This window comes from Streptomyces sp. NPDC088747 (genome assembly GCF_044751025.1).
In the GTDB taxonomy this organism is placed as follows: Bacteria; Actinomycetota; Actinomycetes; order Streptomycetales; family Streptomycetaceae; genus Streptomyces.
On sequence record NZ_JBIVKZ010000016.1, the window covers coordinates 168,774 to 226,444 of the forward strand.

General features: G+C 70.0%; 47 protein-coding genes and 3 pseudogenes (2 of these 50 cut by a window edge). 38 read left to right on the forward strand and 12 right to left on the reverse strand.

Translation table 11 applies throughout. The features are described from left to right. From ACIP79_RS31895 to ACIP79_RS31910, 4 genes are all read left to right on the forward strand, one after another. Positions 1–761 carry the 3' portion of an ABC transporter substrate-binding protein gene (locus ACIP79_RS31895; protein ID WP_401228740.1) on the forward strand. The gene continues 553 nt to the left of window position 1, outside the view, so only the last 761 of its 1,314 coding nucleotides appear in the window; its start codon lies off the left edge, out of view; the stop codon is at positions 759–761. A gap of 117 nt (positions 762–878) precedes the next feature. Continuing rightward, positions 879–1,874, forward strand: coding sequence for a carbohydrate ABC transporter permease (locus tag ACIP79_RS31900; protein WP_401228742.1), 996 nt, complete (start codon positions 879–881; stop codon positions 1,872–1,874). 13 nt (positions 1,875–1,887) lie between these two features. After that, the gene (locus ACIP79_RS31905) at positions 1,888–2,829 is read left to right on the forward strand and encodes a carbohydrate ABC transporter permease (protein ID WP_387179314.1); all 942 of its coding nucleotides are present in this window, start codon (positions 1,888–1,890) and stop codon (positions 2,827–2,829) included. A gap of 91 nt (positions 2,830–2,920) precedes the next feature. Continuing rightward, positions 2,921–4,381, forward strand: a complete 1,461-nt coding sequence (locus tag ACIP79_RS31910) for a GH1 family beta-glucosidase (protein ID WP_401228744.1) — start codon at positions 2,921–2,923, stop codon at positions 4,379–4,381. Positions 4,382–4,561: 180 nt separating this feature from the next. Here the strand turns inward: ACIP79_RS31910 and ACIP79_RS31915 are convergent, their stop codons facing one another. Next, positions 4,562–5,053, reverse strand: a complete 492-nt coding sequence (locus ACIP79_RS31915; protein ID WP_401228746.1) for a nucleotidyltransferase domain-containing protein — start codon at positions 5,051–5,053, stop codon at positions 4,562–4,564. A gap of 217 nt (positions 5,054–5,270) precedes the next feature. On the opposite strand from ACIP79_RS31915, the gene ACIP79_RS31920 reads away from it, so the two are divergent. The 15 genes from ACIP79_RS31920 (at position 5,271) to ACIP79_RS31990 (ending at position 20,825) form a co-directional block, all read left to right on the forward strand. After that, positions 5,271–5,918, forward strand: a complete 648-nt coding sequence (locus ACIP79_RS31920; RefSeq protein ID WP_401228748.1) for a transaldolase family protein — start codon at positions 5,271–5,273, stop codon at positions 5,916–5,918. Beyond that, positions 5,915–7,090, forward strand: a complete 1,176-nt coding sequence (locus ACIP79_RS31925; protein ID WP_401228751.1) for a DegT/DnrJ/EryC1/StrS family aminotransferase — start codon at positions 5,915–5,917, stop codon at positions 7,088–7,090. The genes ACIP79_RS31920 and ACIP79_RS31925 overlap by 4 nt, the downstream gene beginning before the upstream one ends. Continuing rightward, positions 7,087–7,863, forward strand: a complete 777-nt coding sequence (locus ACIP79_RS31930; protein ID WP_401228752.1) for an NTP transferase domain-containing protein — start codon at positions 7,087–7,089, stop codon at positions 7,861–7,863. The genes ACIP79_RS31925 and ACIP79_RS31930 overlap by 4 nt, the downstream gene beginning before the upstream one ends. After that, positions 7,860–8,888: a hypothetical protein gene (locus tag ACIP79_RS31935; RefSeq protein WP_401228754.1), complete on the forward strand. Its 1,029-nt coding sequence runs from the start codon at positions 7,860–7,862 to the stop codon at positions 8,886–8,888. The genes ACIP79_RS31930 and ACIP79_RS31935 overlap by 4 nt, the downstream gene beginning before the upstream one ends. After that, on the forward strand, positions 8,873–9,877 hold the full coding sequence (locus ACIP79_RS31940; protein WP_401228756.1) for a Gfo/Idh/MocA family protein: 1,005 nt from the start codon (positions 8,873–8,875) through the stop codon (positions 9,875–9,877). Before ACIP79_RS31935 ends, ACIP79_RS31940 begins: the two co-directional genes overlap by 16 nt. Then, on the forward strand, positions 9,874–10,482 hold the full coding sequence (locus tag ACIP79_RS31945; RefSeq protein WP_401228758.1) for an SIS domain-containing protein: 609 nt from the start codon (positions 9,874–9,876) through the stop codon (positions 10,480–10,482). Before ACIP79_RS31940 ends, ACIP79_RS31945 begins: the two co-directional genes overlap by 4 nt. After that, the gene (locus ACIP79_RS31950; protein ID WP_401228759.1) at positions 10,479–11,438 is read left to right on the forward strand and encodes an NAD-dependent epimerase/dehydratase family protein; all 960 of its coding nucleotides are present in this window, start codon (positions 10,479–10,481) and stop codon (positions 11,436–11,438) included. The genes ACIP79_RS31945 and ACIP79_RS31950 overlap by 4 nt, the downstream gene beginning before the upstream one ends. Next, positions 11,431–12,903 carry a UDP binding domain-containing protein gene (locus tag ACIP79_RS31955; protein WP_401228761.1) on the forward strand — a complete coding sequence of 491 codons (1,473 nt, stop codon included), beginning with the start codon at positions 11,431–11,433 and terminating at the stop codon, positions 12,901–12,903. The genes ACIP79_RS31950 and ACIP79_RS31955 overlap by 8 nt, the downstream gene beginning before the upstream one ends. Beyond that, positions 12,891–13,499: a D-glycero-alpha-D-manno-heptose-1,7-bisphosphate 7-phosphatase gene (locus ACIP79_RS31960; RefSeq protein WP_401228763.1), complete on the forward strand. Its 609-nt coding sequence runs from the start codon at positions 12,891–12,893 to the stop codon at positions 13,497–13,499. Before ACIP79_RS31955 ends, ACIP79_RS31960 begins: the two co-directional genes overlap by 13 nt. Next, on the forward strand, positions 13,496–14,413 hold the full coding sequence (locus ACIP79_RS31965) for an aminoacyl--tRNA ligase-related protein (protein ID WP_383688296.1): 918 nt from the start codon (positions 13,496–13,498) through the stop codon (positions 14,411–14,413). Before ACIP79_RS31960 ends, ACIP79_RS31965 begins: the two co-directional genes overlap by 4 nt. Continuing rightward, positions 14,406–15,716 carry a hypothetical protein gene (locus ACIP79_RS31970; RefSeq protein ID WP_401228766.1) on the forward strand — a complete coding sequence of 437 codons (1,311 nt, stop codon included), beginning with the start codon at positions 14,406–14,408 and terminating at the stop codon, positions 15,714–15,716. The genes ACIP79_RS31965 and ACIP79_RS31970 overlap by 8 nt, the downstream gene beginning before the upstream one ends. A gap of 198 nt (positions 15,717–15,914) precedes the next feature. After that, positions 15,915–16,841, forward strand: coding sequence for an ATP-binding cassette domain-containing protein (locus tag ACIP79_RS31975; protein ID WP_401228767.1), 927 nt, complete (start codon positions 15,915–15,917; stop codon positions 16,839–16,841). A 2-nt stretch (positions 16,842–16,843) separates the two neighbouring features. Then, on the forward strand, positions 16,844–17,617 hold the full coding sequence (locus tag ACIP79_RS31980; protein WP_401228769.1) for an ABC transporter permease: 774 nt from the start codon (positions 16,844–16,846) through the stop codon (positions 17,615–17,617). 8 nt (positions 17,618–17,625) lie between these two features. After that, on the forward strand, positions 17,626–18,438 hold the full coding sequence (locus ACIP79_RS31985) for an ABC transporter permease (protein WP_401228771.1): 813 nt from the start codon (positions 17,626–17,628) through the stop codon (positions 18,436–18,438). After that, entirely contained in the window at positions 18,435–20,825 is a 2,391-nt protein-coding gene (locus ACIP79_RS31990) for a glycosyl hydrolase family 28-related protein (RefSeq protein WP_401228772.1), read from the forward strand. Before ACIP79_RS31985 ends, ACIP79_RS31990 begins: the two co-directional genes overlap by 4 nt. Before the next feature lie 23 nt (positions 20,826–20,848). On the opposite strand, the pseudogene ACIP79_RS31995 reads toward ACIP79_RS31990, so the two are convergent. After that, positions 20,849–21,115 (reverse strand): annotated as a pseudogene (locus tag ACIP79_RS31995) (ABATE domain-containing protein); the annotation flags it as partial. Here ACIP79_RS31995 and ACIP79_RS32000 point away from each other — a divergent pair. Continuing rightward, positions 21,049–21,195, forward strand: a pseudogene (locus ACIP79_RS32000) (IS5/IS1182 family transposase); the annotation flags it as partial. The pseudogenes ACIP79_RS31995 and ACIP79_RS32000 sit on opposite strands and share 67 nt — an antisense overlap. A gap of 86 nt (positions 21,196–21,281) precedes the next feature. Continuing rightward, positions 21,282–21,584 (forward strand): annotated as a pseudogene (locus tag ACIP79_RS32005) (epoxide hydrolase); the annotation flags it as partial. 313 nt (positions 21,585–21,897) lie between these two features. On the opposite strand, the gene ACIP79_RS32010 reads toward ACIP79_RS32005, so the two are convergent. After that, complete coding sequence (locus ACIP79_RS32010) at positions 21,898–22,455, reverse strand: hypothetical protein (RefSeq protein ID WP_401228773.1); 558 nt, start codon at positions 22,453–22,455, stop codon at positions 21,898–21,900. Between the two features lie 174 nt (positions 22,456–22,629). Here ACIP79_RS32010 and ACIP79_RS32015 point away from each other — a divergent pair, with 174 nt between their 5' ends. Beyond that, positions 22,630–23,322, forward strand: a complete 693-nt coding sequence (locus ACIP79_RS32015; RefSeq protein WP_401228775.1) for a TetR/AcrR family transcriptional regulator — start codon at positions 22,630–22,632, stop codon at positions 23,320–23,322. Between the two features lie 66 nt (positions 23,323–23,388). On the opposite strand, the gene ACIP79_RS32020 is transcribed toward ACIP79_RS32015, so the two are convergent. From ACIP79_RS32020 to ACIP79_RS32035, 4 genes are all read right to left on the reverse strand, one after another. Then, the gene (locus tag ACIP79_RS32020; protein ID WP_401228777.1) at positions 23,389–24,792 is read right to left on the reverse strand and encodes an FAD-binding oxidoreductase; all 1,404 of its coding nucleotides are present in this window, start codon (positions 24,790–24,792) and stop codon (positions 23,389–23,391) included. Between the two features lie 204 nt (positions 24,793–24,996). After that, positions 24,997–25,413: a Dabb family protein gene (locus ACIP79_RS32025; RefSeq protein ID WP_401228779.1), complete on the reverse strand. Its 417-nt coding sequence runs from the start codon at positions 25,411–25,413 to the stop codon at positions 24,997–24,999. Continuing rightward, positions 25,410–26,654, reverse strand: a complete 1,245-nt coding sequence (locus ACIP79_RS32030) for an MFS transporter (protein WP_401228781.1) — start codon at positions 26,652–26,654, stop codon at positions 25,410–25,412. Before ACIP79_RS32030 ends, ACIP79_RS32025 begins: the two co-directional genes overlap by 4 nt. A 119-nt stretch (positions 26,655–26,773) precedes the next feature. Then, positions 26,774–28,534 carry an FAD-dependent monooxygenase gene (locus ACIP79_RS32035; RefSeq protein ID WP_401228783.1) on the reverse strand — a complete coding sequence of 587 codons (1,761 nt, stop codon included), beginning with the start codon at positions 28,532–28,534 and terminating at the stop codon, positions 26,774–26,776. Between the two features lie 581 nt (positions 28,535–29,115). On the opposite strand from ACIP79_RS32035, the gene ACIP79_RS32040 reads away from it, so the two are divergent. Continuing rightward, entirely contained in the window at positions 29,116–29,775 is a 660-nt protein-coding gene (locus tag ACIP79_RS32040; protein ID WP_401228785.1) for a TetR/AcrR family transcriptional regulator, read from the forward strand. Between the two features lie 82 nt (positions 29,776–29,857). On the opposite strand, the gene ACIP79_RS32045 is transcribed toward ACIP79_RS32040, so the two are convergent. Beyond that, positions 29,858–30,802, reverse strand: a complete 945-nt coding sequence (locus ACIP79_RS32045) for an alpha/beta fold hydrolase (RefSeq protein ID WP_401228786.1) — start codon at positions 30,800–30,802, stop codon at positions 29,858–29,860. An 89-nt stretch (positions 30,803–30,891) separates the two neighbouring features. On the opposite strand from ACIP79_RS32045, the gene ACIP79_RS32050 reads away from it, so the two are divergent. Beyond that, positions 30,892–31,482 (forward strand): TetR/AcrR family transcriptional regulator, encoded by a 591-nt coding sequence (locus ACIP79_RS32050; protein WP_401228788.1) that lies wholly within the window; start codon positions 30,892–30,894, stop codon positions 31,480–31,482. Positions 31,483–31,580: 98 nt separating this feature from the next. Here the strand turns inward: ACIP79_RS32050 and ACIP79_RS32055 are convergent, their stop codons facing one another. After that, positions 31,581–32,498 carry a LysR family transcriptional regulator gene (locus ACIP79_RS32055; RefSeq protein ID WP_401228790.1) on the reverse strand — a complete coding sequence of 306 codons (918 nt, stop codon included), beginning with the start codon at positions 32,496–32,498 and terminating at the stop codon, positions 31,581–31,583. 88 nt (positions 32,499–32,586) lie between these two features. Between ACIP79_RS32055 and hisD the strand changes: the two genes are divergently transcribed. From hisD to ACIP79_RS32120, 13 genes are all read left to right on the forward strand, one after another. After that, on the forward strand, positions 32,587–33,906 hold the full coding sequence (gene hisD, locus ACIP79_RS32060) for a histidinol dehydrogenase (RefSeq protein WP_401228792.1): 1,320 nt from the start codon (positions 32,587–32,589) through the stop codon (positions 33,904–33,906). 104 nt (positions 33,907–34,010) lie between these two features. Further along, positions 34,011–35,372, forward strand: a complete 1,362-nt coding sequence (locus ACIP79_RS32065) for an ABC transporter substrate-binding protein (RefSeq protein ID WP_401228794.1) — start codon at positions 34,011–34,013, stop codon at positions 35,370–35,372. Then, positions 35,369–36,376, forward strand: coding sequence for a carbohydrate ABC transporter permease (locus ACIP79_RS32070; protein WP_401228796.1), 1,008 nt, complete (start codon positions 35,369–35,371; stop codon positions 36,374–36,376). Before ACIP79_RS32065 ends, ACIP79_RS32070 begins: the two co-directional genes overlap by 4 nt. Further along, positions 36,373–37,182: a carbohydrate ABC transporter permease gene (locus tag ACIP79_RS32075; RefSeq protein ID WP_401228798.1), complete on the forward strand. Its 810-nt coding sequence runs from the start codon at positions 36,373–36,375 to the stop codon at positions 37,180–37,182. Before ACIP79_RS32070 ends, ACIP79_RS32075 begins: the two co-directional genes overlap by 4 nt. After that, positions 37,179–38,033, forward strand: a complete 855-nt coding sequence (locus tag ACIP79_RS32080; protein WP_401228800.1) for a nitrilase-related carbon-nitrogen hydrolase — start codon at positions 37,179–37,181, stop codon at positions 38,031–38,033. Before ACIP79_RS32075 ends, ACIP79_RS32080 begins: the two co-directional genes overlap by 4 nt. Then, positions 38,030–39,703 (forward strand): glycoside hydrolase family 13 protein, encoded by a 1,674-nt coding sequence (locus ACIP79_RS32085; protein WP_401228802.1) that lies wholly within the window; start codon positions 38,030–38,032, stop codon positions 39,701–39,703. The genes ACIP79_RS32080 and ACIP79_RS32085 overlap by 4 nt, the downstream gene beginning before the upstream one ends. A 74-nt stretch (positions 39,704–39,777) precedes the next feature. Next, positions 39,778–40,200 carry a hypothetical protein gene (locus ACIP79_RS32090; RefSeq protein WP_401228804.1) on the forward strand — a complete coding sequence of 141 codons (423 nt, stop codon included), beginning with the start codon at positions 39,778–39,780 and terminating at the stop codon, positions 40,198–40,200. Positions 40,201–40,445: 245 nt separating this feature from the next. After that, positions 40,446–43,076, forward strand: a complete 2,631-nt coding sequence (locus ACIP79_RS32095; protein WP_401228806.1) for a LuxR C-terminal-related transcriptional regulator — start codon at positions 40,446–40,448, stop codon at positions 43,074–43,076. A 127-nt stretch (positions 43,077–43,203) separates the two neighbouring features. After that, a complete protein-coding gene (locus ACIP79_RS32100; protein ID WP_401228808.1) occupies positions 43,204–43,509 on the forward strand; it encodes a hypothetical protein in 306 nt (101 codons plus the stop codon). Between the two features lies 1 nt (position 43,510). Beyond that, a complete protein-coding gene (locus ACIP79_RS32105) occupies positions 43,511–44,245 on the forward strand; it encodes a DUF4386 domain-containing protein (RefSeq protein WP_401228810.1) in 735 nt (244 codons plus the stop codon). A 337-nt stretch (positions 44,246–44,582) separates the two neighbouring features. After that, complete coding sequence (locus tag ACIP79_RS32110; protein ID WP_401228811.1) at positions 44,583–45,014, forward strand: anti-sigma factor antagonist; 432 nt, start codon at positions 44,583–44,585, stop codon at positions 45,012–45,014. Between the two features lie 147 nt (positions 45,015–45,161). Then, on the forward strand, positions 45,162–45,890 hold the full coding sequence (locus ACIP79_RS32115; protein ID WP_401228812.1) for a GAF and ANTAR domain-containing protein: 729 nt from the start codon (positions 45,162–45,164) through the stop codon (positions 45,888–45,890). Positions 45,891–46,120: 230 nt separating this feature from the next. Next, positions 46,121–46,459 carry a PRC-barrel domain-containing protein gene (locus ACIP79_RS32120; RefSeq protein ID WP_401228839.1) on the forward strand — a complete coding sequence of 113 codons (339 nt, stop codon included), beginning with the start codon at positions 46,121–46,123 and terminating at the stop codon, positions 46,457–46,459. Between the two features lie 158 nt (positions 46,460–46,617). Here the strand turns inward: ACIP79_RS32120 and ACIP79_RS32125 are convergent, their stop codons facing one another. Then, a complete protein-coding gene (locus ACIP79_RS32125) occupies positions 46,618–47,628 on the reverse strand; it encodes an SDR family NAD(P)-dependent oxidoreductase (protein WP_401228814.1) in 1,011 nt (336 codons plus the stop codon). Positions 47,629–47,887: 259 nt separating this feature from the next. Here ACIP79_RS32125 and ACIP79_RS32130 point away from each other — a divergent pair, with 259 nt between their 5' ends. Beyond that, the gene (locus tag ACIP79_RS32130; RefSeq protein ID WP_401228816.1) at positions 47,888–48,715 is read left to right on the forward strand and encodes a DUF2382 domain-containing protein; all 828 of its coding nucleotides are present in this window, start codon (positions 47,888–47,890) and stop codon (positions 48,713–48,715) included. Positions 48,716–48,860: 145 nt separating this feature from the next. Here the strand turns inward: ACIP79_RS32130 and ACIP79_RS32135 are convergent, their stop codons facing one another. Then, positions 48,861–49,730 carry a TauD/TfdA dioxygenase family protein gene (locus tag ACIP79_RS32135; RefSeq protein ID WP_401228818.1) on the reverse strand — a complete coding sequence of 290 codons (870 nt, stop codon included), beginning with the start codon at positions 49,728–49,730 and terminating at the stop codon, positions 48,861–48,863. 37 nt (positions 49,731–49,767) lie between these two features. Beyond that, a protein-coding gene (locus tag ACIP79_RS32140; RefSeq protein WP_401228820.1) for an amino acid adenylation domain-containing protein crosses the window boundary here: on the reverse strand, positions 49,768–57,671 show its 3' portion. Its footprint extends 1,672 nt past the window's final position; only the last 7,904 of its 9,576 coding nucleotides appear in the window; its start codon lies beyond the right edge, outside the window; the stop codon is at positions 49,768–49,770.

Consider the following 57,671-nt stretch of genomic DNA (forward strand, 5'->3'; position numbering starts at 1 on the left):
AAGGCGACTGGTCGAAGTACGTAGACGTGGGCAAGGAGTTCAAGCAGAACTCCAAGGACGACAAGCTCGCCTTCATGGACAGCTCCAGCGGGCTGTTCAACGCCATGATCTACGGCGACTCCCAGCAGTTCTACGACAAGAAGGGCGAGCTGATCTACGCGACCAACCCGGTCGTGAAGGACGCGTGGAAGCTGGCCTCTGAGGCGGCCACGTCCGATCTGACCGCCAAGCTCCGCCAGTTCCAGCCCGGTTGGGACCCCGGCCTCGCCAACAGCACCTTCGCCACCACGGTCTGCCCGGCGTGGATGCTCGCGCACATCAGCGAGAAGGCGGGACCGGCGAACAAGGGGAAGTGGGACGTCGCCAAGGCGCCCAAGGGCGCCAACTGGGGCGGCTCGTTCCTCGGAGTGATGGAGAAGAGCCCCGTCAAGAAGGAGGCGCAGGACCTCGTCGCCTGGCTCACCGCCCCCGAGCAGCAGGCCTACCTGTTCAAGGAGATCGGCAACTTCCCGTCGTCGCAGGCCGCGTTGGAGATGCCCGAAGTGGTCGGCGCGAAGTCGGACTACTTCAGCGGTGCGCCCATCGGCGCGATCTTCGGAGCCGCGGCCAAGGAGATCCCCGACGAGCAGGTGCTCGGCCGCAAGGACGGCACCATCAAGGACATCTTCTCGCAGGGGCTGACCTTGATCGAGGCGCAGAACAAGAGCCCGAACGACGCCTGGGAGACCACGGACAAGCGCATCGAGAAGGCCGCCGGCTGACCTCGTAGAACCGGTCCGTCGCCCACCTCCGCAGCCGCCCGGCGGCCCGCACGGCCCGTGCGGGCCACCGGGCCCCCGGCCCGCCCTCAGCTCACCCTCCAGGAAGGACGCCTTCCGGTGGCCATCTCCACCTCGACACCCCCACCCGGTGCGCCCGGCACCGCCCCGTCGGACGGGCCCGGCACCGCCGCGGAGCGTCAGCGCCGCAGTACGCTGCTGCACCGTCTCGACGTGCGCGGCGCCCCGTACGCCTTCATCGCCCCCTTCTTCGTCGTCTTCGCCGCCTTCAGCTTCTACCCGCTCCTCTACACCTCGTGGATCTCGCTGCACCGCGTCGAACTGTCGACCCTGAACCTCATGGAGTGGGTCGGCTTCGACAACTACACGGCCCTGTGGGAAGACGACCGCTTCTGGAACGCGCTGCTCAACACCTTCACCATCGGTGTCCTGTCCACCGTGCCGCAGCTGTTGATGGCGCTCGGGCTGGCGCACCTGCTCAACTACCGGCTGCGCGGCTCGACGTTCTTCCGCGTCGCCGCCCTCACCCCGTACGCCACGTCGGTGGGCGCCGCCGCCCTCGTGTTCACGATGCTCTTCGAACGCGACTTCGGCATGATCAACTGGATGCTGAGCCTGGTCGGCATCGACAACATCGACTTCGAGAACAACAAATGGGCCGCGCAGACGGCCATCTCCACGATCGTCATCTGGCGCTGGACCGGCTACAACGCCCTGCTCTACCTCGCGGCGATGCAGGCGATCCCGCGCGACCGCTACGAAGCCGCGGCCATCGACGGCGCCTCGCGGTGGCAGCAGTTCCTGAAGGTCACCGTCCCCGGCATCCGCTCGACCATCGTGTTCACCATCGTCCTGTCCACGATCGGCGCCACCCAGCTCTTCGGCGAGCCCCTGATCTTCGGCCAGGGCCCGAACGGCATCACCGGGGGAGCGGACAACCAGTACCAGACGCTGGGACTGCTGCTGTACGAGGAGGGCTGGAAGAACTACCAGATGGGCCGGGCCGCCACGGTCGCCTGGGCGATGTTCCTGCTGCTCATCGTCCTGTTCGTCGTCCAACGACTCGTCACGCGCTTCCTCGCGCGGAAGGCCTGACCGGGAGATCTCCATGACCACAGACAGCATCCCGGTCCAGACGCCGGACGCACGCGCCGGGACCCCGCGAAAGGCACGGAAGGACACCCCCTCGGGCGGCCGGAGCCGGCAACTGTTCCGGCACCCGGGTGCCGGACGCCAGCACCACGCGGGCCCCGTCGCCTACATCCTCCTGGGAATAGCGGCCCTGTTCTCGCTCTTCCCCCTCTACTGGACGATGGTGGCGGCCTCGACCGACAACACCCGCGTCACCCAGACGCCTCCGCCGTTCCTGCCAGGACCCCATCTGCTGGAGAACCTCGGCAAGGCATGGCAGGACGCCGCGCTCGGCAAGGCCATGCTCAACAGCCTGATCGTGGCCGGTGTGATCGCCCTGTCGACGGTGCTGTTCGCCACCCTCGCCGGATTCGCCTTCGCGAAACTCCGCTTCAAGGGCCGCAACATCCTGCTCATGCTCGTGATCGGCACGATGCTGGTGCCGCCCCAGCTCGGCGTCGTACCCCTGTTCATGATGATGACGGAGCTGGGCTGGGGCCAGCGGCTGCCCGCCGTCATCTTCCCCACGCTCGTCAGCGCCGTCGGCGTGTTCTTCATGCGGCAGTACCTCAGCGAGGCCCTGCCCGACGAACTCGTCGAGGCCGGACGGGTGGACGGTGCGCACTCCCTGCGCATCTTCTGGAGCATCGTGCTGCCGATCGCCCGGCCGCCCATGGCCGTTCTGTTCATGATCACCTTCGTGCACGCCTGGAACGACTTCTTCTGGCCGTTCATCGTGCTCGACATGTCCAATCCGACGGTGCCTGTCGCGCTCACCCAGCTGAGCGCGGGATATGTGCGCGACCAGTCGCTGATCATGGCGGGCGCCCTGCTGGGGACGCTGCCCCTGCTCGCCATGTTCATCGTCTTCGGCCGTCAGATCGTCGGCGGAATCATGCAGGGCGCGGTCAAGGGGTGAGCGCTCCGCCGCCCCCTCACTGTCGCGGTCCGCCGATGTCCGCCACTCCACTTTCCCTCTCCCGCCCCGCAGTTCATCTGGAAGGACTCCCGTGACCACCGTTACCCGACGTGTCGCGCCCGCCCCGGGAAACGCCGACGCCATCCGATTCCCCCAGGGATTCACCTGGGGCACGGCGACCGCCGCGTACCAGATCGAGGGTGCCGCCTCCGTCGACGGACGCACCCCTTCCATCTGGGACACCTACTCGCACACGCCCGGCAGGGTGCGCAACGGCGACACCGGTGACGTGGCCACCGACCACTACCACCGCTGGCGCGAGGACGTCGCGATCATGGCCGACCTCGGTGTGAGCGCCTACCGGTTCTCCCTGTCGTGGTCGCGGGTGCAGCCGACCGGCCGGGGCCCCGCCGTGGAGAAGGGACTCGACTTCTACCGCGCCCTGACCGACGCGCTGTTGGAGAAGGGCATCGAACCGGTCGTCACGCTCTACCACTGGGACCTGCCGCAGGAACTGGAGGACGCGGGCGGCTGGCCGGAACGCGTCACCACCGACCGGTTCGCCGACTACGCAACGCTGGCGGCCCGTGCGCTCGGGGACCGGGTGACGACCTGGACCACCCTCAACGAGCCCTGGTGCAGTGCCTTTCTCGGCTACGGATCAGGTGTCCACGCTCCCGGCCGCACCGATCCGGTGGCGGCCCTGCGCGCGGCGCACCACCTAAACCTCGCGCACGGCAAGGCCGTTCAGGCGCTGCGCGCCGAACTGCCCTCGCGCGCGCGGACGTCCATCACGCTCAACATCCACCACGTCCGGGCGCTGACCGAGGCCGCCGAGGACCTGGACGCGGCCCGCCGGATCGACGCGCTGGCCAACCGTGTGTTCACCGGCCCGCTGCTGGAGGGCGCGTACCCGCGGGATCTCCTTGAGGACACGGCGGGTCTGACCGACTGGTCGTTCGTACGGGACGGCGACGTCGCCACGATCAACCAGCCGCTGGACTTCCTGGGCGTCAACTACTACACGCCCACCCTGGTCTCCGCGGCCACCGGCGAGGCGGGCCACGGTTCCGACGGTCACGGGATGAGCGATCACAGTCCCTGGCCGGGTGCCGACCAGGTCGCCTTCCACCGTCCGGCGGGCAGCACCACCGCGATGGGATGGGCGGTCGATCCCAGCGGGCTGTACGACCTGCTGCTGCGGCTCAAGGCGGACTTCCCCGCGACGCCGCTGATGATCACCGAGAACGGCGCCGCGTTCGACGACTACGTCAACCCGGACGGCGAGGTGGCCGACCCCGACCGCATCGCCTATCTGCACGGCCACCTGTCGGCCGTGCAGCGGGCGATCGCCGCGGGCGTCGACGTACGCGGCTACTTCCTGTGGTCCCTGCTGGACAACTTCGAGTGGGGCTACGGGTACAGCAAGCGCTTCGGTGCCGTCTACGTCGACTACCCGACCGGGAAGCGCATCCCCAAGGCCAGTGCACGCTGGTACGCCGACGTGGCCCGCACGGGCACGCTGACGGACCGGGACGGCGAGAGCCGATGACTTCCGTGTGATGCCGGAGCAGGGCCGGGCACCGGTGGCTTGAACGCCGGTCGCACTCACAGGGGCCCAGGGCGTGCCGGCGGCTGGAGAAGCCGTGGCGCGCTCTGGGCCCTTTTTCGCTGGGGTCCTGTGTGCTTTCCGGCCAGTTCTCGCGAGGTGCGGCCTTCGGGACCGCCGTCGTCAGTGGTCGCCGCCTTGGTGGACGTTCAGGCTTTCCAGAAGCGCGATGTCGTGATGGTCGACGTCCCTGAGCGTGTATCCGCTGCGGAAGTCGAGTTGCTTGGAGACCGACAGGCACGGGACGGTCCGGCCCTGGAGCGTACCGACGGTGAAGGCCCCCTCGGGATACAGGAAGCAGCCGCCGTCGAGGTCGGCCTGCCGCCCGACTCCCTCGGCGTCGAAGACGACCGGATGCAGATCCACCCAGCGCCGTCCGGGAGCCGCGAGTTCCACCCGCGTAGGACGCTGGTCCGTCTCCACCCGGTATCCGAACGCTTCCAGCGCGTCGACCGTCGCGGTCTCGCTCGTGGCGTCCAACGCGAGGTCCACGTCACGGTGTTGACGTGTCTGACGCCCCACCAGAACGTCGACTCCCCACCCGCCGGCGACCCAGTACGAAGCGTCGGCGGACTCCAGGATGTCCAGCAGGTCGAAGAGATCAGCGATGTTCATCGAGCCAACCCAACCAGTAAGCCGAACCGTTAGCAAGATGCCTACGAATCCATGCAAAAAGTGAACATATGCGCGACGTGCTGGTGTGGTCCATGGGTCGGAAATCGGCCCGATCGGCAGCTCCCGATGATGGCCGTCTTGAATTTCCTAAGTTCTGTCATTAGTTTGCTCTTCCAGTCAGCTCATCCGACCTAACAAGGTGGATAACTTGCTGTACTTGGACTCAGCCACCGCCGAGCACTGCACCGACTGGTTACCGACCGGGCTCATCCATGGCGTGACCACCAACTCGACTCTCCTGGCTAAGGCCGGCGCCACCTCGGTGTCCTCGACCGTCAAACGCATCCTTGCCGGTGGATCCGCCGAAGTGCATGCGCAGGTCCTGTCCGAAGCGGACGCGGAGGCCTACCAGCAGGCGATGGCGTTGGCCAGCCTCGATCCGCGAGTCCGGGTGAAGATCCCCTTCGTGACCTCGGCGGGACGGTGCCGGGCGGGACTCATTCGTCGTGTGCGTGACGCCGGGGTCAAGGTGAACGTCACCGTCTGCACCTCGCGCGCCGAGTTGTACGCGGCCCTGATGCTGCAACCCGAGTATCTGAGCCTGCTCTGGTGCCGCACGCGCGACGCGGGGGAGGACCCCGCCCAGGCGGTTCGTGCGGTGGCCACCCGTCGCGCGCTGGCCGGCACCGGTACGCGCCTGGTCGTCGGAAGCGTCCGCGAGCCCGCCGACGTCACCGCGGCGCTCGATACCCCCTGCGACATCGTGACGGTGCCCCCGGCCGTCCTGGAGCGGTGGATCGACCATCCGCGCAGCGTGGAGATGGCCCGACAGTTCGCCGCGGATGCCGAGGGGCTCGTCGCATGAGTCGCATGACCGGAGGCCCGGCGCAGGTGCCGTTCGCGGCCCCCCTGATCGGTGAAGAGGAGATATCCGCCGTCACCGAGGTACTGCGCGGCGGATGGATCGGCACAGGCTCCGTCGCGCGGGACACCGAGAGCCGTTTCAGCCGCTACCTCGGCGTCGAGCACTCGCTGCTGCTCAACTCCGGTACGGCGGCGCTGCATCTCGCGCTGCTGGCGCTCGGGGCCGGTCCGGGCGACGAGGTCATCGTGCCCACGACGACCTTCACGGCATCCGCCGCCACGGTCGTGCACGCGGGCGCCACTCCCGTGCTGGTCGACGTCGAGCCGCACCGGCTCACCATCGACGTGGAACAGGTACGACAGCACCTCACCGGGCGCACGCGCGCGGTGATGGCCGTTCACTTCGCCGGCCGCATGGCCGACATGCGGGCGCTTCGGCACCTCTGCGACGAACACGGCCTGGCTCTCATCGAGGACTCGGCCCACGCTCTGCCCGCCGAACGTGACGGGGTGACGCCGGGTCGGCTCGCCGACGCCACGGCGTTCTCGTTCTTCGTGACGAAGCCACTGACCAGCGCCGAAGGCGGCCTTCTGGTCTGCCATCGCGCCGACTTGGCGGCAAGAGCCCGCACGCTGAGCGCCCACGGCATCGACCGCGACGCGTTCGCGCGGCATCACTCGGGACGGTCGCCGCACTACGACGTCGTAGCGGCCGGCATGAAATACAACATGCCGGACGTGGCCGCGGCCCTGCTGCGCTGCCAGTTGGACCGCTGCGACGCGCTGCACGAACGCCGACGTGCGATCGGGGAGCGCTACGCGAAGGGACTCGCCTCCCTGCCCGGCCTGCTGCTGCCGCTCGCCGACACCGCACTGGACAGCTCGTCGTGGTACCTCTACGCCGTCCAGGTACCCGAGGGCATCGACCGCGACGACGTGGCGGACCGGCTCAGCCGCCGCGGCATCGGAACCAGCGTCCACTTCAGACCGCTGCACCAGTTCAGCTACTACCGTGCCGAACTGCCTTCCGCCGCGAAGGACTTCCCCGTTGCCGACGCCGCCTACCGGAGACTTCTGTCGCTCCCGATCTTCCCGGCGATGACGAACGAGGAAGTGGACTCCGTCATCGCGGCCCTGACGGACGAACTTCGGCGCAGTGCCGGTGCGCGATGACCCAACTGGTCGTTCTCTGCGGCGGGCTGGGAACCCGGATGGCCGCGGTCAGCGAGGGCGTGCAGAAGTGCATGGTGCCCGTCGCCGGCCGTCCCTTCCTGAGCCATGTACTGGACCGGGCCGTACGGCCGCCTGTCGACCGGGTTCTGCTCCTCGCGGGGCACGACGCCCGCTCCGTACGGGAGTTGGCCGACGCCTGGCAGCCGCCCCACCAGGGAGAGTCGCTCTCCACCCCAATTCCCGGAAGCGGAACACCTCTTCACGTGGAAACCCTCGTGGAAGCCGCGCCCGCAGGTCCCGTCGGTGCGCTGCGCGAGGCGTCGTCCCGGCTCGACGATGAGTTCCTCCTCGTTCTCGGCGACGTCCTGCCGCCCGACAGAGGGGACTTGTGGCAGGCCCTCAGCGGCACCCTGCGTCGACAGCGGGCACAGGCCGTCATGTCGGTCGCCCCCGAGAACCGCTCGCACGACCCCGGCAACATCAGCGTCGACGGTCCGTGGATCGACCGTTATGACAAGGGAACCGCCGCGCCGTACATCGACCGCGGGGTCCGGTTCCTTCGCCGCGACGCGCTGGAGTCCCAATCCGGCGACAGCGACGGTCCGTTCTTCGGGGCCCTCGCCGCACAGCGCCGGCTCGCCCACTGGATCTGCGACGAGCCGATCATCGAGATCGGCACCCCGGATCGCTGGCGGCACGCCTGCGCCACCCTGGCCGACCTTCCCAGCGGGCCCCGCTCCACGCCCTCCCGAGCCGAGAGGAAGCGCCGATGACGACGGTTCGCAGCTCCGCTCCGATGCGCATCAGCATCGCCGGCGGGGGCACCGACCTACCCGAGTACTACCGGCACGGCCCCACCACCGTCGTAGCGGCCGCCCTGCCGCTGCGTGTGCACGTCAGCGTCGCCGACCGGCCGGCCCACGCACTGGCCGGGCTGAACGCGGCGGGCACCCCGTGGCACTACCTCCTGCCGCCCGACGACAGTGCGCGGCACCCGTATCCCGCGGCCGCGGCAGTTGTCCTCGGGCTGAAAAGGCTGCCCAGCATCGCCGTAGGCTCCGTGGTGCCTCCCGGTTCGGGTCTCGGCGGTTCCGGCGCCTACTCCGTCGCCCTCGTCGACGCGCTCGCCCGCTGGAGCGGTCGGGCCCTGCCGCCGCACCGGACCGCTTCCCTCGCGTTCCGGCTCGAACGCGAAGTGCTCGGCCGCACGATCGGACAGCAGGACGCCTGGGCAGCCGCGCTGGGCGGCGCGCAGCGCCTCCGCTTCGAACCCGACGGGTCCGTCACCGCCACCCCCAGTCCCGCCCTGTGCTCCGCGCTGGCCCGGCTCATCGACAACGGCCTGCTGCTCTACCGCGTCCCCGGCACCCGAGACGCCTCCCGCGTCCTGTCCCGGGCCCCAGAAGTCACCCCGGTACACCACCGTCGGGCGACAGCCGCCGCCGCGCGCACCGAGGAAGCCTTCCTGAGCGGTGACATCGCCGTGGTCGGCGCGGCCCTGCGGGCGCACTGGGCCCGGAAGATCGCCGCCAATCCGGCCGCCGACCACCCCATGTGCCGACGGATCGGGCAGGCCCGCGACACCGACGGAATAGCCGGGTTCAAACTGATCGGCGCCGGAGGCGGGGGACACGTGCTCATCGCGGCCGACCCCGCTCGCGTAGACCGTGCCCGAGCCTTCCTGGACGGACTCGGCCTCACCCACGTCCCGTTGCGGATCTCCCAACAGGGCCTGGACAGCACCTGGTCGACGGCGGAGCCCGGCCGATGCGAGGGGGACACATGCGCGTCGGCGTGATCGGTGCCGGGTTGCAGTGCGGGCGGCGTATCTCGGCGCTGGCCGCGGACGACGAGCTGGTCGGCATCGCCGCACCCGAACTCGACGGGACATGGACCCGTGGCCACTCGGTCAGGACCCGCGTATTCGACCACTGGGACCAACTCCTCGCGCAGCCCGAGCTGGACGCGGTCATCGTCGCGACGCCACCCGACTCGCACCTTGAGGCGACCGTCGCGGCTCTCACCGCAGGCAAGCACGTCCTGTGCGAAAAGCCGCTCGCCCGCGGCAGCGAGGAGGCGGCCCGGATGGAGGCCGCGGCACGCGACCACGGAAGGGTCCTGCACTGCGGGTTCAACCACCGCTTCCACCCCGCCGTCCGTGCGCTGGCCCGGATCGTGGCCGATGCCGCCTACGGCAGACCCCTCTCGGCCCTGGGCGTGTACGGCTACGGCATCCGCGAGGGCTACTCCGACGAATGGCGCGCCGACCCGGGCATCGTGTCGGGCGGTCAGCTGATGGAACAGGGCATCCACCTGGTCGACCTGATCGACGGCCTGTTGTGGCCGGTCGACGACGTGATCGCTCACACCCAACACTCGTTCGGCCTGCCGACCGGGATCGAGGACGACGCCCACGTCATGCTGCGATCGGCCGCGGGCCAGGTCGGCATGGTCCGCAGCAGCCTGAGCCAGTGGCACAACCGCTTCCTGTTCGAAGTCACCTTCGAGCAGGCGACCGTACGGATCGACGGACTGACCGGTTCCTACGGCGAGCAGACCCTGACGGTCGAGCGCCGTGACGACGGGCCGTTCGGCGCGCACGTCACACGGTTCCGTGGCGCCGACCGGTCCTGGGCCGCGGAATGGGCCCACTTCCGGGAGCTGAGTGCCCAGAAACCCACGCCGCCCCCCGATTCGGCCGGCCGACGTGCCCTCGCCGTCGTCGAGGCCGCCTACCGCTCCACCCACGCCGGTCGCTGGACCCCCGTCACGAAGGAGACACCATGAGCCTGTCCAGCATCACAGCCCTCCGCGACGCGGCCGCCACCGTCACGGCCGGCCTGGACACGGACGCGCTCACCGCGGCCGTAGGGGTGCTCGCCGGCTGCCGGGCCACTCGCGGGGTCGTCCTGACCGCCGGGATCGGCGGATCCAGCTCCACCGCCTCCCACTTCGCCGCCGACCTGACCAAGTTCACCCGCACCCCCCACGAGCCGCACCTGCGCGCCGTCGCCCTGCTGGACAACATCGCCTGCCACACGGCGTGGACCAATGACGACGACCCCGGCCTGGCCCTGGCCCACCTGGCCGAACCATGGCTGCCCAGCCACCCGGGCGCCCGCGACGCCGTCGTGCTCTTCTCCGTGCACGGCGGCGCCCGCGACGGCTCCGTCTCACGCGGTCTGGTGGAACTGGCCGCCTTCGCCCGCAAACAAGGCGCCGCGGTGATCGCCGTGACCGGCTTCGACGGGGGAGCCACCGCCGATCTGGCCGATGTGCACATCAACGTCCCGCTGGACCGCGAGCCGCTCGCCACGCCCGGTATCGAGTCCGTCCACCTTCTCGTCGCGCACGCCCTCTGCCTCGCCCTCACCGATGGAGCAAAGCGATGACCCGACCTCGCACCCTGGTGACCGGCGGCGCCGGTTTCATCGGAAGCCATGTCGTCGACCACCTGGTCGCCGCGGACGGCCCACCCGTCGCGGTGGTCGACAACTTCTCCAACACGACGCGTAGTTGGGTCGAGGCGCACGAGCGTGACGGCACCGTCGTCGTCCACGAACTGGACGTCCTGGAAACCGACCGGCTGACCGAGGTGATGTCGGACGGCGTGGACCAGGTCATCCACCTGGCCGCCAGCGTCGACATGCGCGTCGGTCTTGAGGACAACTGGGTCGACATTCAGCAGTCGGTCCTCGGAACCCGCTCCGTCCTCGAGGCCATGCGGCGGGCCGACGTGAGGCAGATCGTCTTCTCCTCTTCCTCGACCGTCTACGGCGAGCTCGCGCAGCGCCCCACCGCCGAGCATCACGGCCCCATGCTGCCCATCTCCGTCTACGGCGCGGCCAAGCTCGGCGCCGAAGCGCTGATCTCCTCCTACTGCCACCTCTACGGATTCCGGGCGGGCATCTTCCGCTTCGGCAACGTGGTCGGCGGACGCATGAACCACGGAGTCATCTACGACTTCCTCAACAAGCTGCGCGAGGACCCCAGTCGGCTCCACATCCTGGGCGACGGGCATCAGCGCAAGAATTACTTCCTCGCCGAGGACTGCGCCCGCGGCATCGTGGAGCTGGCCGCCGCTGCGAAGACCGACATCCTAGTCGCCAACCTGGGCTCCACCGAGACCGTCACCGTCGCCAGGATCGCCGCGATCGTGCTGGAGGAACTCGGCCTGGACGCGGAGATCGAGTACGGCGGCGGCAAGCGCGGCTGGCCCGGCGACGTCCCGGTGGTGGAGTTCGACCTGTCCAAGGCCCACTCCATGGGCTGGCACAGCTCGCGGGAGTCCGAGGAAGCCATCCGTGAGGCGGTACGCCGCCAGATAGGTGAAGCCGGGCATGCCTGACGTCCTCCTGGTCGGCGACTGGCACCTCGCGTCGGTGACCGCCGCCGGGCTGACACGGCTCGGCTACACGGTCCACGTACGGCCCGACGCCGTCGAAACGCCGGGCCGGGCAGGCTTCGGCGCGCTTGAAACGCCGGGCGTTGCAGGCTTTGACGCCGTCGAGATGCCGGGCCGGGCAGGCTTTGACGCCGTCGAGATGCCGGGCCAGGTACCCTTCGACGTCGTCGAGACGCCGGGCCAGACACCCTTCGACGACGCCCTCGATTCGCCGGACCGGGCAGCCTTCGACGCCCTCGCTCGTGGGCACCGCTGCGGCGACGAACCCGAGGTCGCCGGAATCCTCGCCGCCGCGCGGGAGAACGGCACCCTGCGACCGGTGCTCGACGAGACGCAGGCCGCCGAGGTCCTGCGGCACGCCGACATGAGCCTCGTCGTCCACGACACCGGAACCGCCGCCGACGGCACCGTCACCGACCCCCGGCCGGTCGCCGCACTGCGCCAACTGCTGGGAGACCACCGGCGCCGCGGACCGGTGGTCGTCGCGAGCCAGCTCCGCGCGGGCACCTGTGACGCCGCCCTCGCCGACGCCGGCCTGCAGGCCGACAGTCCCGACCTGATCCACATTCCCGAGAACCTGCGCCTGGGCCGAGCGGTCTCCGACTTCCTCCAGCCCGCTCGGACCGTCGTGGGCTGCAACTCCCCCCATCTGCCCCAAGCCGTGCGCGACTTGCTGGACCGTCTCGGTTCCCGCGACGAACTGCACATGCGGCTCGTCGAGGCGGAGCTGGTCAAACACGGCACCAACGCCTACCTCGCCCTGTGCATCACCCTCGCCAACGACCTGGGGACCGTCGCCGGTCATCTCGGCGCCGATCCGGTGACGGTCCTGGACGGCGTCCGCGCCGACGAACGGGTCGCCGCCGGAGCCCCGCTGCGGCCCGGAGAACCGTACGCGGGCGCAACCCTGCACCGTGACGTGCGCGCCCTCGTGGAACACGGTGAACCCATCGGCCGCGACGGCCTCTTCCGTGCGGTGGCCCATGCCAACGCTGTCCACGCGCTGGCTCCGCTGGCAGCCCTGGACAAGCACCTCGAAGGCGTGGCCGAGCGCACGGTCTGCCTGCTCGGCCTCACCTACAAGCCCGGGGTGTCCACGCTCCGCGACTCCGCGGCCCTGCGGCTGGCCGACGAACTGCACGCACAGGGTGCCAGGGTCACCGCCTACGATCCGATCGCCGAAACCGCCGACCTCCCGGACATGCAGCGCCGCACCACCTTCACCGAGGCGGCGGCCGACGCCGACTGCGTGGTGCTGACCGTGGAGCATCCGGCCTTCACCGACCCGGCATTCTTCGAGAGCGCCACCCCGCGACACGCACTGCTCCTGCGGCTGACCGGAGCGGAGCGCCGCAGCCGCGTACCGACCCCGCACGGGTGGAGGTCGGTGGACCTGTGGAACAGCTGACCACCGCCGCACGGAACCGGGGATGGTGCGTGTTCTTCGACCGGGACGGCACGCTCAACACCCATGTCCTACGCAGGGGACGGCGCACTTCCCCGCGGCACGCAGAGGAATGGACCGCCCTGCCCGGCATTCAGGAGTGCTTCACCCAACTGCGCGCGGCCGGCGCCCTGATCGCCCTCTTCACGAACCAGCCCGACCTGTCCCGCGGACTGCTCGACCCCTCCGCACTCGACCGGATGCACCGTCGACTCGGTCGGCTCGACGGCGTCTACGTGTGTTCGCACAGCGCGCGGCACCGCTGTCACTGCCGCAAGCCCTCCAGCGCTCTGCTGCGCCAGGCAGCCGTCGACCTGTCGGTGGACCTCGCGGCCAGTTACCTCGTCGGGGACCGTCCCACCGACGCGCAAGCCGGTCTGAACGCCGGATGCACCGCGGTCCTGCTCACTCCACGCACCCCGCCGCGGGCCAGCACGGTGACCGGAGTGCACTACGCCTCCGATCTCCTGGAAGCCGCCCACACCGTGCTGCGCCACCGCCGCTCCCGAACCGCCCGGCACACAAACGGAACCCCTTCACCCAAGGAGTCAGCCCGATGAAGCTCGGCACCATTCTCGACATGTCCGAGTTCGGCGACCTGCACGGCGGCGACGTCGTGGCCGAAGCGCTGGACCGTAAGTGGATCGAGAACTTCGCGGAAGGCCAGTACGTCTACCGCGCCCCCTGGGTCCGCCTGCTGCGGCGCCTGCAGAGCGAGATACTCGACCGTGCCTACGCCAACGACTTCGAGGAGTGGCTGTTCCCGCGCCTGATCCCGCGTCAGGCGCTGGACGACTTCCGGCTGAGCCAGTACGCCCCCGAACTCCTCGTCCCGGCAGGCCCGGACGGCGACCAGGTCCTCGACCCGGTCCAGTGCATCAGCCTCTACCACCTCATGCGCGGCCGGCAACTGTCGCTGGACGAGCTGCCGTTGCGCATCGTGGAGACCCTAGGCGGCTGGACCTGGCGCAACGAGTACTCCGCGGACCTGGACGGCCCCATCAAGGCGCGCGAGTTCCTCCGTGTCGAGCATGTCTTCTTCGGCACCCGTGAGCAGGTCCGCGCGACCCGCGGCCAGGTGCGCCAGACCCTGACCGACCTCCTCTCCGGATGGGGGCTGAGCTGGCAGGTCGTCGCCGCCGAGGGCTGCATGGAAATACCGTCCCTCGTCGAGGCGCAGGACGACGCGGAGACCGCCGACGAGGTGCCCGTGCAGGACATCGAGGTCCCGCTCAGCAGCAACCGCCCCGACCGGGCCCGCCCTGGCTGGGCCGACCACTTCGACGAGCGGTTCGACCTCCGGGAGATCTCCGGCTGCTCCGCCGAGGGCACCCACCAGACCGAGAGCTTCCACATCACCGCGGAAGGCCAGGAGTTGTGGAGCGGCTGCTGCGGCATCGGCCTCAACCGGCTCGTCGTGGCCTACCTCTACCAGCACGGGTTCGACGCCGCACTCAAGGAGCTCGATGCCTGACCACCGGCTGGCGGTCCTGCTCCTGACCAACGAGGGCTTCCGACAGGTCGACGGCGGCGTGGCCCGCTACATCCACAACATCCTCGACTCCCGGGACGACGTCGCCGCGATCGCCGACGAACGAGGGGTCGAGGTGGAGTGGCACGTCGCCGAACGTGCCAACTGCGCCGGCCTGGACGAGAAGCGCTTCGCCCAGGCCCTGGACCGATACGTCCACCACGGCACCGTGCGCTATCACCCGATGGCGGACCCGCGCGCCCACAGCTGGGAGATGGACCACTTCGAGCACTGCATGGCCCTCGGCTCGGCGGCCGGGCAGGTCGCTCTCACGGTGGGGCGCGGGGCGGACTCCCTCCTCGTCATCTCCGGGATGAGCATGTTCGCCATGGCCGCACGCTTCGTCGTCCGGGCCGCCGACCAGTTCGGCATCGCGGCAAGCCATGTGCACATGACCCACAACCCCGTCCTACGTCCCGACGGCGACGCCGAGTTGCCCGAGACCTACGCCGACTCGGTGATGGGACACCTGGCCCGGTCGGACCCGCGCGTGTCCATCGGCTGGGAGTCCCACTGGATGCGCCACCAGTACCAGCAGGTCTACGGAATCCCGGACGACAAGACCCTCTACGCCCGCGCCGGCGTACCCACCGACGACGCCAAGTTCCGGCCGGGCCCACCGGATCCCGCGCTCCTGCGCGAACTCGGCATCCCCACGGACCGTGACCTGGTGGTCAGTTGGGGCCGGGGGGTGGCGGAGAAGGGCTTCCACAAGCTGGTCGACGCCGCTCGCCTGACCGGGGACCGACTGGTCCCGGTGATCCTCAACCCACGCCCGTACACCGACCTGGAGGAGCACGTCCGGCACACCGGATCACCTGCCGTGCTCCTCCACGGCCAGGACGACCGAGTCCTCACCGCCCTCTGCCAGTGGCCCAGAACCCTGTCCGCGGCCTTCCTGTCCGAGCGGGAAGCCGCCTCCGTCACCCCCGTGGAGGCCGCGCTGATGAACAACGGGAAGGGCCTGGTCGTCGCCGTACTGCCCACCGGCGTCTACCCCGAACTCGTCGAACCCGGTGTCAGCGGACTGGTGGCGGCCGGGCGGGAAACCGCTGACGCCACCGCGATGCTCACGGCCGTGACCGAGCTGACTCTCAAGGAGAGGGTGGACCTCAGTCAGGCGGCCCTGGCACGAGCCCGCCAGGAACACGACTTCCGTACGAACTGGCGGCGCTCCTTCCAGGCGATGCTCGACCGGCACCTGACGGTGATCGGCGCTCCGCTCCGCAGCGAAGCGCCGGTATGAGAACCGGGACGCGGACGTGCCTCCTCGCCGGCCCGACACCGATGGCACGCGGGCCGCGAGGGTCGGACCGCCTGGCCGGTACCCCCCGGTACACCGACCGGCCGAAAGCACCTCTGTTCCGTGCCGAACCCGCACGAGACGGGGTCGGCACAGGCCCGCCGCCCACAGCCACGAAGACAGTGAGAGGAACCACGACACATGCCGGCCCAGGAACCGCTCGTCCACGCCGACGCACTGGTGAAGCGCTATGGGGACTTCACCGCGCTGGACGGCGTTGAGTTCGAGGTCCGGCAGGGCCAGGTCTTCGGCCTGCTCGGACCGAACGGGGCCGGAAAGTCCTCCACAATGCGCATGATCAGCTGTATCTCCAAGCCGACGGAGGGCACGCTGCGCATATTCGGCATGGACGCGATCGCCGACGGACCCGCGATACGCGCGAGGATCGGAGTCTGTCCCCAACAGGACACACTCGACCCCGAACTGAGCCTCCTGCAGAACCTCACCGTCTTCGCGCGCTACTACCGGATCCCGCGTGCGACAGCCGCCGCACGAGCCGCCGAACTGCTGGCGTTCGTCCGTCTGGAGGACCGGGCCGGCCATCGCGTCGATTCGCTGTCCGGCGGCATGAAGCGGCGTCTGAGCATCGCCCGGGCCATGATCAACGACCCGGAACTGATCCTCCTGGACGAGCCCACCACAGGACTCGACCCCCAGGCCCGCCATCTCCTCTGGGAGCGCCTCGACCAGCTTCGCCGACGGGGCATCACCCAGATACTCACCACGCACTACATGGACGAGGCCGAGCAGCTCTGCGACTGGCTCGTCGTCGTGGACAGTGGGCGGATCGTCGCGACCGGCACACCCAGCGGGCTGATCGCTCAGTACTGCACCAAGGAGGTCGTCGAAGTGCGCCTTCGTCGGGCCGACGCACCCATCGACGAACTGAACCGACTGGGACTGCGCGTCGAGATGCTGCCCGACCGAGCGCTGATCTACGCCGACGACGGTGAGGCCGCGGCCTCCGCCATCCACCGGCACGGCATCGAGGTCCGCAGTGTCCTGGTCCGCCGGGGCGGACTCGAGGACGTCTTCCTGCACCTCACCGGCCGAACCCTGGTGGACTGACCGTGGCCCTCATCGATTCCCGGGCTGTCGCCGTCACCGCGCACCTGTTCACCAGCTACCGCCGCACCTGGCTCGACTCGGTGTTCAACTCCTTTCTGCTGCCACTGTGCCTGCTCACCGGCATCGGCTGGTCGGTGGGCCGGTACGTCGGTGACGAGCCCCAACCCGGCGTCTCCTACTTCGCCTTCGTCGGTGCCGGACTTCTGGCCACCTCAGTCGTCCAGATCGGCGCCGCGGAGTCCGCCTGGGCGGTCTTCGGCGGCTTCGAGTGGAGCCGTATCTACCACGCCATGCGGCTCACACCGGCCAGACCTGCGGACATCCTGACGGGGCATCTGGCCGCGGTCGTCGGGCGGGCGACCCTCGGTGGACTCAGCTTCCTGATCGTCATCGAGCTGTTCGGCGTCGGACATCGGTGGACCGCCCTGGCGGTCGTCCCGCTGCTGCCACTGTTCGCCGTCTCGATCGCCGCTCCGGTCATGGCGTTCAGCGCCACCGTGCGCAGCGCCGGGATGTTCGACGTCCTGTTCCGTATCGGCATCGTCCCCATGGCCATGTTCAGCGGCATCTACTTCCCGCTCGACGTCCTGCCCGCGCTGCCCCACGCCGTGGTCCTGGTCCTGCCCCTGGCGCACGCCGCCGACCTGTCCCGCATGCTGCTGCTCGGTTCCGGCAGCGCAGAGGACGCGGTCGTCGACCTGCTCTGTCTGACCGCCTGGGCCGTCGCCGGACTCGCTCTCGCCCGCCGCGCCTTCTCTCGACGCCTCTCGGACTAGGAGGGTCTGTGCCTGTATCCACGGCCGCGGTACTCAGCCGAGCGGAGACCGTCCGACCCGCCCATGTCTGGGCGGTGTTCCTGCGCAACGTCGAGGCGGCCCGCCACGCGTCATACCTGTGGGTCCTGCTGTCCGGCCTCTTCGAACCCGTCTTCTTTCTCGGCGCGATCGGCGTCGGCGTCGGCACCCTGGTCGGCGATCTGAACGTCTACGGCCAGCCGGTCAGCTACGCCACGTTCGTGGCCCCGGCGATGCTCGCGTCCTCCCTCATGAACGGTGCCGTGTCGGAGTCGACGTTCACCTTCTTCACCAGGCTCAGGATGACGAGGCTGCACGACGCCACGGCCTGTACTCCTGTCTCCTCGCTCGCGATCGTCTGCGGCGAGATGCTGTGGAACGTCGCCACGAGCGCCGTGCACGCAGTGTCGTTCCTGGCCTTCATGTGCGCACTGGACCTGGTCCAACCCACCCGACTCCCGGCGCTGTTCGTCGCCGCCCTCCTGGTGAGTGCCGCGTTCTCCGCGATGGGTCTCGCCCTGTCCACGTTCCTGCGGGGCACGCACGACTTCGATCGCGTCAACCTCGTGACCTTCAGCATGTTCGTCTTCTCCGGCACGTTCACGCCGACCGACGGCTACCCCGCGGCACTCGGGTTCCTCGCCCAGTGCACGCCTCTGGCCCAGGCCGTCGACCTGGTCCGGGGCCTGTCGCTCGACACGATCGGCTGGGCCACGGCACTCCCCGTCGTCTACCTGCTCGTCCTGATGGCAGGCGGACTGCTCCTTGCCGGCCACCGAGTGGAGAGGATCCTGCGCGCATGACCGCGACCTCCGCCCAAACCGCGGGAGTGAAGAAGGGCCCGGCCCAGTACCGGGCCGTGGACGCCCGCACCAACGGCACCCTCGTCGAGGACTCCGGACCAGATGCCCGCCTGGTCGACGAATCGGTGGCCCGAGCAGTGGTACGGCTCTCCGGTCCGGACGAGTACGTCGAATTCCACCTGGTGGCTCCCGCCGACGCGCTGACCCTGCGCTTCTCGCTGCCCGACGCCCCCACGGGCGGCGGCCGCACCGAACGGCTGCTCCTGCACATCGACGGGGAGGAATCCCATCGGCTGACCCTGAGCTCCCGCCACTCCTGGTACTACGGCGCATATCCGTTCACCAACGACCCGGCAGCCGGTCGCGCACACCACCTCTACGACGACGTACACGTACTCCTCGGCCGGACCTGCCCGCCGGGCACACGCGTCACTCTGCGGCCGGCGGCGGAGGCGGAGGCGGAGGTGCCGGTCACCGTCGACATCGCCTGCTTCGAGGAGACCGGCGGACCGGCATCCCCGCCGCGGGGCGCCCTGTCGGTGCTTGACTTCGGGGCGGATCCGACGGGTTCGGTCGACTCGACCTCGGCCGTCCGGGCCGCTGTCGAGGCGGCCACCGGGACCGAGCGCGCCGTCTGGCTACCCCGCGGTGTCTACACGGTGACCGACCACATCGTTCTGGACCGTGTCACGATCCGCGGCGCCGGCCCCTGGTACACCGAACTGCGGGGCGCCGGTGTCGGCCTGTACGGGCACCCGGCGCCTCGCCCCAGTACCGGCGTGCACGTGTCCGGACTCGCGATCTTCGGTGACGTCACCGAGCGCGACGACTCGGCACAACACAACGGAATCGGGGGCGCGTTGGGCGGAGGCTCCACCATCGAGGATGTGTGGATCGCCCACACCAAGTGCGGCATGTGGTTGGACGGTCCCTTCGAGGACCTGATCATCCGGAACGTCCGGATCATGAACACCACTGCCGACGGCATCAATCTGCACCGCGGGGTCTCGGAAGTCGCCATCACCGGCTGCCACATACGCAACACCGGTGACGACGCCATCGCCCTGTGGTCCGACGGGCTGGCCACCCACCACAACACGGTGCACGCGAACACCGTCGTGCTGCCAATGCTGGCCAATCACATCGCCGTCTACGGCGGTCACGACAACCGGATCACGGGAAACCTGCTGGCCGACTCCGTCGCGGAGGGGGGCGGGATCCACATCGCCAACCGCTACGGCGCTGTCCCCGTCGCGGGAACAACCCTCGTCGAGGGAAACTCCCTGATCCGAACAGGCTCCTACCATCCTCAATACCGCGCGGGAGTGGGCGCCTTGTGGCTGCTGGCGGACGACGCACCCATGACGGGTGACGTGACCGTCCGCGGGAACATCCTGACCAACAGCGCTTACGCGGCCGTGCAGTTGAGCGGTGACCGGATCGACGGCGTGGCCGTGGACGGGATGACCATCGAGGGCGCGGGCACCTGCGCGGTCCAACTGGAGGTGACCGGATCCGCCCGCTTCACCAACGTCACAGCCGTCGGGCTGGGCGTGACCGGGCTGCACCGCGCCGCTCCGGGATTCGACCTCCTCCGCGGCGCGGGCAACGAGGGCTGGGACGAGGAGCTGCCCGAACTCCCGCCCGACGGCGCCCTCTACGCGTCGGTCACCCGTCTCGACTTCGGAGCAGTTACGCCGCTCACCGCGAGCGCCCCCCAACGCCTGGAACTCCACAATCCCGGCCCCCGGCAGCTCCTCGTCCAACAGGTCGAACTCACCGGAGACTTCACCGCCGCTCCGCCCACCCCGCCCACCCCGGCCACGATCGCGCCCGGAGCAACTGCCGTCCTCAGCCTGGGATTCACCCCCTCTCGTACCGGCCGGTGCACCGGGGTACTCACCGTGCACTCGAACGCACCGCGCAGTCCGCTCCACGTCGACCTGACCGGTGTCGGTTTCGACCCGGCCGGGGACAGAGCTCTCGGGCGAGGAGTCAAGGCGAGTACGGCGATGGGTGGTTTCCCGCCCGAGTCCACCGTCGACGGCACCGAGAGGACGTGGTGGCAGAGTGACGGCATGGGGTTTCCGCAGTGGCTCCAGGTGGACCTCGGCGAGCCTGTGCCTCTCGCGCGCATCGTCCTGAGAACGCCGCGGAGTTGGGACGAACGAACCGAGACCCTGGCAGTCCACACCGGTCTCGCGGAGACCGATCTCGCCCCCGCCACCCCCGCCATACCCTGCCGATTCGCTCCGGAGCGGCGCAACACCGTCGTCCTGCCGCTCACTCGCACGGCCCGGTTCGTCCGCCTACAGGTCACCGACAACACCGCCTGGGCGGGGGCGGCCCTCTCCGCCTTCGAGGTGTACGCGGCGGATAGTGGGTGAACGAGGTGACGGTCACGGCCGGGTTTGCCGTCTCGTTCGCCCGTGATGATGTCGATCGCGTCGGCCGCGATCACGCTGAGGGCGTCTTCCACGCGGGAAGCCGTGCTGAGCCGCCATTGCCGTTTCCCCTCGGGCGTGAGAATCGCAGCGGCCCGCCCCTGAGCGCTGCGGTCGTTGATGACTCGGACAGCGGATGCGGGGAGAGCGTCCCGGAGTGCCGCCGCTGTTGCGGCAGCGTGAATCGACTCCCGCAGTTCCCGGGCGAAGTCGAGTTGGGCAGTGCTGCACGACCTGCCGCGCTCATCAGCACGCGGTTGGCGCCCTCACTCGTGCGCCTAAGATTCCGGGTCGGCGCAGAAGCCCGGCGCGGACCAACTGATCGGCGGCACCAGCTTCGTCGGCCAGGACAACTACCAACAGGCCTTGCAGGAGGACCAGTTCTGGGTATCCCTCGTGCGGGTCTTTGATGACGCCACCCTGTACTGGCTGACGCGGATCGGCGGATCGGCCGCCCGCATCTACTACGAAAGCCACAACTCACTCGACCCCGAACTCCGGGTCGACGTTCCGTCGGCGATCAGTATGTATCCCCGCGACATCGAGAAGTGTCCGCGCCCGTGGGCGCAGGAGCGGTACCGACGGATCGTCCGATGGAAGTCGCCGGAGAACGGGGGGCATTTCCCGTCGCTGGAGGTCCCCGAGTATTTCGTCAAGGATCTGCGAGAGGGCCTCGCGGCTGTGCTGGGCGCACATCGGTGAACGGGGCTCGGCGGCCCGGCACTTGATCGCCGCCTTTGACCGCCGCCTGATCCGGCTCGCGGCCTTGCCCGGCGGTTGCAGAGCCGTTCCGCTGCCTGCCGGGCCGGGTGGGTCGAGAGGTCCCGGTCCGTCGGCGGCCACCAGATCCCCGACTCAGCCCGACCTGACCCGCCCCGGCCAGGCCTGGCCTCATGTCGCCGAACGCCGTCCGCCGAACAGGCCTGTCGCCGAGCCGGACCCTGTCGGGCGCGGCCCGGCTCGCGACCGGACTCGCGCGCCGCGTCCGGTCGCCGCGGTCCATGGTCGACGGGGGTCAGTCCTTGAGGGCCGAGCGGGACAGGCGGATCGCCGAGAGGAGGAAGAAGATTCCTCCGAGGGTGGCGTAGCCGGCGAGGGCGGTCAGTGAGGGGTCGTCCTGTGAGGCGCTCTGGATGAAGGACGCGCCGGCCAGTACCGAGATGCCGCCGCTGGCGATCATGGCCCACTGGCCGCCCATCGGTCGGCGTGCGACGCCTACCAGGAGCTGGATGAGGCCGGAGACGACCGCCCAGGCGCCCCAGACGCGCAGTACGTCGGCGGTGCCCGAGGTGCCGGCGACCGCGAGACCGACGGCGGCGAGCGCGCTGACGGCCATGTTCGCGTACAGGCCCTTGACCGGCCCCGCGGTGCGCGCCGACCTGGCGTCGAGGACGGCCGCGACCACGTCGAATGCGGGGTAGAGGAACAGCAGCAGTTTGGCGCCGGTGGTGAGGTCGGAGCCGTTCACCAGCAGGAGCGCCGCCCAGGCGATGGCGAAGGCGAAGCGGATGACGTACAGCCGCCGCAGGGCGGGCTTGGTGCCGACGCGCTCGGCGGATGCGACGGATGACATGGGTTCTCCAGTGAGTAAGGGGATGGCTGTGGGACGGGTCCGGCCGCTCGGGCAGGGGCGGGCTGCCCCCGTTCGGGCAGACGGGAGGTTCTGAGTAGAGAGAACGGTCTCTCTGTTTGCAGAGCCTGACACATCGCATCCGCGGAAACAAGAGAGACCGTTCTACCCGCTACGATGGGCGGTATGACACAGACGGATGCCGGCACGGGCAGGAAGGTCTCCGAGGCGCGGGAGCGGCTCTTGAGGACCGCGGGGCAGCTCTTCTACACGGAGGGCATCCACACGGTGGGCGTCGACCGATTGGTCGCCGAGTCGAAGGTCACCAACGCGACCTTCTACCGCCACTTCCCCAGCAAAGAGGACCTCGCCGTCGCCTATCTCGGAAGCGTCGACCTGGCGATCCGCGCCCAGATCGGCGCCCTGACGGCCACCGACGTGCCGACCGCCGCCATCCTGCGGGGCATCGGTGCCTCCCTGGTCGAGCAGATCCGCTCGCCCGGCTACCGCGGATGCGCCTTCCTCAACGCGGCAGCGGAGTTCCCCGCTCCCGACCACCCGGTCCACCGGGTCGTCGTGCAGCACCGCGAGTGGTTCCTGCAGACGATCACCGGACTGTTCGCGCAGATCGCGGACGAGTCCGCCGACCACGCCGGGCGGCACTTCGTCATGCTCCGCGACGGCGCGATGAGCGCCGGCTACCTCGGCGATCCCGTCCTGGCCGGCGAGACCCTGCTTCGTGGCATCGACGGCCTGCTGCGGGTCCACACCGCCCGCGGACTCGACGAGGGTGTCACCCCCGCACCTGACCAGGCACCCTCCACGTCCATGACGGTCTCCGACATCGACTGCTCGCCGCCGAGCGCGTAGGGGTCGGGACGCGACCGGCCGCGTACACGCCGAGTGGGCCGTCGAGCGGCCGGCTGCGCGAGCTGATCAGCGATGGTCCGGTCCCGAGTCGGGCTCTGACGGGAGTGAGGTCGCGTTGAACACGTTGTCGGGGTCGAATCGCCGCTTGGCGTCCAGCAGGCGGCGGATGTTCGGGCCGTACGAGTGGGTGATCTGGTCCGAGTCGTCGGGGCCGAGCAGGTTGGGGTAGCCGCCCGGGCACGCATCCGGGGCGAGCGTGGTGTGGAGATCGTCGGCCCACGCTCGGTGCGCGGGAGCTGCCTGGTCGTCGGCTTCCCAGACGGCGATGATCTCCGTCATGAGGTGCGGGGTCCGGTTTCCGAACGCGGTGTCCGTGGCCCGGACCCGGGCGGCGGCACCGTGCAGGCTGTGCAGGGCGATGGCCGACGTCGGTGTGGGGAGAACCTCGCCCGAGGCGAGCAGGGCGGAACGCACCCCCGCGGCGAGGCCGGGCAGGGTGCGGGTGCGGATGCGCACGTGGCGCCCGAAAGGAAACAGGGCGTCGGTGCCCGCGAGTACGTCGGACATGCGGGCCGGTCCGACCTGCGCGACGAGCGGCTGTCCGAGAGCACTGAGGCGGGCCAGCGCCTTCTCGCCCTCCGCGCGGTCCTTGTCGCTGCCGCCGCTCCAGGTGGGGGCGAGGAACAGCGCGGGATTGCCGTCCGGCGCGGTGACCACACCTGTTTGCACGGTGAGTTCGTCCGGTTCGCCGAGTAGGACGTCCTCCAGCGCGGCGAGCACCGACGGCGCTTGCGACCACGGGTACATGATCATGCCGGAGAGCAGTGCGGGTACGCGGTGCAGCCGGATCTCCATGCCGGTGACCACACCGAAGTTGCCGCCCCCGCCGCGCACCGCCCAGAACAGCTCCGGCTCGTCGTCGGCGCTCGCGGTCACGGTGGAGCCGTCGGCCAGCACGAGGGTGGCGGACAGGATGTTGTCCGCGGCGAGGCCGAACCTGCCGCTGAGCGGCCCGTAACCACCACCCAGGGACAGTCCCGCCAGTCCCACGGCGCCCGAGGTGCCGGTGACCGCGGTCAGCCCGTGCTCTTCCGCGGCGGCGACCAGGTCCGCTGTCGTGGCCCCGCCACCCACCCGTGCCACCAGGGACCCCTGATCCACGCTCACGTGCCGCATCCGGGACAGATCGACTGTGACACCTCGGTCGGACAAGGCCCGTCCCGCCCAGTCGTGGCCGCCGCCGCGCACGGTAAGGGGCAGCCCGAGACCGACCGCGGTGCGTACCGCGGCCGCTACGTCGGCGTTCTGCTCGGCGCGCACGAGCACCCCGGGCCGGTGAACCACCGCACCGTTCCACAGGGCGCACGCCACGTCGTACGCGGGGCCTGAAGTCACCACGCGGTCCGGGGAGATGACGGCCCGAAGCTCACCGATGGCGCGGGTGATCCGGTCGTCGGTCGGCGCGGTCATGGTTTCCTCCGTCTGTCGTTGCCTGGATGGGGAGGGTTACGGACTTACGGACGTACGGATTAACGGACATACGGACGGGGCGGGTGGGACCGCGGCGGAACTCCGGCCGAAAAAGGTGGGGCAGGGGGAGTGTGCCAGGTGATTCCTGGCGGGAAGGCCCTGGGATGCCGGGCCTTCCCGCCAGGTGCGAGCCGTGGTCGGTTGTCAGGCGCCGGGCGCGCCCGGGGAGGCGCTGCCCTCGTAATCGCCGAGGCCGCCGACAAGCTTTGCCAGCTCGGGGTCCTGCTCGTAGCGGCGCTGATGCAGAGCGGCGATCTTCTCGCCCATGTCGGGGTCCGGGTCGTCGGTGACGTCGTACGACACGAACTTGTCGACCAGGGGCAGCCCGAGTTCGTCGGTGCGCCGGTGGGCGGGGTGGATGAGGTACTCCCAGTAGCCGTCGAGGTCCTCGATCACGTACGTGCCGGCCCACTCGTACTCACCGCCGAAGTCGCGGCCGACGAGGTGGGACTTGACGGACGGGATGACCTCACCCTGGCGGCGCAGGCTCTCCAGGGCCTCTTCGAGCTTCTCGGGCGCGACGCCGGGCTTGAGGCTCAGACGGACGCAGTGGTGGATCATCGGGGTACTTCCTCTCGTGAGTTCTGTTTCCTTGGTGGGGGAGTTGGGCCGGCGGTGGCGAGTGCGACTACCGCGATGAGCGCGGCACCGACCGTCAGCGCGATTCCGGTCCAGGTGAAGGCATCGGCGAGGCTGGTGGTTCGGACAAGGGGCTGTACGGCCAGCGGCGAGAGGAACTGCCCGAGGAAGATCCCCGTGACGAGGCCGCTGAGCACCCGGCCGCGCTGGGCGGGGCGGGCGAGTTCGCTGAGTCGCAGGTTGAGGTTGGGTACGACGAGGCCGACGCCGACGCCGCCGACGAGCATCCCGGCCAGGACCTGCTCGACGGTGTCGGCCGTGCCGACCAGTAGCCAGCCCGCGCCCAGCAACCCGACGCCGAGCGTGGTGATCGACGTGGTGCTCCACCGTCGGCGCAGAGCCGGGAAGGCCAGCGCGCCGGCCGTGCCGGACAGCGTGCTGCCGGCTATCACCGCACCGACGACGGTGGGTCCGCTGCCGAAGTCGCCCAACAGGAAAGGCAGTTGGGTGGGCGCCATGTAGAACACCAGTGTCGCGGCAAGGGCTACCACGTACACGCCGGCGATACGGCGCATGCCGCCCGGCTGGGATGGCCTGGGTTGATCGAGTGCGGTGCCGTGTTCGAGGCGCGGCTCGTCGCGCAGGGCGACGACGGCGAACACCGCGACAGCGGCCGACACGGCGTAGAGCCAGAACGGTGCCCGCCAGTCGACCGTGGCCAACAGGCCGCCCAGGGGCAGGAAGACGACGCCGCCCAGACTCGCGAACGCCTGTTGCAGCCCCAGGAAGGACGCGCGCCGCGGCCCGTCGAACCAGTCGGTGAGGGTGGCGCTCACCGCCGTCATGATCCCGCCCACCGCGACGCCGAGCAGCGCCCTCGTTCCCAGCAGCGTGTACAGGTCACCGGCGAAGAAGCCGCCCGTGCCGCTGAAGGCGTACAGCACGAGGCTGGACACCAGCAGCGTACGGCGTCCGAGGCGGTCGGCGACCAGGCCTGACGCGGGGGCGCTGAGCGCGATGGCCAGCGAGGTGATGGTCAGCACGAACCGGACGAGGAGATCTGCGCCCGGACTGCCGGCGAACTCCTCCCTCATTGCGGGCAGTCCGGGCGCGATGATCGCCGCCGCCATGAGGGTCAGCGTCGAGGCGGCCAGGATCACTCCGCGTGCCAGGCGCGAGGGCGATCGCGGCGAGCGGGCCGAGGGTGGCGTGGTGGCGGTCAAGGCCGCGCTCCTTTCGAGGTCGGGAAGGGCACGGTCCGGGCGTACGGGGGAGCGCCGAGCTCACGAAAGCCCGTACGGCCGCCGCCATCGCGCGGTCCGGGCGTGCGGGGGAGCGCCGCTCAGGAGCGAGTGCTGGAGGTCGCGCCGACTGCCTCATCGAGGCGGGCGTCGGCGTTCTTGTCGTCGACGGCACGCAGGGCGACGTGGCCGTCGGGCCGAACGAGGAGCGCGCCGGTGTCGCTGATCTCGCACAGGACGAGCCAGTCGCGGTCGCAGACGAGGTCGCGGCCCACCGTGAGGACGTCGATCCCCGCGTCCGAGTGGCGGTCCGTCGCTGCCTGCCAGGCCGCGCCGTGCTCGCCGGTCAGGAGCAGAAACCGGCCCGGTCGGATCAGCCGGTGCGTGTGCGTTCGTCCTTCACGGGACTCGAACCACGCGTGCGGAGCGCGTGCACCGGGTCGGGCGCTGGGTACGTGGTCTATTCCGAGGGGATCGCGTTCCGGAGCGGGTGTCCCGTCAGCGACGAGGGCGCCGTTCTCGTAGCGGTAGCCGAGCTCGATGTCGTGGTGCTGCCACTCGGTGCGCAGCGTGTGCAGCAGTTCGCGCAGCCGGGCGCGCCGTGAGGTGCCGTCCGCGCCCTGGGCCAGTACCGCCTGGAAGGTGGCGAGATTCTGCGGGGCTGGAGCGCCGCCGACGAGGCCCCAGGCGGCCTGAGTGGTCGTCAGGTGGTTGAGCGCGCTCAGCATCGCGCATTCGATGTTGCGGGCGGCGACGGGGCGGCGTTCCTGTTCGTAGCTGTCCAGAAGGCCGTCGGCGGCCCGCCCCTTGAGCACGGCGGCCAGTTTCCACGCGAGGTTGTGGGCGTCGCCGATGCCGGTGTTGAGACCAAGGCCACCGGTCGGGGGGAAGCGGTGGGCGGCGTCCCCCACGACGAACACCCTCCCGGCGCGGTACTGGTCGGCCAGCACGCTTTCGATCGTCCAGCCGCCCGAGGCGAGCACCTTCACCGGCAGGTCGGGAACTCCGAGAACGTCACGGATCGTCTCGACCGCGGCTGCGTCGGTCAGGCCCTGCTCCGGTGACGCGTCGATCGGGCCGATGAGGTTGAGTACCCACTCCTCGCACCGCCGGTCCCAGTGGGTGGGGCCCATGGCCACCAGGGCGACTTCCAGCATCGTCCCGTCGGGGGTGGCGCGGTTGACCAGGCGGATCCAGGCGTCGTCGTCCTCGCGCAGCATCTGTGAGAGGTCGGCCGCGAAGTGGATCGTGGTCGCCTGTCCCAGCGGCGGTAACCCGGACATCGAGAGGCCGACCGCATCGCCCGCGGTGCGGCCTCCGTCGGCGGCGATCACATACCGAGCGCGGACCTCACTGGACGCGCCGTCGGCCGAGCGGAGGGTGGCACTTACGGCATGCTCGGCGCCGCTCAGCGAGACGACCTCCTGTTCGAAACGGACATGGCCCGGGTTCCTCCTCTCGGCAGCCCGGCGTAATCGCGGCTCAAGGTGTTTCTGCGGCAGGTTCCCGCTCCTGTAGGCGCTCGCGTCGGCGTAGGCCTGTGCGAGGGTGCCGCTGCCGAAGGCGTCCAGGCGCATCACCAGCTCACCGTCGGGGGCGAGGCTCGTGAACCAGGCGATGCCGCCGACGCGCCCGGCCCCGGACTCGTAGACCTCCTCGGCCATGTGGACCGAGTCGAGGATCTCCATGCTGCGCGAGTTGAGGTAGTGCGCCTTGGGCAGCCGCGAGGTGCCGTCGCGGCGCTCCGCGACGATGTGGTCGACGCCCAGGTCGGACAGCAACAGGGAAGTGGTCAGTCCGACGGGTCCGCCGCCGATGATGAGAACGTCCGTTTCGTCGTGTCGTCGGGTATCAGAGGACATGGTCGGGTGTTCTCCAATGGGATCGTCGCGGTTGTCGTCCGGGCTTGCCGTCCGTGGTTGTCGTCCGGGCTGTCACGCGGGCTGGCTGTCGTCCGGGCTGTCATCCGGTGGGCGTCGCACGGAGAACCGGGGCCCGCCGTCGGACCGTCTGGCGGAGCGCGGAGCGGGGAGCGGCGGGGGGTGGCGGGGTCTCGCATCCTCGGACGCTCCGATCCCCGGATGCCGCGCTCGCCTGATCGCTCGATGGCGGCGCGGACCGCTGCGACGAGGTCTCTTGGGTATCGGCATCGATGTCGCGACGCAGGGCCGTGCGCCGTGCCGTCCACGGCGGCGTCACGTCCGAAGACGGGTGCTGCCGCCGCTCTCTGCCGCCGGTCGCCCCTACCGCGCCTACCTGAACCGGCTCAGCCCTTGGTCACCGACGAGCCGCTCCGGCGTCGGGCCTGATGGACTTGCGGATCTGGTGGTCGATCACGGTCGCGCTCCCTCCGCGAAGCTTGTGCAACTCTTTGTTGCGTTAACGACGCTAGCAGCCCCTTCCGCTAATTGCAACGTTCTGGTGCGTTTGCTAGGCTCGTTTCATGCCGCAAGATCCATCCGACGAGGTCAAGCTCCTGCGCTCCGACTCGGCGACCGCCCGCCCCGGGGGCCGTACCGCCCGTACGGGGCAGGCCGTGATGGACGCGACCATCGCCGAGCTCAGTGAAGTGGGGTACGCGGCTCTGCGGATCGAGTCAGTCGCCGAGCGCGCCGGCGTCAACAAGACCACGATCTACCGGCGTTGGGGGGACAAAGCGGGTCTGGTCGCCACCGCGTTCATCGAGCGTCAGGGGGAGGCGTCGCCGCCCGTGGACACCGGCGACCTTCGCGAAGACCTCCTCTCCTTCCTGCGGGAAGTGCGACGGGCCTTCGACAGTCCGTGGATCACCGCCCTCATCCGGGAGACCGGACCCCGCTCACCCGGCGACGGTGGCATCCACGAGGTTCTGGACAAGATCTGGCCCGCCCGCTTCGCCCTGTCCCGCGGGATCTTCGCGAAGGGCATCGCGCGCGGCGATCTCCCCCCGGAGGCAGACCCGGACTTCCTGGTCGAAGCCGCCGCCGGTCCTCTGTACTTCCGTTGGCTCTTCCTCGGCCGCGAACTGACCGACGACTTCCTGACGCGCACCGCCGATCTGGTCCTGCGGGGAGCCGCCGGCCCTCAGGTGGCTACTGAGCCGTCCGGGGCCGACGGCGCTTAGCGTCACTGCTTCAGCGGGCGTACGGGCGATTGGCGGCGGGAATGCGAAAGTGCCCTCTGGCCCGGGGTGGGGGGCCCTCTGGCTACTCGACGCGATCGTGATCGATGAACGCGGTCAACGCGTCCACGGTCGCGTCGGGCTGCTCGTCCGGGATGAAGTGTCCGGCCTGGGGGATGAAGGCGCCGGTCGCGTTCTTCGCCCACGGGCTCAAGGAGGCGGCCATGTCGGGGATCGACCCGTGGGAGCTGGAGATTCCCAGGACCGGGACGGTCAAGGGGCCTCGTTGGAGAGCGTCATGGTTCTTCCGTGCTGACTCCGCGGCTTCGCGGTAGTAGGCGAGCGACGCTGAAAGACCCCCCTCGGCAGCGATGGCGGTGGCGTAATGGTCGATCTCGGCGCCGTCGAAGGTGTTCGGGGACAGCGCTTTGACGTTCAGGAACCAGTCGACGTAGTCACGCTCGCGGCCGGTGAGCAGGGTCTCGGGCAGTTCGGCCACTAGGTGGAAGGCGAAGTGCCAGGTCTTCCAGGCCCGGTCGGGATCCGTCGGGATGGAATCCGGGAGGGTGATTCCGGGAATGCCGGCGTCGAGCAGAGCGACACCGTGCAGGTGCTCTTCGTACTTCAGGGCCAGTGAGAAGGCGACCCAGGCTCCGATGTCGTGGGCGACGAGCCAGCACCTCGGCACGTCGAGCGCGGTCAGCGCGGCCTGGACCCGTGAAGCGACGGTGTGCGTGTCGTAGCCCTCTTGAGGGCGCTCGGAGTGGCCCTGCCCCGGTAGGTCGATCGCGATCACGCGGAATCGCTCGGCAAGGCCGGGCATCACTTTTCGCCACGCCCACCAGGTCTGCGGGAATCCGGCGAGCAGGACGACGGTTGGACCGCCCGGCCGGCCACCTTCCACGGCGTGAAGCCGGATTCCTTCCGCGTCGACCCAGCGGTGTGTGAAACCCGCGAGGTCGTGCAGCGGCAACCCGGGGACCGGGTTCTGGTCGCGGGAGCGGTTCGGGGCCATGGCGTCGTCGGTCATGGCTTGAGCCTACGGCATCTTGAACCATTCAGTTCAAGATAGGATGGGCAGGGTCACAGCGACTGGTCCGAGAACGAGGTGCGTGCGTGATGGCTGGGAAGAAGCAGTTCGACGTGGACATCGCGCTCGACGCGGCGATGGTCCAGTTCTGGAGGGCCGGACACGCCGACACGTCTCTCGACGACCTCTCCAGGACGACCGGATTGAACCGCAGTTCCATCTACTCCTCGTTCGGCGACAAGGACTCGCTCTTCCTACGCTGCCTGGACCGCTACGCCGCGCGGTACGGAAACCTGTACGACCAGGCGCTTTCAGGTGCGTCTGAGGAACCGCTCCAGGCGGTGCGGGCGTTCTTCGAGGTCACTCTGCGACGCATCGCCGACCCTGACGTACCCGATGGATGCCTGATCGCCCAGACCGCGATGGCGGCACCGGTGCTCAGCCCCGCCATCGCCGCACGCGCGAAAGAGGCTCTGGGCTTTCAGCATGCGCGGCTGCGGACCGCCCTGAACGCCGCGCGGTTGGCCGAAGATGATGCCGACGACTTCGCGGTTCACCTGACGGCGGTCAACCAGTCGCTGGCCGTGATGAGCAGGACCAGAGCCAGCCAGGAGCAGCTCCGCACGGTCATCGACATCAGTGTGAACGCGCTCTCGCACGCCCTGCCTGCCCGGAGTTAGCCTCGCCGTTTCGCCTGGGTACGGCGGCTGTGGGGCAAGGACAGAACATGACCCGGCCCGCGCTCGTCGGCCGGCTCGGACTCCTCCGGACGACAGGCTCAGTGGGTGAGGAGCATGCGGCGGGCGAGTCGGGTGATCTCGCGGGTGGCGGGTGACAGTACGGAACCTTGCCGTCGGACCACGGCGATGGTGTCGTACAGCGGTTCGGCGAAGCCGACGGTGTGCAGGTTCTCCGGGAAGTTGCGGCTGCGGGCGACCGCGCGGGAGACGATCGTGTCGCCCGCGCCTCTCGCCACGACGTGCAGGGCGGCCTCGACGTGTTCGACCTCGATGACCGCGGAGAGGGTGACGCCCGCGACCTGGGCGCGTTCGGCGAGTTGACGCCGGGTCGGGTCCCGCCAGCCGTAGTGGGCGTCGTAGAGGATCAGCTTCGCTGCCGCGAGGTCGGCCATCGTGACCGGCCGCGTGGTGCGGTCCGGGTCCGCGGAGGCGTACACGACCTCGTCCCGCATCAGCGGGGTCACGTCGAGGCCTTCGGCGTCGATGGGAAGGACTACGAGACCGGCTTCGAGGTCGCCCGAGGTGACGGCCTCGGCGACCTCCACGGAGTTGAGGCCGACGATCCGCAGGCGTACCCGTGGGTGGCGGGCGTGGAAGGTGTCCAGCAACTCGGACAGGAAGTAGTAGTCCGCGTTGCGCAGCAGACCGAAGGTGGCCACGCCGCCGTCGAGCGATGTCAGCGAGCGCAACGCGCGGTCGGCGCCTTCGGCCGCTTCGGTCGCCTGCTCGGCATAGCGCAGGAGCTCCTGGCCCGCTGCCGTCAGGATCAGCCGCCGTGGACCTCGGGTGAAGAGCGGTACCCGGTAGTGGTCCTCCATGCGTTTGATCAGCTCCGAGACGGAGGGCTGGGTCGTTCGCAGCTCCGCCGCGGCGGCGGAGAAGGTGCCCAGCCGCGCGGCGGCGAGGAAGGCACGCAACTGGTTGAGGGTTATCGCCGGCGCGGACGAGGAGGGCATGCCCGTCATACTGCCATAGGGCTGCCCTATGGACCGTCGAGGACAAATCGGGGTTGTCCCAGGACAAAGCCTGCATCAGGCTCATCCCATGAAATTGAGTTCTCGCTTCACGACCGCCTTCGCCGACCGGATCACCCTGCTCAAGGCCCCTGGCGTGGATGCTCCGCCGGCCCAGCGCGACCCCGAGGTGATGGAGACCGTCAGCCGCATGCTGTCGGACATCGAGCGCCACGGTCTGGACGCGATCCGCCGCTACGCGAGCACGCTGGACGGTCAGCCGGACGGTGCGGTCGAACTGTCCGCCGCGCAGGTGGCCGGCAGTGGTGACCAGCTGCCGAAGGCACTGCGGGAAGCGATCGAGCTCGGCGCCGAGCGCACCCAGCGCTTCGCCGCGCTCCAGCGCGCGCACCTGACGGACTTCGAGGAGGAGACGGCGCCCGGACTGGTGGTCGGGCAGCGTTACGTGCCGGTCGGCGCGGTCGGGGCCTATCTGCCGGCGGGGCGGTTCCCGCTGACGGCCAGTGCCTTCATGACGGTGGGGGTGGCCAAGGCCGCGGGCGTCCCGACGGTGCTCGGGTGCACGCCTCCGCAGCCGGACGGCCGCGCCAACGACGCGGTCACCTACGCCGCCCACCTGTCCGGGATCGATCACCTCTTCGTCATCGGCGGAGTCCAGGCCCTGGCCGCCATGGCCTTCGGTCTGCTGGACCGGCCGCCCGTCGACATGATCGTCGGCGCGGGGAACGCCTACGTGGCCGAGGCCAAGCGCCAACTGTTCGGCACCGTCGCCATCGACCTGCTCGCCGGCCCCTCCGAGGTCGCCGTCATCGCGGACGAGACGGCCGACGCCGAGGCCGTCGCGGCGGACCTCCTGGGCCAGGCCGAGCACGGCCCCACGTCCCCGGCCGCCCTGGTCACCACCTCCGAGAGGCTCGGAAGGGACGTCATCGCCGCGGTCGAACGACAGCTTCCGACCCTGTCCACGCAGGACATCTGCGGGCCCGCCTGGAGGGACTTCGGCTCGGTGATCCTCGTGGGCAGCCACGAGGACGCGGTCGCCGTCATGGACGAACTCGCCCCGGAACACCTGGAGGTGCAGACGGCCCAGGACGACTGGTACCACGACAGGCTGCGCAACTACGGCTCGCTGTTCCTCGGCCACTGGAGCACGGTCGCCTACTCGGACAAGGGCATGGCCGGCACGAACCACACCCTGCCGACCGCCGGCGGCGCCAAGCACAGCGCCGGACTGTCCGTCTCCCGTTACCTGAAGCCGCTCACCTACCAGCGCATCACGCGCGAGGCCACACCGCTGCTCGCCGAGGCCGTGGAGGTCATCTCCGCCAGCGAGGGCATGGCGGCCCACGAGGCCACGGCCACCATCCGCCTGCGTACTTATGCGGGTTGATCCCACGTACACGGGCTGATCCCACGTACACGGGCTGATCTCACGTACACGGGCTGATCCCACGTATGCGGGCTGATCCCACCAACCAAGGACCGGTGCACCGGATGAAAACCGTACGTCGTGAAGGAGCAGGCCTGCCCCGGTTCGTACCGGGCGCAGCCGCTGCCGTCGCGCTGGCAGCTCTCCTCGCCTGCGCCGGATGCAGTCCGCCCGGAGCGGGCAGGTCCGCCGGTGCCCAGAGCCAGATCGCCGTCACCGGGCCGGTGACCGTCGCCCAGGTCGCCGCCCTCGGTGACGTCACCCTGCGGATGTGGGCGGACCAGGCCGAGAAGCCACTGATGAAGTCGGTGATCCCGGCGTTCGAGAAAACCTACCCGAACGTCACCGTCGACATCACCTACAAGAGCTTCGACGACCTGATCGCCACCGTCGTCAACGCCGCCTCCGGCAGTACCCCGCCCGACCTGTTCGAGGGCAACATCGGCTACGCGGTCGACGGGGCGCTGGTCAAGGCCAAGCTGGTGCGCCCGCTCGACGACGTGGCCGCGGCGTACAACTGGATCACGGGCACCGGCGCGAGCACCCTGGCACCGGCCCGCTGGAACAGCGACGGCACCGCGTTCGGCAGCGGCAACCTCTACGGCATGTCCCCGATCAGCGAGGTCCAGGGCATCTACTACAACAAGGCACTCCTCAAGTCCCTGGGGCTGGAGCCGCCCAGCTCCCTGAGCGACCTGGAGAAGGACCTGCCGGTCGTCGAGAAGGCCGGCAAGCAGCCGATCATGCTGGGCAACAGCGACCAGTACGCCGCCACCCACATCTTCTCCGACCTGGCCGTGACCGAGCAGAAGCCGGCCGATGTCCGCGACTGGATCGGCGGCAAGTCCGGCACGACCTTCGTCAACGACGGCAACGAGAAGGCGGCCGCGACGATGGCCGACTGGGCGAAGAAGGGCTACTTCGGCTCCGGCTACGACGGGCTCAGCAACGAGGACGCCATCACCCGGTTCGCCAAGGGCTCGGGCGCCTTCTTCGTCGGCGGCTCCTGGAACGGCGCCACGCTGGACCCGGCGAAGTTCGGCTTCGGCGCGCTCACCACCGGCGGCGCCGGAGCCACCGCCTCCCCGTGGCACATCTCGGCCTCCTCGAAGGTCACCCCCGCCGCGGTCGCCTTCCTCGCGGCCCTGCACACGCCCGAGACCGGTCAGGAGATCCTCGACACCGGCCGGCTGCCCGTCGTCACCGACGGAGTGAAGGGGGCCAACACCCTGCAGTCCCAGACCCTGGACGCGCTCAAACACACGATCGCCGCCGGCACCCAGATCGGCTACTACGACTGGACCGCCACCGACATGCTCACCGTGATGGGCGGCAAACTCCAGGAGGTCATGGCCGGCCGCACGAGCGGCGCGGACTTCACGAAGGCGGTCCAGAACTCCTGGCAGAAGGCGAGGCAGTCACCATGAGCACCGCCGCCCCCACGAGGCACCGCGGCACCCCGCCCACCATGGCCCGCCCCGACGGAAACCGGTCGAGGCGCCGCCTCCCCCTCGTCTCCTACCTCTCCTCCCTGTCCTGGTCGTCGCTGCTGTACGTGGCACCGGCCCTGACCTTCTTCGCCGTCTTCGTCCTGTACCCCATCGGCGTGTCCGTCTGGTACTCGTTCTACGCGTACGACGGCCTGACCGTGGGCACCTGGGTCGGCTGGGGCAACTACACGGCCGTCTTCACCGACCACCAACTGCGCGCCGCACTGCTGCACTCGCTGCTCCTGCTGATCTTCTACGCCGCGCTGCCGGTCTGCGCCGGACTGCTGCTGGCCGGGGCCATGTCCCGGATCCGGGTCTACGGCCTGACGGTGTTCCGGGCGGTGCTGTTCCTGCCGCAGATCCTCTCCAGCGTGGTCGTCGCCGTCGCCTGGCGGAACCTGCTCGCCGAGGACGGCCCGGTCAACGCCGTACTACGAGCCCTGGGCCTGGGCCGGTTCACCACCAGCTGGCTGGGCGACTTCGACACGGCCCTGCCCTCGATCGGACTGATCGGCACCTGGGTGGAGTACGGCCTGTGCATGGTGCTCTTCCTCAGCGGCATCGTCGCCATCGACCGGTCGACCTACGAGGCGGCCCGCTTGGACGGCGCCGGGCCCGTACGGGAGTTCTTCTCCATCACCCTGCCCGCCCTGCGTCCGCAGATCTCGATCGCGCTGATCCTCACGGTCACCTTCGCGCTGCGCAACTTCGACCTCATCTGGAACACCACGCGCGGCGGTCCCGGCACCTCCACGACCGTCCCGAGTCTCTACGTCTACCAGGACGCGTTCCAGAACCGCATGCTCGGCCGGGCCTCCGCGCTGGCCATCGTGCTCACCGTAGTGATCCTCGTCGTCGTCCTGGTCGTGCAGCTGACGCTGCGGGAGCGCGACGGCGGACCGCGCCGGTCCGCCCGGCCCGGCACGAAGGGACAGTCATGAGGATCGCTCGCGGCGAGAGCATCGCCACGCACGCGCTGCTGGTCGTCGCCGCCGTCATCGCCGCCTTCCCCCTGGTGTCGATCGTCGTCTCCTCGCTGCACGGTGTGACCGGCTCCTCCGGAGGTCTGTCGTTCGCCAGTTACTCCACGGCGTGGACCAATGGCCGCTTCGGGTCCGCCCTGCTGTCGAGCGCGCTGGTGTCCGTCACCGTCGTCGTGGTCACGGTGCTCCTCGCCTGCCTGGCGGGTTTCGCGCTCGCCACCATGCGGGTGCCGGGCGGCCGGCTCATCCTGGGCCTGCTGCTCCTGGGGCTGGTGCTGCCCTACGAGGTGACGGTGCTGCCCCTGTACGAACTCCTCGCGGGATGGCATCTCGTCGACACCTACTGGGCCCTGATCCTGCCGCAGATCGCCCTGTCGGTGCCCCTAGGTGTGCTGTGGATGCGGTCGTTCTTCGCGTCGGTCCCCACCGAACTGCTGGAGGCGGCGCGCATCGACGGCACCAGCCGGCTGCAGACCCTGCGCCTGGTCGTGCTGCCCGTCGCCGGGCCCGCCATCGCCACCCTGAGCACGGTGCTGTTCCTCTTCACCTGGAACGAGTTCCTGCTGGCACTCATCCTCGTGCCGGACAACGCGACGGTGCAGACCGTCCCGCTCGCGCTGTCCTTCTTCTCGGGGGCTGCGCGTTCAAGCGACCCCGCCGTCACCGCGGCGGCCGCCGTCCTGGTCGCCCTTCCGGTACTGCTGGCGTACGCGCTGCTCCAGCGGCGCCTGATCGGCGGCCTGACCGAAGGAGCCGTGAAGTGACCGCGTCCAGCCCGGCCGGACCGACCGGCGTCACCCGCGTGGTGTGCGAGCAACTGGTCCCACGGGTCGGTGACCCGGCGTACAACAAGGCCCTGGCCGAAGACGCTGTCCGGCGCGCCCTGGCCGACCGGGCCGACGTCGTCGTCCTGCCCGAACTGACCACCTCCGGCTACGTGTTCACCTCCCCGGAAGAGGCACGGCACACCGCGATCGCCGCCGCCGACCCCTTCTTCGGCGACCTCGCCGCCCTGCTGTCCGGCACCCACACCGTCGTCACGCTCGGCTTCTGCGAGGACGGGGGCGACACGCTCTACAACAGCGCCGCCGTCGTCGACGCGAGCGGAGTGCGGGCCGTATACCGCAAGACGCACCTGTGGGACCGGGAGACCCTCTTCTTCACCCCCGGCGACCAGGCACCCCCCGTGGTCGACACCGCGCACGGCCGTATCGGCGTACTCCTCTGCTACGACCTGGAGTTCCCCGAGATGCCCCGGCGGCTGGCGCTGGCAGGTGCCGACCTGATCGCGGTGCCGACCAACTGGCCCCTCACCGACGTCCCGGCCGGCGAGCGCCCCGCGGAGATCATCCAGGCCCAGGCCGCCGCGCGCGCCAACGGCGTCTACATCGCCTGCGCGGACCGCGGCGGCACCGAGCGCGGCCAGGAGTGGACGCAGGGCACGGCGGTCGTCAACCAGTACGGCTGGCTGACGGCGGCCGTCACCGGCCCGGAGCAACGGATCGTGGCCGACCTCTTCCTCCACCTCGCCCGGGACAAGGCCCTCTCCCCGCACAACGACCTGCTCGGCGACCGCCGAACCGACATCTACACCCAGGAAAGCCCGCTGCTATGACGACAGCCGACTCCACGCACGCGCCCACCGAGACCGGCCGTCCCGCTGACGCCGACTGGTGGCGCACAGCCGTCATCTACCAGATCTACCCCCGCTCCTTCACCGACGCGGACGGCGACGGCACCGGGGACCTCCCCGGCATCACCGCGCGCCTCGACCACCTGGCGGACCTCGGTGTCGACGCTCTGTGGCTCTCGCCGTTCTACCCCTCACCCCAGCGTGACGGCGGCTACGACGTGGCCGACTACCGCGCGGTCGACCCGATGTACGGCACCCTCGCCGACTTCGACGCGCTGCTGGCCCGCGCCCATGAGCTGGACATTCGCGTCATCGTCGACCTCGTACCCAACCACTGCTCCGATCAGCACGTCGCCTTCCGCGCCGCGCTGACGGCCGCGCCCGGCAGCGAGGAACGGGCCCTGTTCCACTTCCGGGACGGCCGCGGACCGGACGGCTCCCTGCCGCCCAACGACTGGACGTCCATGTTCGAGGGCCCGGCCTGGACCAGGGTCACCGAGGCGGACGGCAGCCCGGGGCAGTGGTACCTGCACCTGTTCGACCCCGGCCAGCCCGACTGGAACTGGGACAACCCCGCCGTACGCGAGGACTTCGAGACGACACTTCGCTTCTGGCTCGACCGCGGTGCCGACGGCTTCCGCGTCGACGTGTGCGACGCCCTCGTCAAGGCTCCCGGCCTGCCGGACTGGCCCCGTCCCACCCACGGCGTGATCGAGCCCGTCGACGGTGTCATGCCGCCCATGTGGGACCAGGAGGGCATCCACGAGATCTTCCGGACCTGGCGCCGGCTGCTGGACACCTACGACGGCAGGCGCATCCTGTGCGCGGAGGCCTGGCTGCCGCCCGAGCGCGCCGCCCGGATCATCCGCCCCGACGAGATGCACCAGGCCTTCAACTTCCGCTTCCTGGAGACCCCGTGGCAGGCGGACGGCCTGCGCGCCGTCATCGACGGGTCCCTGGCGGCCAACGACACGGTCGGCGCGCCCACCACGTGGGTGCTGTCCAACCACGACGTGATGCGTCACGCCAGCCGCTTCGGCTACGACGGCCCGGTCGAGCTGGAACACGGCGTGGGAGCCGACGACCCGCAGCCCGACCGTCCGCTGGGACTGCGCCGGGCACGAGCGGCGACCGCCCTCATGCTCGCGCTGCCCGGGTCCGCCTACCTCTACCAGGGCGAGGAACTGGGCCTGCCCGAGGCGACGGAACTTCCGGACACGGCCCGCCAGGACCCGGTGTGGGAGCGTTCCGGGCACCGCATCCGGGGGCGGGACGGCTGCCGGGTGCCTCTGCCGTGGACAGAGGACGGCCCCGCCTTCGGCTTCGGAACGAACCCGGACACCTGGCTGCCCCAGCCCTCCGACTACGGCTCCTACGCCGCAGCCGCGCAGCGCGACCACCCCGGCTCCACGCTCCAGCTCTACCGCCGCCTGCTCGAACTGCGCCGCCACCATCGGCTGGGAACAGGAAACCTCCGCTGGGTGCAGTCCCGCCACCAGGTACTGCACTTCGCCAACGGCCCTGTCGAGGTCATGACCAACCTCGGCCCCGCACCGGTTCCCCTGCCCCCTGCCGCACACGTCCTGACAGCCTCCGTACCGGTGACGGACCACGTTCCCGCGGACGCCACGGTCTGGTTCACCAGAACGTAGGCGGTGCCGCACCTCTCGTAAGGCCACCAACGCTGGGCAGCTCCCCCGCCGTGCGAGCACCTACGATCCACTCCATGCGCAGTGTGTTCGCGTTCCCCGCAGGTGAGCGGGCAGAGACCGTCGCGTCGCTCGATCGACATCTGCCCGCGCAGCGCGATCCCTGGACTGTGGAGGGCAACCTCTACATCGAGATCGACGATGAGCAGACTGGCTACCTCTTCTCCGACTGGGATTCCGACGACGTGGCGGCCCTCGAAGCGGCCGTCGGGCATCGCCCCACCTGGGCAGTGCAGATTGACATCTCCGGACGAATCGACGGCACCAGAGAAGTCCACCGACTGGTGGAGCTGTTGCTTGAGAACGGCGGCGTGGCGACCGACGACTATTCCGCCCACCCCTGGACCTTGCAGGAGATCAAGTCTGGAGCACTGAACGGGGGCCTCGGCTTCTTCGATTTTCGGGCGCACCGCGAACTCCACCACGAACTCCCCGAATGAGAGAGCTCCCCTGACTCGGCCACCGCGCGACCGGCGGATGCGGAGAGGCGAGGCCTGCGGATCTGGAACTACTCCGACGGCTTGTACGTTCGTGTGCACAGGCTCGAATGCGGGGGAGGGGAACTCTGTTGGCAAGCCCGCTGATCGAGACCAAGCTCTACCGACCCCGGATTCGGCACGGTGTGGTGGCGCGTCCACGCCTGGGTGAGTTCCTGGAGCGAGGGTCGACATCGAGGATGACGCTCGTGTCGGCCCCGGCAGGCTTCGGCAAGACCACGGTGGTGGCCGAGTGGCTTCAGGGCGCGGACGCCGGTCGGCGGCGCACGGCGTGGCTGTCTCTCGACGTGCGCGACCGGCACCCCGCGTCGTTCTGGACCTACGTGGTCACCGCCCTGCATCGGGCCGTGCCCGGCGTGGACGCCGGGGTCCTGCCGTTGCTGCAGTCGGCCCAGGTCCCGATCGAGACCGTCCTGACCACCGTGCTCAACGAACTCGGCGCCCTGACGGACCCGCTCGATCTGATCCTCGACGACTACCACCTCGCCGACACCCCGGACATTCAGCCGGCCATGACGTTCCTGCTCGAACACCTCCCGCCGCAGGTGCACTTGGTGATCTGCACCCGCGCCGACCCGGCGCTGCCGCTCGCACGCCTCCGGGCCCGCGGCGAGTTGGTCGAACTGCGCGCCGCCGACCTCCGCTTCACTCCCGTCGAGGTAGCGGCCTACCTCGACGAAACCGTCGGACTGAACCTTGCCCCGGCGGACATCGAAGCCCTGGAGCAGCGCACCGAGGGCTGGATCGCCGCACTCCAGTTGGCGGCGCTCTCACTCCAAGGGCGCCCGGACGTCTCGGACTTCATCGCCGGATTCGCCGGAGACGACCGGTACGTCCTCGACTACCTCGTCGACGAGGTCCTGGCCCGCCAAAGCGACGACGTGCGTGACTTCCTGCTCCGGACGTCCGTCCTGAGCCGCCTCCACGGCCCGCTGTGCGACGCCGTCACCGGACGCCGGGACGGCAGAGCCATGCTCGAAGTCCTCGACCGGGCCAACCTGTTCGTCGTCCGGCTCGACGACAAGCGCCGCTGGTACCGCTATCACCATCTCTTCGCGGACGTCCTTCGCACGCACCTGGCCGACGAACACCCCGGCGAGGTCGCGAGCCTGCACCGCAGGGCCGGCCAGTGGTACGCCGACGCGGGGGAGCCGGCACCGGCGGTCGGTCATGCGCTCGAAGCCGGAGACGTCGACCGCGCAGCCGACCTCGTCGAGCAAGCGATCCCGGTCGTGCAACGCGACAGACAGGAAGCCACCATCTGCGGCTGGATCAAGGACCTTCCGGACGACATCGTGCGCGTCCGCCCCGTGCTCGCCCTGGGCCTGGTCGGCGCTCTCATGACCCGCGGCGAGTTCGAGGGAGTCGAGGACCGTCTCCGGGAGATCGAGCGGCTCCTCGCCGACGGTGAGGACGAGGGAACGGCGGCCGAGCTGGTGGTGGTCGACCGGGGCGCGTTGGCCCGGCTGCCCGGCGCCGTCGAGATGTACCGCTCCGCCCTCGCACTGGCGGGAGGTGACGTCTCCGCGACCGTGACCCACGCGGCCCGAGCCGTCGACCGCGCCGCCGCGGACGATCACCTGGTCCGGGCCGCGGCATCGGCCCTGTCAGGGCTCGCCAGTTGGGGCAGCGGCGATCTGGACGCCGCTCACACGGCCTACTCCGCCGCCGTCGAAGGCCTGCGACGGGCAGGGTACGTCGCGGACGTCCTGGGATGCTCGATCACGCTGGCCGACATCCGCATCACCCAGGGCCGCCTGGTCGACGCACAGCGCACCTACGAGCGCGCACTGCGCCTGGCCTCCGAGGAACCTGGCACCCTGCGAGGCACAGCGGACATGTACGTCGGGCTGAGCCAGGTCGCCTGGGAACGCGGAGACGACGCGGCCGCGACCGGACATCTGCGGCGAGCGCGGGAACTCGGTGAGCTTGCCGGGCTCCCGCAGCACCCCTACCGATGGAGGGTCGCGATGGCCCGGATCCTGGACGCCGAGGGCGACCAAGCCGGCGCACTGGACCTGATCGAGGAAGCGGAGCGCGTCTTCACCACCGACCTCTCCCCGAACGTACGACCCGTCCAGGCCACCCGCGTACGCCTGCTGGTCGCCCACGGCAACCTGGGCGAGGCCCTCGACTGGGCTCGCCGACAGGGGCTGACCACCGACGACGAGCTGTCCTACGTACGGGAGTACGAGCACATCACCCTGGCTCGTGTCCTGCTCGCCGTGCACGCGGCCGACCGCTCCGCATCCGCGCTCGACGCCGTCGCCCCGTTCCTCCAACGGCTCCTCGTGGCCGCCGAGAACGGTGGACGCACGAGCAGCGCCATCGAGATCCTCGTACTGCGGGCACTTGCCCACCACGCCGGCGGAGACGCCTCCACCGCCCTCACTGCCATGGAGCGGCCCCTGACGCTGGCCGAACCCCACGGCCACGTGCGCGTCTTCGCGGATGACGGGCTGCCGGTCGCCGCGCTCCTCGACACCCTCGTGAGACAACGGCCCGACTGGGCGTATCCGCGCCGTCTCCTGGACGCGGCCACGAAGACCGGCAGCTCCACCGACGAGGAGACGGCAGGGGGATCCGCGGCCGAACGGCACGCGCTCGTCGAGCCGTTGAGCGACCGCGAGCTGGAAGTACTCAGGCTGCTGGCCGGCGACCTCGACGGCCCGGACATCGCCCGGCGACTCCATGTGTCCGTGAACACCCTGCGTACGCACACCAGACACATCTACACCAAGCTCGGAGTCAACAACCGGCGGGCCGCGGTGCGGGTGGCCGGACACCTCAACCTCATCTCCCGCGCGCCCGGCCGATGAGCCGAGGGCTCTGAAGAGCCCGGCCGCACAATCACCACCCCGGTCATCAGATGTGGTGATGCCCGCTCATCACCCTGCTTGCGACCTTGCAGTCGGACTTCCGGCCACGCAAGGCACAAGGAGCGTCATGACCACCCCGACCAGCGGCTCCCAGGACCGTCGTCCCAGCTGGTACGAGATCCGGCTTCAGGGCTGCCTCGGCCCCCGGTGGGCGACCTGGTTCGACGGCATGACCCTCACCGTCGGCGCTGATGGGACAACCCTCCTACGGGGTCCCGTCGTCGACCAGGCGGCACTCCACGGCCTGCTGCAGAGGCTGCGCGACGTCGGCCTTCCCCTGCTCTCGGTCGCCCGGTTGGAGAGCGGTCCACAGGAGAACGAACCGCGGACGCCACAACCCCGCAAACCCGAGAACCCAGAACACGGAGCCTGACATGACCACCATGCGTACGTCCTCACCCAGGCAGACACAGACCGACTGGACGAGGAACCATGCCCGCGCGGCAGGAGCGTTCCACCTGCTCACCTTCCTGGCCTCCATCCCCGCACTGCTGCTGATCGCCCCTGTCCTGGACCACCCCGACTACATAGTCGGCGCCGGGTCCGACACCCGAGTGCTGTGGGGATGTCTCCTCGACATGGTGAGCGCCCTGGCCTGCATCGGTACGGCCGTCGCGGTCCTCCCCGTCGTCAAACGCACGAACGAGGCGCTGGCCCTGGGCTTCCTGACCTCGCGCCTGGTCGAGGCCGGGATCATCCTGACCGGTGTGGTGAGCCTCCTGTCCGTGGTCACGCTGCGCCAGGACCTCTCCGGCGCGACCGGCACCACCGGCGAGGACGCCGCGACGCTGCGCACCGTCGGAGAGGCGCTCGTGGCCGTCCGCGACTGGACGTTCCTGCTCGGCCCCGGCTTCATGGCCGGCATCAACGCGCTGCTGCTCGGCACCCTGCTGTACCGGTCACGGCTGGTACCACGCCTCATCCCCGCGATGGGCCTCATCGGGGCGCCGCTGCTCCTGGCATCCGGCATCGCGACCTTCTTCGGCCACAACGACCAGCTCTCCGCGTGGTCGCTCCTCGCGACCCTGCCCATCGCCGCCTGGGAACTCTCGGCCGGCACCTACATGCTCGTCAAGGGCTTCAAGTCCTCAGCCGTCGAAGCCGGTTGAGCTCGACCAGCTTCTCGCGGAAGCCGTCCCACGTCATCGGCGCGCTCTTCGGGAACGCCCCGAAGAGGTCGGGGCTGGTCCAGGGCGGCGATCAGGCTGGGACGCGTCGCCTTCTACCGGGCGGGAGCAGGCCTGGAAATGCCCTCCTGCACCCGCCCCGAGGGGAGATGTGAAGCCCCCGGCCCTCCGAGGCGCCCGGCCCCGAGGTCCGAGTGTCATCTCCCGACGGCATCCTGACCACGGAGTAGGGCGTTTCTGCACTGCAGGACGACGGGGCATAATGATGACGAGGTCAGGAAGCGGCCCACAACATTCTCTTCATTTTTGTGGGGTTTTCGTGTCGCTTCTGACTTATCGCGTGGGCAGATGCCTGGTCGTTGAACTGGACGAAGTCATCGACCCGGACATCGAGGACACTGTCGAGGGTGTTCTGGAGAGCCTGGTGCGTAGCGAGGTCGCGCCGGTGGTAGTGGTGGATCTCCGCACTGCGCTGCTCACGTCCACGGCGCTCCAGATGTTGTCACGAGTCCGGCGAACCGCTCAGATCCAGGGCTCCGCTCTGTGCGTCGTGGCGCGGCATCCGCTCGCACGCCATGTCCTGCGTACCGCCGGCCTGACCCGCACACTCCGGGTGGCCACCACGATAAGCGGGGCCATGGCTCTCGCTCGCGGGTGTCCGCCCGCGCACCAGCCCGCCACCCACCCGCCTGTCGTGGCCGGTCGGCCGGCGCCGGTTCGTCGAGCGATCGGACGCCTCCTCTTCCGCTGAGCGCCGCTGTAGCACGCACCGCACCACCTCCTTCACTTTTTGCCCTGTGCGGGTTACCCGGCGCGCCGCCGCCGACGGCACCTCCCAGCAGCCCCGGGGAGGCCTTCTGCGTTGCCCGGTTCCCGCCCCACCCAGAACGAGATGACGATGACCGACAGGCCACTTCCCGCTGCGCCGGACGTGACCGCACTTCTGCTGGACACCGACACGCTGGACGGATTCCTGCAAGCGCTCGCCCACCGCGCGCTCGCTCTGACGCCCACCGCGGACGGCTGTGGAGTAACCCTGGAGCGGCAGGGCCGCCCCGTGACGGTATCCAGCGTCGGCGCCAGCGCGACCAAACTCGACGAGGCTCAGTACGGCCAGGACGACGGCCCGTGCCTCCAGGCGATGCGCACCGGCCTGGTGATCGATGTCCCCGACACCCTGAGCGAGAGCCGCTGGGGCGCCTATCCGGCCTACGCCGCCGCCTGCGGTGCCCGCTCCTCGCTGTCCCTGCCGATCGCTCCCTACAGCGATACCGCGGGAGCCCTTAATCTGTACGCCCCTGTTCCGAACGCCTTCGTCGACGCCGACCTGACCTCGCTGCGGCTGCTGGCGGCTCAGGCCACCGGCGCGATCGAGTTGGCCCAACGGATCGCGGATGTACAGGCGTTCGCCGCCGATCTCCAGGCGGCCATGAAGTCCCGTACCGTCATCGACCAGGCCATGGGCGTCATCATGGGCCAACAGCGCTGCACCCCCGAGCGGGCCTTCGAGGTCCTGCGAACCGCCTCCCAACACCGCAATGTCAAACTCCGCGACCTGTGCGCCGAACTGATCGCCAGCATCACCGGGCACCTTCCGGCCGAAGACGAACTGCACCCCCGGCGGTGATCGTGGGACCTGTCCGCGCCTCGGCGGACCGCGAGCGAAGCGGCGGGGGCGGCCAGGTCCCGTAGCTCTCGGCCACACGCCGCCGCTTGCTCGCTCGCGGGTTCCGGCGCTGCGGGATGCCACCGGGAACGATGGGTACTCGAAGCGAGCACATTTCAGGCGACCTGGCCGTGAAGCGCGCTTCCGGCCACCAGTCCGTTCATCAAGGAGACGTGATCGTGGACGCAGACATGTGGGACTACCAGTCGGCGGTCGGTTACACGCAGGACGCCACCTTGACCGGCTACAAGGTCGAGGCGACCGACGGAAGTATCGGCAAGGTCGACAAGCATTCCGGCGACGTCGGAGCCTCTCACCTCGTGGTCGACATCGGGGTGTGGATCTTCGGCAAGCACGTGCTGATCCCCGCCGGCATCGTCACCGGCATCGACACAGCGGCGGAGATGATCTACGTCGACCGGACGAAGGAGCAGATCAAGAACGCTCCCGAGTTCGACAAGGACAAGCACACCGGTGACGCGGGCTATCACGAGCAGCTCGGTAGCTACTACGGGAGCCACCGCGCCTGAGCCCCGAGTTGAAGGGCGCGGGGGGCGGGCTTAAGCAGAGCCGGGTGGGCTGAAGCAGAGCCCGGTGGGCTTAAGCAGAGCCGGGGTGGGCTGGAGCGGCGCCTCCTGCCCACCCGCTGTGCGCAGTTGGACCGCGCGTCTCCTCGGCCGCTGATCGGTCAGGCACTGGTGGGCGGTCCCGGCCGCTGCTGGTTGTAGCGCTGCGCGGCCCGGTCGTTGAGGCTGCTGCCGGCCCGGCGCAGGACCTCCTTCCAGCGGGGCTGGGCGGGAGCGCCGAGGGAGTGCCCTTGCTTCATCGGGGTGTTGGTGTCCGGGTCCGTCTCCGGGGCTGTGGGCAGCGCCCGCCCCACCAGACCGCTGACCCGCGTGACCAGGCCCGGCGCGACACCATGGGCGAGCGACGCGGCGTGCGCGGCGGGTGTGAGCACCACGCGGGTACGACGGCGCTCCACCGCCCGGACGATCTTCTCAGCCGCCCGTTCGGCATCCATGGACACCAGGGGTGTCCCGGCCAGCGCGGAGAACCAGGCGAACTCCGCCTCCGCCCGGCCGCCGAACTCGGCCTGCAGATGGGATCCGGTCCGCATCAGGCCGGGATGCACGGTGGTCACGCTCACGGCGCTGCCCGCCGTCTCCTCCTGGAGACCCTCACCCAGCGCCCTGACGGCGGCCTTGGCGCAGGAGTAGGGGACGAGGTGGGGAACGGCCAGCAGCGCACCGACGGAGCCGATCAGCCCGAGCCGGCCGCCCGCCGGACTGCGCCGCAGCACGGGAAGAGCGGCGAGCGAGGTGTGCAGGGTGCCCTCGAAGATGGTCGCCATCGCGTCCCGGAACGCCGGCGTACCGCCGGCCTCGGCCGGCGCCACCTGGATCACGCCGGCGTTGGCGATCACCACGTCGAGGCCGCCGACCTCCTCCGCGGTGTCGGCCACCGCGGAAGCCACCGCCGCCTCGTCCCGGACGTCGCACACCACGGTGCGTACGTCCTGCCCGGTGCGCGCGTGGATCCAGGCCGCGCCCCGGTCGAGTTCGTCGGCGTCACGGGCCAGCAGAGTCACCCGGCACCCGCGAGCCGCCAGACGGGCACCGGTCAGCAGTCCCAGACCCCTCGAACCGCCGGTCACGAGAGCGCGGAGCCCCTCGGACAGGGAGTGGTCGGTCAACAACATGTCGTCACCTCTTCGCCGGGAGCACATATGACGCGGATGCGTCCGACTCGAGTACCCCCGGCCCGCCCACTTCACGTCCCGCGTCTGCGCCGTCCACCGCAGGCCTCGCCGTCATGCGACCCCGGCGCCTACTCAGCGGCTTGCACCGATGACTGTGCGAAGTTATCTGGATATGTGCATAAAAGGGTGCTTGCGGTGTTTCTGGGTGGTTCGGTCGGTTACTCGATCAGAGATCCCCCTACAGGAGCAGGAGGCGCAGATGATCACCCGAGAGCAGATCCCCGCGGTGCTGGACCACCCGGTCTACGACGCGGACGGCAGCAAGGTCGGCGACGCCAAGAACGTCTTCTACGACGACGCTACCGGTCAGCCCGAGTGGGTCACCGTCAAGACGGGCCTGTTCGGCACCAACGAATCGTTCGTCCCCATGCGTGAGGCGCGTATGGTCGAGGACCACCTCGAGGTTTCGGTCTCCAAGGACCGCATCAAGGACGCTCCCAACGTCGACATCGACGGCGGCGGGCACCTGTCCGAGGCAGAGGAGCACCGCCTGTACGAGCACTACGGCATCCGTTGGGACGAGGCCTGGCAGCAGGCCAACGACCCGGCCCGCGGTGGGTGGGCCAGCACAGGCCCCGAGTCGGTCGGCGAGGCAACGGCCGTGGGGACGGGCGAAGGCACGATGCGCGCCGGCGGTACCGGCGACGACGCGATGACGCGCTCCGAGGAAGAAATGCACGTCGGGGTGGAACGCGAGGAGACCGGCCGTGCGCGGCTGCGGAAGTACGTGGTCACCGAGGAACAGCAGCAGACCGTTCCGGTACGTCACGAAGAGGTCCGCATAGTGCGCGAGCCCGTCACCGACGCCAACATCGATGACGCGCTGTCCGGCCCCGAGATCTCGGAAGCGGAACACGAGGTCACCCTGCACGCGGAGCGGCCCGTCGTGGAGACCCGGACCGAACCCGTCGAGCGCGTCCGCCTGAGCACGGAAGAAGTCACGGAGGAGGAAACCGTCACCGGAACCGTGCGCAAGGAGCGCATCGAAACCGACCTCCCCGACGACGAAGAGGACGGGCGGATTTGAACCTCCTCCGCTACGTCCGGATCAGCCGTCGACGCGCGTGGCGGGAAACGCGCTGACGGAGCCACACCGGGGCACCCCGGGTAGCGGGCCACCGCTGCCCGGGGTCAGGTGCGGGAGAGGACGACGCCTCACCGGAGTCGGGCCATCAGCCCTTGACGGGGCCGCCGTTGATGGCGACGCGCTGGCCGTAGCGGGCGTAGGGGTAGTAGTCGTACGTTGCGTGGTGCTGGACGCACCGGTTGTCCCAGAAGACGAGTGTGCCCGGGGTCCAGCGGACGCGGCAGTGCAGGACCGGCCTGCGGGCGATGATGTCGAAGAGCATGTCCAGCAGGGCCCGGCTCTCGTCGGCGGAGAGCTGCGGGATGCGGCTGCTGTAGGCCTTGTTGACGTACAGCAGTTGGCGGTCGGTCTCGGGGTGCCGGGCGATGAGCGGGTGTTCGCTCTTGGGGATGACGTAGTCCGCGGGCGGTGTGTACCCGGCCAGTGCCTGCGCGCCGTCGTGTATCGCGGTCAGCGGGTCCAGAAGGGCGCGCATGGCCGGTGAGAGCATGTCGTAGGCGAGGTGCATGTTGGCGAAGAGGGTGTCGCCGCCGCACCCCGGCTCCGGTGTCTCGGTGATGTAGAGCATCGACCCCAGTGACGGCTCGGCGTCGGCGGTGCCGTCCGCGTGCCAGCCGTTGCCCGCCACGTTCGCCGCGGCCGACGTCGTGCGGATCTCCAGGATGTACGGATCGCCCTCGGGCGCCGGGTCGACGGGGCGCAGTTCGCCGAACGCGGCGGCGAAGTCCTTGTGTTGCTCGGGGAGGATCGTCTGATCGCGGAAGACGAGGACGTGGTAGTCGCGGAAGGCGGCCCGGATCTCCTCCAGTTGCTCCGCCGGGATCTCCCGCGACAGGTCGACGCCCGAGACCTCCGCTCCCAGAACGGGGGTGATCCGTTCGACAGTGAGAGTGCGGTAGGGGTACGGGGGACGCGTAGTGATCGCTTCCAGTGCTGCGAGTTCGTATGGCTCCATGTCATCCTCCAGAGGTGGGGTGGGGTGGGGTGGGGTTTTACAGGTCAGCGGGTCCGCGAGTACCGCTGCCAGGGGACGCCAGCGTCGCCCTGATGGTCTTGGCCACCGTGTCCACGTGGGGTGCCGCGACGATGCCGTAGTGGTCCGTGGGCAGACACCTGCGTACGGCGGACGGGGGCAGACAGGTGTTCCACTGCCGGTCCTGCTCCTGAGAGTCGGCGGGAGCGGGCATGCCCTCCGTGGAGTGTTCGGCCAGCCACAGATACGTGGGGACGGAGGCGAGCGGCCGTACGCGATGTTCCCCGAGGCTGCGCAGGTTCGCGCGGCAGCAGCGGGCCAGCCTCTCGGTATAGGCCTGTGCGTGCTCAGTCGCCAACGAGGAGGCGCCGATGCCCAGTTCGGCGGCGAACACCTTCTCCAGGTGAGCCTCGTCGTAGGCGGCGACCAGCGCTTCCGCCTGGGGTGGTGGCGGATCCAGCAGGTAGAGCGCGGCCGGCGGTCCGCCTGCCGACTCGGCGAGGCCTGCCATCTCCATCGCCACCCGGGCGCCGTAGGACCAGCCGGCCAGGTGGAGTCGGTGGTCCGGCCCGCCGAAGTGGGCGCGCAGTTCCGCGTCGTAGTGACGGGCCCGCTCGGCCAGTGACCATGCGGGCATCTCGGTGTCGCGGAGTCCAGGGTCGGCGATGAGGCACACCGTCGGTGCGGGTCCGAGCGCTGCCACCAGGGAACGGTAGGCCTGGATGTCTCCGCCCACAGGGTGCACCAGACACAGGACCGCCGGACCGGTTCCCACCTGCCAGATGTCCAGGACGACCGGGGAAGTGCTTTCGGCCGCTTCGCCGGACTCGGCGGAGGTGAGCGCCGCCTCGATGTGTTTCAGGATCTCCGCGAGGCTGACGCGGTGGCTGAAGGAGCCCAGGTCGAACTCGACGCCGTAGTCGTCCTCGATCTGGTCGATCAGGCTGATCAGGGTCAACGAGTCGGCGCCCAGGTCGTAGAGAGAGTCCTCGGGGTCCAGTTCGTCCACGCCCAGCAGATCCTGGATCACCCTGGCCATGGCGTCCGCCCTCCCTCCGGTGTCGCCGACGCCGGGGGCCTCTTCCTCGCCGTCCATCGGATGCACCGCTCCAGCGGACGAGGACCGAGCCGCGGTCTCGGCGGGAGCGTAGAAGGCCCGGGAGACGTCGATGTCGGTCGTGGACACGAGGAGTTGAGGCAGTTGCAGGGCGAGGGCGTGGGCGAAGACCGCCTTGCCCTCCTCGACGGTCAGGCCGACCGCGAGGTGCGCCTGATGCCGGCTGTCCGCGTTCGGGACGCGGGTCGCCATTCCGGTCTCGCTCCAGATGTCCCAGTTGACGCCGATCCGGACGGTCGTCTCCGTCTCCGAGGCCCGGTGGTGGGCGAAGCCGTCGAGGAGGCTCGCGCCGGCCGCGTAGTCGCTCTGGCCGACACCACCGAGCAGGGCGGACATCGAGGAGCAGTAGACCGCGATCTCGGGACGGAGGGCTGCGATGAGGTGCTCGACGACGAGTGCACCCCTGTCGCGGACCGCTGAGGCGTCGCGCATCGCGGTGGCGTCACGTCGTACGAGCAGCCCGCCGTGTCCGAGACCGGCCGCGTGGATGACGCCGTCCAGCCGCGACGTGTGGCCCGCGACGGCCGCCGCCACCTCGTGAACGGGCATGGTCGCGAGATCCGCCGGGACGAGCCCGACGCGGTCGGCCCATCCGTTCAACTCCTCGGGCAGCCGCGGGTTCCTCGACAGCAACAGGACGCGACCGCGGGTGTGTTCGAGCAGCCAGGCGGCGATGGCGCGCCCTATGCCGCCCGTGCCGCCGAGCACCAAGTGCACGGTGTCCACTCCGGCCGGTACGAGGGACTGCGTACCCTGCGCCTCCGGATCCAGCACCGGCATCGGATCCGGCACCGGTATGGTGCCCTGCCGCCACCAGTAGCCCTGCCGCAGCGCGAGTTGGCGCGGTAGGGCTGGCCCGTCGCGGCGCTCGGCCGCACGTGTACCGGCGACGACCGAGGCCACGTAACCGGCCCAGCGGGTGAGGTCGCTGTCGGGGAGGTCGAGCCAGTGGCCGGTCAGAGCGGACTCCTGATGGGCGACCTCCACCGGCCCGGCGAGGAGCGCCAGTTCGGGTCTGTCCACCGATCCCGTCACAGGCCTGGCGCCGTACGACAGCCACCACACCCGTGGGGAGACGCTTCGCCCGGTCAGCGCCTGGGCCAGGGCGGCCGTGCTGTCCACGCAGGTGCGACGGGCGTGTTCCAGGCTGCCGGGACCGACCGGCCCTGTCACGTCGAGGGGCAGGGCGTGCACCCACTCCATGTGGGCGCGGGCCGGGACGCCGTCCTCAGAAACCGGAGCGCTGTCGTCAGCGGCCGGGACGCCGTCCTCGGACAGTGCGTCGAGCAGGCGGCGCAGAGACACCGGATCGGCGGGGTCCGCGTCGTAGGCGTCCGGTCCTCGGCGGGCGAAGGCGTCGGCCGGGTGCACTCGTATCACTCGCGACGCCACCGCTTCGAAGGGCGCGAGGGCCGTCGACGGGGTGTCCTCGGAGGTCACGACGACCACGGTGGACGAGCGGCCGGCCGGCACGGTGGTGTCCACGACGGCGGCGCGGCGCAGCCGGACCCAGTGCGGCTGGTGCAGCCAATTCTCCCGGGGCAGCCGCTGGGGCGTGGCGGCCGGGGCTTCGTGCGGTTCCGCGGTCAGTCGGTCGAAGTCGTACTCCGCGAGGGAGAAGGACGGGGGAGGGAAGTCCCAGGGCGCCGGAGCGGAGCCCGCCCCCCAGTCGACAGAGCGTCCGGCGGTCCAGTCCTCGGCGAGTTCGCGGGCCGTGCGACCGGCCGCTGGGACCGCCGTGGCGTCCGGGTCCACGCTGCCGACCGGCACCGCTCCCGCGGCCACCGCGCGCAGCCGGCGCACGGCCGAGGCGGCGTCCGTCACGGTCGCCGCGGTCCGCAGGCGGCGGGCGACCCGACCGGTCTGAAGATGGCGGAGCGCGAACTCGTGTTGCTCCGGGTGCAGTTGGAGGTAGTCGGCGATCCGGGCGGCGTCGGTGGCGAGGGCTTCCGCGCTGGAGGCCGACAGCACCAGGCACTTGGGTACCTCGCCGGTCGCCACCGGTCCGGGCGCGGTGTCCTGCTCCACGATGACGTGGGCGTTGGTGCCGCCGATCCCGAAACTGCTGACGGCGGCCACCCGTTCGCGCCCGTCGGGCCAGGGCGTCGCCTCGGTCGGGACATGGAAGGGAGTGGGATCGGGGCCGATCTCCCGGTTGAAGGCGGAGAAGTTGAGGTTCGGCGGGAGTGTCCCGTGGTGCACCGCGAGGGCCGCGCGTACGAGGCCCACTACGCCGGCGGCCGCGCCCATGTGTCCGAGCTGGCTCTTGACGGAGCTCAGAGCGCAGCGGCCGGACTCACTCACGTCGAACGCCTGCCGTAGCGCCGCGACTTCGATCGGGTCGCCCAGCCGGGTGCCGGTGCCGTGCGCTTCCACATAGCCGAGGTCGGCGCCCGTGCGCCCGGCACGGGACAGGGCGGTCCGGATCACCTCCCGTTGTCCGGCCAGGGACGGCGCCGTGTAACTCATCTTCGCCGCACCGTCGTTGTTGATCGCGGAGCCGGTGATGAGTGCGTAGACGGTGTCGCCGTCGTGCCGCGCCTGCCGCAGCGTCTTGAGGACCACGACGCCGACACCGCTCGCGCCGACCGTGCCGGTGGCATCGGCGCTGAAGGGTCGGCAGTCCCCGTCCGCGGAGAAGATGTGATTCGGGCGGTAGCGGTAGCCGCCGGTCAGCCCGGGGTCGATGAGTACACCCCCGGCGAGCATCGCGTCGGCTTCGCCCTGCCTGAGCAGACCGCCGGCGAGATGCACGGCGACCAGAGAGCTGGAGCAGGCCGTCTGGGCGCTGAAGGCGGGGCCCGTCAGCCCGAGGTGGTACGCCACCTTCGTGGCCAGGAAGTCCTTCTCGTGGTGCAGGGCGAGCTGGAAACCGTCCGGCAGCCGGCCGGGGTCCGCCTCGCGCAACAGCGACTGGAAGTAGGTGTTCTCCCCGGCACCGGCCACCAGGCCCACCCGGGTGGCCGAGGTGTCCGCCACCCCGGCGTGCGCCAAGGCCTGCACGCCCGCCATCAGCAGGTGACGCTGCTGGGGGTCCATCAGACGTGCCTCTTGAGGACTGATGCCGAAGTGGCCCGGGTCGAAGTCGAGCATGCCGTCGAGTGTGCTGTGCGCGCCGACGACTCCTTCCGGCGCGTCGAAGCGGCGGATCCCGGTGCCGCCGGATACCACCAGCTCCCAGAAGGCGGCGAGGTCAGGGGCGCCGGGCACCCGTACCGCCATGCCGACGACCGCGATCGGCTCGCCGGGTTCGGGGGCCCCGTCGTCCCTCGCGGTCGACGGGGTGAGGGGCCGTGAGGCGGTGGCGGGTTGTGGGGCGGTGAGGGGCCGCGGGGCGGTGAGGTGGCGGGCCAGGGATCGTACGGTGACGTGCTCGAACAGTTCCGCGATGTTGAAGCGCAGACCGAGTGCGGTGGTGCAGCGCAGGTGGAAACGCATCAGCGCGAGACTGGAGGCCCCCGCCTCGAAGAAGGTCTGGTCCGGTGCGATCGGCGACCCGGTGACCTCCTCGAAGGCGGCGGTGAGGCGCTCCTCCTCGGCCGACAGGCCCAACCGGGTGATCGCGGACCGACGTATCTCCTTGCCCGGTGCCCGGACGACCGCCTGCCGGTCCAGCTTTCCGCTGGGGGTGCGGGGGAGCTTCTCCAGCCTGTGGAAGCTGTCCACCCGCACGTAGGAGGGCAGAAGGGCGGACAGATGCGCGGTCAGGTCGTCGGCGGACGGCGCTTCGCCACGTACTTCCAGGCTCGCCGTCAGCCGGTCGCCCGCACGCGTGACGACCGCGTTGACCACCGCGGGGTGGCGCAGCAGGGCCGCCTCGACCGAGCCGAGTTCGAGCCGGTGCCCGCTCAGTTTGATCTGCTGGTCGTCGCGGCCCGCGTAGTGCAGCAGGCCCGCACGGTCGAAGAACGCCCGGTCACCGGTGCGGTAGAACAGGCCCGCGCCGGGGAGTTCGACGAAACGGGTGTCGGCGAGTGCCGGTTCGTCGAGGTAGCAGCGGGTGGTCATCGTGCCGCCGATCAGCAGCTCGCCGGTGCACCAGGCCGGGACCGGGTCGCCCTGGGCGTCCACCACACGCAGATCGGCGCCGGCCACCGGGCGTCCGATGGCGGGCCGTTCGGGCCATCGCCCAGGATCTCCCTCCAGGCACAGGGCGCTGACCACATGGGTCTCGGTCGGCCCGTAGTGGTTGAACAGGCGTGCGCCGGGGAGTCCGGCGAACCAGCGCCGGATGCTGTCGGTGCACACCAACTGCTCACCCGCGGTGACCACTTCACGCAGCCGTGCGGGATACCTGTCCAGGCGGACGGCGTACTCGGCGAGCAACTGCAGGGCCACGTACGGCATGAAGATCCGCTCGGTCCCCGCGGAGTCCAGCCGGTCCAGGAGCGCGGGCGCGTCCTGCCGCCACTCGGGACGGATGAGCTGGAGGCTGCCACCCGTGCACAGCGTCCCGAAGATCTCCTGGAAGGACACGTCGAACGCCAGCATGGAGAACTGCTGGGTGGCAGCGGGGGAGTGCAGGCCGCCAGGACCCGACTGCCACCTGATCAGGTCGCACAGCGTGCGGTCGTGGATCTGCACGCCCTTGGGGACACCGGTGGTGCCGGAGGTGAACAGTGTGTACAGGGGGCGGGCGCCATCGTGTGTCGGCACGTCGACCGAGCGCCCGTCATGCGTACGCCCGCTATGCGTCTGGCCGTTATACGTACGTCCGTCATGCGTCTGCCCGTCATGCGTCTGCCCGTCGTACGACGCACTCGCGCCGGCATCCTCCAGCGGCGCTGGGTCCGCCGGTGTGACCGGTGCGACCGGTGCGACCGGTGTCACGAGGTGGCGCACCACACCGTCCGGGAGCAGTGTGTCCAGCGTCGGCGAGCCGTCCCGCGTGGTGAGGACGCACATCGGGTCGATCTGTTCCAGGACGCGGCGCAGCACGTCGGCCGGGTAGGACGGGTCGAGGGGAACGGCGGTGACGTTCAGTCTGGCCAGTGCCAGCAGCGCCACCACGTGTTCGGCGGAGGGGTCCAGGTACAGGGCCGCCCGGCAGGGGCTGCTGTCCGCCGGAATCGGGTAGCGGTCGGTCAGTTCCGCGGCGAGTGCCGCGGCGCGGGCGTCGAGGGCGGCGTAGGTCAGCGTGTCGCCGTCCGCCGTGACGACGGCGGGTGCGTCCGGCGTACGGGCGACCTGTCGGCCGAAGCCTTCGGCGACCGTGGCGAAGCCGGGTTCGGGGGCCGGTCCGCGCCCGCGTTCCGGAAGGGACAGCCGGTACGGCACGACGAGTTCACGGGCGGTGGAGCGGCCACCGGCGGCGAGCGCGTCCACGCCCCGCCGGAACAGCTCCGCCATTGCACCGATGTCCTCGCCGGTGAACCGGTTCTCGGCGTACTCCCACAGCACGTCGAGTCCGTCCGCGTGCTCGACCACGGAGACCGTCATCGGGCACTTGGCCTCCGGTGCCGCCCACCACAGAGGTCGCTGAGCGCAGCCGGGCAGCCGCAGTGCGCCGAAGTCGGTGTTCTCCAGGACGAAGAGGAAGTCGAACGGCGTGCTGTCGACCACGCCGTCCCAGCCGGTCAGTACGTCGGTGAGCGCCACGTCCTGGCGTCCCAGCACCTGTTCCGTGTCGGACTTGGTCCGGGCGAGATGTGAACGAAGGTCCTCACCGGGCATGACTGTCACCGGCAGCAGGACGGTGTTCGCCATCATGCCCGCGGTGTTCTCGAACTCCCGCACCGGGCGGTTGGCCACCGGGGCGGCGATCCGCGGGCGGACCAGACCGGTCACGCCGTACAGGCACCAGGAGAAGACACTCAGCAGCACCTGGAAACGGGTCAGCCCGAACTCGACGCTCAGCTGGTCGACTTGGGCCCGCCGTACGACGTCGAGCGACGTGTGCAGCAGCTGCGCCCGCGGTGCCGGACCCGTGTCCTGGGTGGACAGCGGCTCCTGCGGCTCCTCCAAACCCCGGTAGAAAGCGAGTAGTTCATCGCGCTGCGTCTGGTAGGCCGCGTCGGCGAATCGGTCGCTCTGCCAGACCGCGAAGTCCAGTGGGGTCGGGGCGGTTGAAGCGGTTGAAGCGGTCGGAGCGGGGGCCTCGCGGTGACCGCTCTCGGCGTAGGCGGCCGACAGGTCGTGCAGCAGGATGCTCAACGACCAGCCGTCCACAGCGATGTGGTGCAGGTGCAGCAGGAACGTGCCGCCGTCGTCGCGCGGCAGCCAGCAGGCTCGGAGCATGCGGGGGACGGCGAGATCGAAGGGTTCGGCGAAGAAGGTGTCGGCGAAGGCGTGCGCTTCCTCCTGGTCCCAGGCCTGCTGGGGGCCCGGCTCGTGCCAGGGGTCGTACGGCTCGCCGATGGTCTGCTCCAGGCCGTCCAGCCCGAGGCCGAAGCTCGTCCGCAGCGCCACGTGGCGTGTCACCAGGTTGCGCAGCGCCTGCCGCAGGGCGGAGGTGTCGACGGGCCCGTCCACGTGGAAGGCCTGAGCGACGGAGTAGGCCCGAGAGTCCGGGGAGCCGCGCTGTACCAGCCACAGCCGCTGTTGTTCGCTGGTGGCGGGCGCCGAGCGGGCACCGGAGACCACCGGTGCCGGCAGGGAGTGCTCCTCGTCGGGACGGCCCGTGGTGAGGGACCGGGCGACGGCGGCCAGGTCGCCGTGCAGAACGGACGCCCGGCTCAGCGAGCGGCCCCATCGCTGTCGTACGGCGAAGCAGAACCGAAGCGCCTTCAGCGAGTCCCCGCCGCTGGCGATCCACCTGTCACGCAGCCCGAGACCGGTGGTGCCGAGTATCTCCTCGGCCAGTTCGA

Bases quoted from the DNA above. Each gene is read 5' to 3' on its own strand.
- ACIP79_RS31950 (WP_401228759.1), top strand. From the start codon at position 10,479: ATGACCCGACCTCGCACCCTGGTGACCGGCGGCGCCGGTTTCATCGGA.
- ACIP79_RS32115 (WP_401228812.1), top strand. From the start codon at position 45,162: ATGACCGACAGGCCACTTCCCGCTGCGCCGGACGTGACCGCACTTCTG.
- ACIP79_RS31945 (WP_401228758.1), top strand. From the start codon at position 9,874: ATGAGCCTGTCCAGCATCACAGCCCTCCGCGACGCGGCCGCCACCGTC.
- ACIP79_RS32065 (WP_401228794.1), top strand. From the start codon at position 34,011: ATGAAAACCGTACGTCGTGAAGGAGCAGGCCTGCCCCGGTTCGTACCG.
- ACIP79_RS32040 (WP_401228785.1), top strand. From the start codon at position 29,116: ATGCCGCAAGATCCATCCGACGAGGTCAAGCTCCTGCGCTCCGACTCG.
- ACIP79_RS32100 (WP_401228808.1), top strand. From the start codon at position 43,204: ATGACCACCCCGACCAGCGGCTCCCAGGACCGTCGTCCCAGCTGGTAC.
- ACIP79_RS32010 (WP_401228773.1), bottom strand. From the start codon at position 22,455: ATGTCATCCGTCGCATCCGCCGAGCGCGTCGGCACCAAGCCCGCCCTG.
- ACIP79_RS32025 (WP_401228779.1), bottom strand. From the start codon at position 25,413: ATGATCCACCACTGCGTCCGTCTGAGCCTCAAGCCCGGCGTCGCGCCC.
- ACIP79_RS32130 (WP_401228816.1), top strand. From the start codon at position 47,888: ATGATCACCCGAGAGCAGATCCCCGCGGTGCTGGACCACCCGGTCTAC.
- ACIP79_RS32075 (WP_401228798.1), top strand. From the start codon at position 36,373: ATGAGGATCGCTCGCGGCGAGAGCATCGCCACGCACGCGCTGCTGGTC.
- ACIP79_RS31955 (WP_401228761.1), top strand. From the start codon at position 11,431: ATGCCTGACGTCCTCCTGGTCGGCGACTGGCACCTCGCGTCGGTGACC.
- ACIP79_RS32135 (WP_401228818.1), bottom strand. From the start codon at position 49,730: ATGGAGCCATACGAACTCGCAGCACTGGAAGCGATCACTACGCGTCCC.
- ACIP79_RS32050 (WP_401228788.1), top strand. From the start codon at position 30,892: ATGGCTGGGAAGAAGCAGTTCGACGTGGACATCGCGCTCGACGCGGCG.
- ACIP79_RS32070 (WP_401228796.1), top strand. From the start codon at position 35,369: ATGAGCACCGCCGCCCCCACGAGGCACCGCGGCACCCCGCCCACCATG.
- hisD (WP_401228792.1), top strand. From the start codon at position 32,587: ATGAAATTGAGTTCTCGCTTCACGACCGCCTTCGCCGACCGGATCACC.
- ACIP79_RS32020 (WP_401228777.1), bottom strand. From the start codon at position 24,792: ATGACCGCGCCGACCGACGACCGGATCACCCGCGCCATCGGTGAGCTT.
- ACIP79_RS31990 (WP_401228772.1), top strand. From the start codon at position 18,435: ATGACCGCGACCTCCGCCCAAACCGCGGGAGTGAAGAAGGGCCCGGCC.
- ACIP79_RS32045 (WP_401228786.1), bottom strand. From the start codon at position 30,802: ATGACCGACGACGCCATGGCCCCGAACCGCTCCCGCGACCAGAACCCG.
- ACIP79_RS31915 (WP_401228746.1), bottom strand. From the start codon at position 5,053: ATGAACATCGCTGATCTCTTCGACCTGCTGGACATCCTGGAGTCCGCC.
- ACIP79_RS32125 (WP_401228814.1), bottom strand. From the start codon at position 47,628: ATGTTGTTGACCGACCACTCCCTGTCCGAGGGGCTCCGCGCTCTCGTG.
- ACIP79_RS31965 (WP_383688296.1), top strand. From the start codon at position 13,496: ATGAAGCTCGGCACCATTCTCGACATGTCCGAGTTCGGCGACCTGCAC.
- ACIP79_RS31930 (WP_401228752.1), top strand. From the start codon at position 7,087: ATGACCCAACTGGTCGTTCTCTGCGGCGGGCTGGGAACCCGGATGGCC.
- ACIP79_RS31905 (WP_387179314.1), top strand. From the start codon at position 1,888: ATGACCACAGACAGCATCCCGGTCCAGACGCCGGACGCACGCGCCGGG.
- ACIP79_RS31935 (WP_401228754.1), top strand. From the start codon at position 7,860: ATGACGACGGTTCGCAGCTCCGCTCCGATGCGCATCAGCATCGCCGGC.
- ACIP79_RS31925 (WP_401228751.1), top strand. From the start codon at position 5,915: ATGAGTCGCATGACCGGAGGCCCGGCGCAGGTGCCGTTCGCGGCCCCC.
- ACIP79_RS31970 (WP_401228766.1), top strand. From the start codon at position 14,406: ATGCCTGACCACCGGCTGGCGGTCCTGCTCCTGACCAACGAGGGCTTC.
- ACIP79_RS31975 (WP_401228767.1), top strand. From the start codon at position 15,915: ATGCCGGCCCAGGAACCGCTCGTCCACGCCGACGCACTGGTGAAGCGC.
- ACIP79_RS32090 (WP_401228804.1), top strand. From the start codon at position 39,778: ATGCGCAGTGTGTTCGCGTTCCCCGCAGGTGAGCGGGCAGAGACCGTC.
- ACIP79_RS32120 (WP_401228839.1), top strand. From the start codon at position 46,121: ATGTGGGACTACCAGTCGGCGGTCGGTTACACGCAGGACGCCACCTTG.
- ACIP79_RS32035 (WP_401228783.1), bottom strand. From the start codon at position 28,534: ATGTCCTCTGATACCCGACGACACGACGAAACGGACGTTCTCATCATC.
- ACIP79_RS32105 (WP_401228810.1), top strand. From the start codon at position 43,511: ATGACCACCATGCGTACGTCCTCACCCAGGCAGACACAGACCGACTGG.
- ACIP79_RS32055 (WP_401228790.1), bottom strand. From the start codon at position 32,498: ATGCCCTCCTCGTCCGCGCCGGCGATAACCCTCAACCAGTTGCGTGCC.
- ACIP79_RS32015 (WP_401228775.1), top strand. From the start codon at position 22,630: ATGGGCGGTATGACACAGACGGATGCCGGCACGGGCAGGAAGGTCTCC.
- ACIP79_RS32085 (WP_401228802.1), top strand. From the start codon at position 38,030: ATGACGACAGCCGACTCCACGCACGCGCCCACCGAGACCGGCCGTCCC.
- ACIP79_RS31940 (WP_401228756.1), top strand. From the start codon at position 8,873: ATGCGCGTCGGCGTGATCGGTGCCGGGTTGCAGTGCGGGCGGCGTATC.